The sequence below is a fragment of the Lactobacillus sp. XV31L genome (genome assembly GCF_059900865.1).
In genome coordinates, this window is sequence record NZ_JBWXGC010000008.1 from 57,672 (window position 1) to 98,923 (window position 41,252).

At 42.7% G+C, this 41,252-nt stretch carries 43 protein-coding genes, 4 pseudogenes and 1 riboswitch (1 of these 48 only partly in view); of the genes and pseudogenes, 3 read left to right on the forward strand and 44 right to left on the reverse strand.

Going from position 1 to position 41,252, the window contains the following annotated elements:
* The 29 genes and pseudogenes from AC2JF7_RS06565 to rsmG form a co-directional block, all read right to left on the reverse strand.
* A pseudogene (locus AC2JF7_RS06565) lies at window positions 1–106 on the reverse strand (DUF871 domain-containing protein); it reaches 997 nt to the left of the window's first position.
* 3 nt (window positions 107–109) lie between these two features.
* A complete protein-coding gene (dagF, locus tag AC2JF7_RS06570; protein WP_500727894.1) occupies window positions 110–850 on the reverse strand; it encodes a 2-dehydro-3-deoxy-phosphogluconate aldolase in 741 nt (246 codons plus the stop codon).
* A pseudogene (locus AC2JF7_RS06575) lies at window positions 851–1,947 on the reverse strand (DgaE family pyridoxal phosphate-dependent ammonia lyase).
* Between the two features lies 1 nt (window position 1,948).
* Window positions 1,949–3,062: pseudogene (locus tag AC2JF7_RS06580) on the reverse strand (amidohydrolase/deacetylase family metallohydrolase).
* 13 nt (window positions 3,063–3,075) lie between these two features.
* On the reverse strand, window positions 3,076–3,756 hold the full coding sequence (locus AC2JF7_RS06585; protein ID WP_500727895.1) for a DUF4310 family protein: 681 nt from the start codon (window positions 3,754–3,756) through the stop codon (window positions 3,076–3,078).
* 24 nt (window positions 3,757–3,780) lie between these two features.
* Window positions 3,781–4,554, reverse strand: coding sequence for a DUF4311 domain-containing protein (locus AC2JF7_RS06590; RefSeq protein ID WP_500727896.1), 774 nt, complete (start codon window positions 4,552–4,554; stop codon window positions 3,781–3,783).
* Window positions 4,555–4,556: 2 nt separating this feature from the next.
* Window positions 4,557–4,907 (reverse strand): DUF4312 family protein, encoded by a 351-nt coding sequence (locus AC2JF7_RS06595; protein WP_500727897.1) that lies wholly within the window; start codon window positions 4,905–4,907, stop codon window positions 4,557–4,559.
* Window positions 4,908–4,915: 8 nt separating this feature from the next.
* Entirely contained in the window at window positions 4,916–5,278 is a 363-nt protein-coding gene (locus AC2JF7_RS06600; RefSeq protein ID WP_500727898.1) for an SFCGS family glycine-rich protein, read from the reverse strand.
* A gap of 13 nt (window positions 5,279–5,291) precedes the next feature.
* Window positions 5,292–5,642, reverse strand: a complete 351-nt coding sequence (locus AC2JF7_RS06605) for a PRD domain-containing protein (protein ID WP_500727899.1) — start codon at window positions 5,640–5,642, stop codon at window positions 5,292–5,294.
* Window positions 5,643–5,659: 17 nt separating this feature from the next.
* Entirely contained in the window at window positions 5,660–7,522 is a 1,863-nt protein-coding gene (locus tag AC2JF7_RS06610; RefSeq protein ID WP_500727900.1) for a BglG family transcription antiterminator, read from the reverse strand.
* Between the two features lie 150 nt (window positions 7,523–7,672).
* Window positions 7,673–8,386: pseudogene (locus AC2JF7_RS06615) on the reverse strand (coenzyme F420-0:L-glutamate ligase).
* Window positions 8,387–8,555: 169 nt separating this feature from the next.
* Window positions 8,556–9,029: a 6,7-dimethyl-8-ribityllumazine synthase gene (ribH, locus tag AC2JF7_RS06620; RefSeq protein ID WP_500727901.1), complete on the reverse strand. Its 474-nt coding sequence runs from the start codon at window positions 9,027–9,029 to the stop codon at window positions 8,556–8,558.
* Window positions 9,030–10,256 carry a GTP cyclohydrolase II gene (gene ribA, locus AC2JF7_RS06625; protein ID WP_500727902.1) on the reverse strand — a complete coding sequence of 409 codons (1,227 nt, stop codon included), beginning with the start codon at window positions 10,254–10,256 and terminating at the stop codon, window positions 9,030–9,032. It lies immediately after the preceding gene.
* A 13-nt stretch (window positions 10,257–10,269) separates the two neighbouring features.
* Complete coding sequence (locus tag AC2JF7_RS06630; protein ID WP_500727903.1) at window positions 10,270–10,875, reverse strand: riboflavin synthase; 606 nt, start codon at window positions 10,873–10,875, stop codon at window positions 10,270–10,272.
* Window positions 10,876–11,931, reverse strand: coding sequence for a bifunctional diaminohydroxyphosphoribosylaminopyrimidine deaminase/5-amino-6-(5-phosphoribosylamino)uracil reductase RibD (gene ribD / locus AC2JF7_RS06635; RefSeq protein WP_500727904.1), 1,056 nt, complete (start codon window positions 11,929–11,931; stop codon window positions 10,876–10,878). It lies immediately after the preceding gene.
* 114 nt (window positions 11,932–12,045) lie between these two features.
* Window positions 12,046–12,180: riboswitch (FMN riboswitch) on the reverse strand.
* Between the two features lie 142 nt (window positions 12,181–12,322).
* Window positions 12,323–12,517 carry a hypothetical protein gene (locus AC2JF7_RS06640; protein ID WP_500727905.1) on the reverse strand — a complete coding sequence of 65 codons (195 nt, stop codon included), beginning with the start codon at window positions 12,515–12,517 and terminating at the stop codon, window positions 12,323–12,325.
* 175 nt (window positions 12,518–12,692) lie between these two features.
* Entirely contained in the window at window positions 12,693–13,439 is a 747-nt protein-coding gene (locus tag AC2JF7_RS06645; protein WP_500727906.1) for an aspartate/glutamate racemase family protein, read from the reverse strand.
* Window positions 13,440–13,462: 23 nt separating this feature from the next.
* Complete coding sequence (locus AC2JF7_RS06650) at window positions 13,463–15,034, reverse strand: UDP-N-acetylmuramoyl-L-alanyl-D-glutamate--2,6-diaminopimelate ligase (RefSeq protein ID WP_500727907.1); 1,572 nt, start codon at window positions 15,032–15,034, stop codon at window positions 13,463–13,465.
* A gap of 43 nt (window positions 15,035–15,077) precedes the next feature.
* Window positions 15,078–16,232 carry a sensor histidine kinase gene (locus AC2JF7_RS06655; protein WP_500727908.1) on the reverse strand — a complete coding sequence of 385 codons (1,155 nt, stop codon included), beginning with the start codon at window positions 16,230–16,232 and terminating at the stop codon, window positions 15,078–15,080.
* Between the two features lie 4 nt (window positions 16,233–16,236).
* Window positions 16,237–16,923 (reverse strand): response regulator transcription factor CroR, encoded by a 687-nt coding sequence (gene croR, locus AC2JF7_RS06660; protein WP_500727909.1) that lies wholly within the window; start codon window positions 16,921–16,923, stop codon window positions 16,237–16,239.
* Window positions 16,924–17,179: 256 nt separating this feature from the next.
* Window positions 17,180–19,042, reverse strand: a complete 1,863-nt coding sequence (locus AC2JF7_RS06665; RefSeq protein ID WP_500727910.1) for an ABC transporter ATP-binding protein — start codon at window positions 19,040–19,042, stop codon at window positions 17,180–17,182.
* Between the two features lie 9 nt (window positions 19,043–19,051).
* Entirely contained in the window at window positions 19,052–20,776 is a 1,725-nt protein-coding gene (locus AC2JF7_RS06670) for an ABC transporter ATP-binding protein (RefSeq protein WP_500727911.1), read from the reverse strand.
* Between the two features lie 138 nt (window positions 20,777–20,914).
* Complete coding sequence (locus AC2JF7_RS06675) at window positions 20,915–21,697, reverse strand: DUF1129 family protein (RefSeq protein WP_500727912.1); 783 nt, start codon at window positions 21,695–21,697, stop codon at window positions 20,915–20,917.
* Between the two features lie 9 nt (window positions 21,698–21,706).
* Complete coding sequence (ychF, locus tag AC2JF7_RS06680; RefSeq protein ID WP_500727913.1) at window positions 21,707–22,807, reverse strand: redox-regulated ATPase YchF; 1,101 nt, start codon at window positions 22,805–22,807, stop codon at window positions 21,707–21,709.
* A gap of 26 nt (window positions 22,808–22,833) precedes the next feature.
* Window positions 22,834–23,109: a DUF951 domain-containing protein gene (locus AC2JF7_RS06685; protein ID WP_500727914.1), complete on the reverse strand. Its 276-nt coding sequence runs from the start codon at window positions 23,107–23,109 to the stop codon at window positions 22,834–22,836.
* Entirely contained in the window at window positions 23,102–23,989 is an 888-nt protein-coding gene (locus AC2JF7_RS06690; RefSeq protein WP_500727915.1) for a ParB/RepB/Spo0J family partition protein, read from the reverse strand. The genes AC2JF7_RS06685 and AC2JF7_RS06690 overlap by 8 nt, the downstream gene beginning before the upstream one ends.
* The gene (locus AC2JF7_RS06695) at window positions 23,967–24,746 is read right to left on the reverse strand and encodes a ParA family protein (RefSeq protein WP_500727937.1); all 780 of its coding nucleotides are present in this window, start codon (window positions 24,744–24,746) and stop codon (window positions 23,967–23,969) included. The genes AC2JF7_RS06690 and AC2JF7_RS06695 overlap by 23 nt, the downstream gene beginning before the upstream one ends.
* A gap of 15 nt (window positions 24,747–24,761) precedes the next feature.
* Window positions 24,762–25,610, reverse strand: coding sequence for a nucleoid occlusion protein (gene noc / locus AC2JF7_RS06700; RefSeq protein WP_500727916.1), 849 nt, complete (start codon window positions 25,608–25,610; stop codon window positions 24,762–24,764).
* A 17-nt stretch (window positions 25,611–25,627) separates the two neighbouring features.
* The gene (gene rsmG / locus AC2JF7_RS06705; protein WP_500727917.1) at window positions 25,628–26,350 is read right to left on the reverse strand and encodes a 16S rRNA (guanine(527)-N(7))-methyltransferase RsmG; all 723 of its coding nucleotides are present in this window, start codon (window positions 26,348–26,350) and stop codon (window positions 25,628–25,630) included.
* A gap of 157 nt (window positions 26,351–26,507) precedes the next feature.
* On the opposite strand from rsmG, the gene AC2JF7_RS06710 reads away from it, so the two are divergent.
* Complete coding sequence (locus AC2JF7_RS06710; protein WP_500727918.1) at window positions 26,508–27,044, forward strand: CvpA family protein; 537 nt, start codon at window positions 26,508–26,510, stop codon at window positions 27,042–27,044.
* Window positions 27,045–27,175: 131 nt separating this feature from the next.
* Window positions 27,176–28,126 (forward strand): C39 family peptidase, encoded by a 951-nt coding sequence (locus AC2JF7_RS06715; RefSeq protein WP_500727919.1) that lies wholly within the window; start codon window positions 27,176–27,178, stop codon window positions 28,124–28,126.
* Window positions 28,127–28,624: 498 nt separating this feature from the next.
* Here the strand turns inward: AC2JF7_RS06715 and AC2JF7_RS06720 are convergent, their stop codons facing one another.
* The 15 genes from AC2JF7_RS06720 to yaaA all read right to left on the reverse strand — a co-directional run bounded on the left by AC2JF7_RS06720 (window position 28,625) and on the right by yaaA (window position 40,355).
* Entirely contained in the window at window positions 28,625–28,783 is a 159-nt protein-coding gene (locus AC2JF7_RS06720) for a hypothetical protein (protein ID WP_500727920.1), read from the reverse strand.
* A gap of 72 nt (window positions 28,784–28,855) precedes the next feature.
* The gene (locus AC2JF7_RS06725; RefSeq protein WP_500727921.1) at window positions 28,856–29,485 is read right to left on the reverse strand and encodes a putative bacteriocin export ABC transporter; all 630 of its coding nucleotides are present in this window, start codon (window positions 29,483–29,485) and stop codon (window positions 28,856–28,858) included.
* Between the two features lie 4 nt (window positions 29,486–29,489).
* Window positions 29,490–31,547 carry a DUF1430 domain-containing protein gene (locus AC2JF7_RS06730; protein ID WP_500727922.1) on the reverse strand — a complete coding sequence of 686 codons (2,058 nt, stop codon included), beginning with the start codon at window positions 31,545–31,547 and terminating at the stop codon, window positions 29,490–29,492.
* 190 nt (window positions 31,548–31,737) lie between these two features.
* A complete protein-coding gene (locus AC2JF7_RS06735) occupies window positions 31,738–32,031 on the reverse strand; it encodes a lactococcin 972 family bacteriocin (protein WP_500727923.1) in 294 nt (97 codons plus the stop codon).
* 139 nt (window positions 32,032–32,170) lie between these two features.
* Window positions 32,171–33,094: an FAD:protein FMN transferase gene (locus AC2JF7_RS06740; protein ID WP_500727924.1), complete on the reverse strand. Its 924-nt coding sequence runs from the start codon at window positions 33,092–33,094 to the stop codon at window positions 32,171–32,173.
* An 11-nt stretch (window positions 33,095–33,105) separates the two neighbouring features.
* Window positions 33,106–33,897 carry a tyrosine-protein phosphatase gene (locus AC2JF7_RS06745; protein WP_500727925.1) on the reverse strand — a complete coding sequence of 264 codons (792 nt, stop codon included), beginning with the start codon at window positions 33,895–33,897 and terminating at the stop codon, window positions 33,106–33,108.
* An 85-nt stretch (window positions 33,898–33,982) separates the two neighbouring features.
* Entirely contained in the window at window positions 33,983–34,531 is a 549-nt protein-coding gene (locus AC2JF7_RS06750; protein WP_500727926.1) for an NADPH-dependent FMN reductase, read from the reverse strand.
* A gap of 12 nt (window positions 34,532–34,543) precedes the next feature.
* Complete coding sequence (locus tag AC2JF7_RS06755) at window positions 34,544–35,083, reverse strand: NADPH-dependent FMN reductase (protein ID WP_500727927.1); 540 nt, start codon at window positions 35,081–35,083, stop codon at window positions 34,544–34,546.
* 138 nt (window positions 35,084–35,221) lie between these two features.
* Window positions 35,222–35,839 carry a TetR/AcrR family transcriptional regulator gene (locus tag AC2JF7_RS06760; protein WP_500727928.1) on the reverse strand — a complete coding sequence of 206 codons (618 nt, stop codon included), beginning with the start codon at window positions 35,837–35,839 and terminating at the stop codon, window positions 35,222–35,224.
* A gap of 15 nt (window positions 35,840–35,854) precedes the next feature.
* Window positions 35,855–36,076: a hypothetical protein gene (locus tag AC2JF7_RS06765; RefSeq protein ID WP_500727929.1), complete on the reverse strand. Its 222-nt coding sequence runs from the start codon at window positions 36,074–36,076 to the stop codon at window positions 35,855–35,857.
* 422 nt (window positions 36,077–36,498) lie between these two features.
* Complete coding sequence (locus AC2JF7_RS06770) at window positions 36,499–37,173, reverse strand: ABC transporter ATP-binding protein (protein WP_500727930.1); 675 nt, start codon at window positions 37,171–37,173, stop codon at window positions 36,499–36,501.
* A gap of 1 nt (window position 37,174) precedes the next feature.
* Complete coding sequence (locus tag AC2JF7_RS06775) at window positions 37,175–38,236, reverse strand: ABC transporter permease (RefSeq protein ID WP_500727931.1); 1,062 nt, start codon at window positions 38,234–38,236, stop codon at window positions 37,175–37,177.
* On the reverse strand, window positions 38,236–38,778 hold the full coding sequence (locus AC2JF7_RS06780; protein ID WP_500727932.1) for a TetR/AcrR family transcriptional regulator: 543 nt from the start codon (window positions 38,776–38,778) through the stop codon (window positions 38,236–38,238). Before AC2JF7_RS06780 ends, AC2JF7_RS06775 begins: the two co-directional genes overlap by 1 nt.
* A 150-nt stretch (window positions 38,779–38,928) precedes the next feature.
* Complete coding sequence (locus tag AC2JF7_RS06785; RefSeq protein WP_500727933.1) at window positions 38,929–39,531, reverse strand: histidine phosphatase family protein; 603 nt, start codon at window positions 39,529–39,531, stop codon at window positions 38,929–38,931.
* 56 nt (window positions 39,532–39,587) lie between these two features.
* Window positions 39,588–40,355: a peroxide stress protein YaaA gene (gene yaaA / locus AC2JF7_RS06790; protein WP_500727934.1), complete on the reverse strand. Its 768-nt coding sequence runs from the start codon at window positions 40,353–40,355 to the stop codon at window positions 39,588–39,590.
* 62 nt (window positions 40,356–40,417) lie between these two features.
* Between yaaA and AC2JF7_RS06795 the strand changes: the two genes are divergently transcribed.
* Window positions 40,418–41,074 carry a hypothetical protein gene (locus tag AC2JF7_RS06795; protein ID WP_500727935.1) on the forward strand — a complete coding sequence of 219 codons (657 nt, stop codon included), beginning with the start codon at window positions 40,418–40,420 and terminating at the stop codon, window positions 41,072–41,074.
* The last annotated feature ends 178 nt before the right edge of the window (window positions 41,075–41,252 follow it).

The following is a 41,252-nucleotide window of genomic DNA, read 5'->3' on the forward strand; positions in this document are numbered from 1 at the left end:
CATACTTACTTGCCTTGCGTATATATAGTTTGTCTTCATCAAAGTCACTATGATCAGGATAAATCGATATTCCTAACCTTCGTTTGAATGCTATATCTGTAACCATCTTTTAATCCAATTTGCTTTTAACTATTTCAAACAACTTAGCGACATCATTAGGTCTAGTCATACCAGTCTGCTTATCAATAATAGATGAATATATATGCGGCAAGATTTTCTTAACTCCCGCACTTAAAGCAATATCTAAAATCGCAGCAAAATTTTCTAAGTCAATTCCGCCAGTTGGCTCTAAACTGAAATCATTATCTGCACAAGCCTTAGCAATATATTCATATTCGGCCTTATGAGCCAGACCTTTCATTGGGAAAAATTTAAACGAACTTCCGCCCATGTCCTTTAAAAGTGCAATTGCAGTAACGACTGGAATTTCTGCACTCATCTCTTTAGAGCTGAGTGGCCCAGTAGCAATGTTGACATAACCTACTTTCCCCGTTGGCGAAACCAAACCATTGATAATTGTTTCTTTTTGACCTAACAGAGCTCGAGAGTAGCCAACACCAGTAAATACTTGATTTACGTGTTGCGGTTGGATAACCTTCGAAACTTCACTCACCATTTGGCTTTGATTAGGATCACCGGCTCCCAGCCCTACAGATATAGCATTATTTACTGCTGCTTGATATTTCTTCAAGTCTGTAATACAGCTATTGTTATCAGGATAATTTTTAGTCAATACGCCGCAGACCACATGACCTTGTGCTGCTTTATAAATGTCTTTAGAGTTTTCCACGGATCCCGCTAGTACATTTAGTGCAACTCTTTCTTTATAATAATTCGGTACTAATTCCATTTACTTCATAATCTCCTTTAGTCTTTTTACAATTTGCTTCATTTCGTTAGAATCGATTGCTCTGATATCAAACTCAATTATGCCTTCATTGGCACGATATTCCCGCGTATAAATTGCAGGATTGTGCTCCTTCAACGCTTCAATTAATTCCGCTGCATCCTTAGGCGCATCTGGCAGAACTTTTACTTCTGCTCGATAAATTGCTCGGCCAGCTTGATCTTGGAGCTCCTTAACTTTAATTCCTCGAATTTCTGCTAAATCTTGAATAAATGGCATTAATCGCTTACGCATATGACTGCCCTCTTCTGGACCATTATCAAGATATTCTTCAATGGCTCCGACTAGCCCTAAAATATTGTCTTTACCAATTTTCATTGCTCGGCCAATTCCTGCGCCCTGCATTCTAATCCAGTTAATATACTAGCCTTGCCAAAGACCAAGCCTGATGCTGGTCCCTCAATCGCTTTAGCACCACTATAGAGAATAAGATCTACACCTAAAGCAAGATACTTTTTTAAATCTTCCTCAGCAGCAGCATCTAAAATTAGTGGCAAACCGTGTTTATGGGCAACTTTTACAGCGTCTTCCACTGATAGCATGCTCTTTTTTACTGCATGGTGACTCTTAACGTAGAGAATAGCAACGGTATCCTCATCAATCATCATTTCAACGTGTTCTGATGAACACATATTAGCGTACCCAGCTTCAATTACTTTTCCGCCGCCTAAAGAGATCATTTCTTCCTCAGGAGTTCCATAGTCAACATTTTGCCCCTTAGGTATAACTACATTTCTAGTTTTAAATTTTTTAGAAAATGGATGATATACATGATATTTACTTCCTTGACCAATTAAAGCTGCTACTGTCAATGCAATACCAGCAGAAGCAGAATTAACGATAATTGCATCCTCTGCTCCAATTAGCTTAGCAATGTATTGTCCACTTTTCTTTACTAAGTCAGCCATTTCGAAAAAATGTGTATCACCAAATTTTTGCGCGTCAATTCCTGCAAGAGACGCCTTCGAAACTCCCAAAATAGTCATTTTTCCACTTGCATTAATAACATGCTTAAGATTTAGTTTTTGATAAAAGTCCATTTTATTCTCCAATTTTATAAACTTTACCCATAATAATACTCATTATTAGGGCAGAGTTTTTGATCAAATGTTCGCTCATTCTGATTTGAATCTGTTAACGTAATGCTAGTGTTTTTTCCCAAACTAAAAACAGTTAAATCGGCGTCATATCCAGGTTTCAATTTTCCTTTATTGACGAGATTGAAATTTTCAGCTGGTGCTTCTGTGACTTTCTTAATTACTTCAGCTAGTGGATAATACATCAAGAACTTATCCAAGGTCGTAGCAAGATTATAGACTGGACCATTAATACGGTTACGATGATAAATATCGGTACTGATTGATTGTGGAACTAGTCCTGCACTATTGGCAATATCAAAAGTATGAAAGTTAAAGCTATCAGTGCCATGACCGACATCGAACCTTACACCTTTTTGATAAGCATCCCAAACAAACTTTTTAATCTTGTCATTTTGATCTAAAATCCCATTTGGCTTTCCATTATAACCATGCGTCAAAATATCATTTTCATCCATTACAGATAAAATTTCAGTTAATTCGGGGGGATTAGCACCAACATGCACCATAATTGGAAAGTTGCCACCCAATTCTTTTTGAAATAGCTTTCCTCTCTTTAATGGTTCTATCCCATTATCAACAACTACAGAATGGCTTTCTCTTACTTTAATCCCCACAATAAAGTCTGGATAACTTTTGATGGCATCCATCAGCGGCTTTTCTTGAACCTTGTTGATGTCACCTAGTTCATTTTGGGCTAAGATACCAGTCTTACCTACATTAATCATTGCAAAAACATTAGTGACTTTTTTTCTCGTGATTTCATAAAAATCATCAATATTGTCAGCACCTGTTGATCCAGCATCTATCACTGTAGTTACACCAGACTTATAACCGTCTTCATCAGGATCATCATAGTATAGTGTTAACTTCTCATAGCAATGTACGTGATCATCAATCCAGCCAGCAGACACATATTTACCATTAAGATCAATGTTCTGCCGTGCTTTAATTCCTTCTAAGCGATGACCAACTGCAATAATCTTGTTACCTAGGATAGCCGCTTCAAGAGGCGTATCATCAACATCTTTTCCGTTTTTTAAATAAAGATCGATCATTTCAACTCACCTACTAGACCTTGATTGGAAAGAACAAGCCTGCAAGCATTGCGCCAATAATTGCGCCACCCGTAATTGGCTTTTTCCAGGCATAAAATAGAACCGCACCAATAATCGCACCCAGCCCAATAGGAATTGAGGCTTGCGTTGCAGAAATAATAATCAAGGGGCCTAAAAAGCGACCAGTATCATTACCTGCACCCATCATAATATCGGCACCAAAAGTTGAATTAGCCTTCTTCAGCGTGAAATGCCTAATAGCATAAATAATTGCGCCAATTAAGATGCCGATGAAGCCTCCCGTTAGCAATGCTAGAGGGAAATTCCTAATTGGTTCTTTAATATTCATGCTAAGCAAAATAGCTGGTACACCCAATCCGACACCAGTCAATATCGACCCGCCTAAGTCTAGAATGCCGTCAAGTGAGCCCTCAAGAACACGTGCAAATAAAAAGCTGGCACCAAATGCAGCTGCAGCACCATAAGAGCCTCCGGTCATTCCTGCCTTTAGCATTGCGACAAAGGCTACTTCATTAAACGCACCTGTGCCATAGTTAAAGTACATTGACGTACCGGCAAAAACACCAGCCGACATTAAACCAACAATGATAGGAAAACTCCAGTCAGCATACCAAAAGCTCTTTGTATTTTTTAAAGCTAACTCTTGTTCCTCTGTCGAGGTTTCATTATTCATTTTATTTCCTCCTTTTTATTAAAATTAGCCGCCTATGGCAGCATGAACTTGTTTTAGCCAGGTAGGAACATTCAGATTTAATTGCTTGAGCAAAGTCATATCGATGCCTCTGAAGAACGCACTAAGAACGAACAAAATAATTGTAGTGACCAAAATGATTTTTGTAATCTTGTTCCATCCGCTCTCGTCTACACCCTTGCCAACTAATATGCCTAAAACAACCCCTGGTACTGCATTGCCCATAATTAATTGCGCTAATCCGCCAAAGACTGTCCCAAAGATTCCCGAGCGTGTACCAGCATCAATTGCTGCTAGCCAAAAGATTACTGGCATGACCGTATTAATAAGCATAGTTGCTGCCGGAACTAAAACCTTAACCGCAGTAATCTGAAGCGATTGTGGCAAAGCCGAACTAGTTAAATTTAAAAAGGTCACTATTACAGCTCCTACAACAGCACCAGCAACGCCCATTTTTTTAGCATCATGCATTGCCTTGGGATCATGATTTTTAATCATCAGGATAGCAGCTGCCCAGTTGGGAATTACTCTGTGAGTGACATCTTGCGTAAAAGAACCTGCGGCAACAGTAGATGCCCAGGCATTGAAAAAGAACCCCAATCCAAAAGAAAAATGTGACATAGGATCTCCTTCACTAGCGTTCATTTCGCCCAATGTTCTAAAGGCTCCAAGAGCTTGAACAGTCGGTGCATTAAACATTCTGGCAGCCCCAACACCTACAGAAAAACCAACTAGTGTACCAATAATCAATGATTCAATTAGAATTATTAAAACTTGCATTCTTATACCCCCTTTATTACTTTATGTAGAAATTCATTATCATTCTTTTTAGTTTTTTTAAAGTCTAAGTCTGCAAGAGCAACATATTCTAAATATACGAGTGCTTTTATTCTGACTTTATAGGACTTACGTACTCTTGGAAAAAATAAAAACAAAAAATGTTCTTTTTCATCGATTTCTTCAGCTTTTTCTATTTCAAAGGTTTTTGGCTCTATTTTAAATACTAAATTTTGTTCTTCAGACAATACTTTGTTAGAAATCTTATTTACTGCATCAGCAAGCGCCCCTTTCTTATCCTTAGCATTGCCTTCTACTAAAACAGTCTTATCCTTTTCGAGAATGATATTGTCCATTTTTTCACCTAAAATTTACCAGGATATTTCTTATTAATTGCTTCAACTAATTTTTGCCCAAGCTCTTCCTTATCCATAAAACCAAATCCCAAAACCTTGTTACCATCATTAATAGCAGTTATTCCTTGTGTAATTGATCTCATACCATGTCTTTCTGGATAACCATATTTGTTATTAGCAATTAGAGCTCCTGCACCCCCACTGCCACAAAATGAGATTCCAAAATCTGCATTATTTTCATGCATTACATCACCCAGCTTCATGTCTGCACCTATACCAGGAACTAAAATAGCTTTAGCACCTGCTTTTTCGATACCATGCGCAACATTTTGTCCTTTACCCATTCTGTCTGCAACCACTACCGTTAACATATCTATACCTCCATTAATCTAAATGCATATTTTCAAAATGAATTGACAAAACATATTTTTCTGATTCCGAAAGCGAACCAACATTTTCAGTTATAAAATCTACAATCTTTTGAGCAATTTCAATTGATTGTTTGCTAACTTTGGCAAAAATCTTCTTATCAACAGATTCTAATTTGTCGCCTTTCTCAGCTCTATTTACCATTTCTGCCAAATGATTGCCAAGAATCTGAAGTTCAAGACCGCTTGGATGTAACCCTTGCTCATTGATTAGCGATGTTACATACCTCATCACTTTTTCCAAACTTTTTTTATATTTGCTTTTATCAAGATATTTATTAAATTCCTTATAAGGTACTACCTGCATTTAACTAATCATCTCCTTTATTTCATTAACGTATAACGCAGCATTGCAACAATCTCACTGATATTTATTTCTAACTTGATTTCACTAAAAATCTTTCGTAAATTTTCTATGTCTATGTTAGAAAATTTTCTTATTTGCCTATTAGTTGGCTTAATATTGTATTGTTTATTAAAGTAGATTCTCTCTGTTGCTAACTGAACATGAATCATAAAAGCTTTTTTATATTTTTTGCTTATTTGGTTATCAAGATAATCACTAACTTTAATGAAGGCTTCAATGCTGAGTGATAAAACTTTTTCAACGTTATTTATATAACGCTCATTCTTAACTGTTCTTCCAACACTAGTAACACCCAAAGATAAACTGGTAGTGGTTAAGCATGAAACCTTTTTTTGTATCGTCCTTAAATCTTTTTCATTTGGAATTGGATTAACCTGAGTAATTGGTATGTTACTAACTTTCTCTAGAGGGAAAATGCTAATAACAAGATCTGGTTTTAATTCTCTGATTTTAATACGGTAATTGATGACAGATGCAAAGCCAACACTCACAATGTCAGGAATACTACCCTGAATAACTTTTTCTAATAGCTTTGTAGCACATAATCCACTTGAACACACATACAGTATACGTACCTGTGGGTTCTTTCTTATGTCACTAATTGCAACTAAGAAATGAAGTGAAACTAAAGTTATAAATGTATCGCTGATAATAATTGGACTCTTAGAAATATATTTTTCTAGAGCTTGACCAACAGTTAAGAACAGAACATTAAATCTGTTCTTAACCTCTTCAGTAAATGGCGTATAATCGGTAAAATGCTGGTAATTGCTATTAAGTTCACTCATCAAGTGTTGAGTCAGTGAATCGCGCAGCTTAATATCATTAATTAGTGGCAAATCAAGCGCTTTAGACACATAAGCAATTACTTTCTTAACCACCTCATCAGTCTTAACTGTTTTTTCTAAAACATTCACGCCAAAAACAAAATATTTTTCTTCCTCAAGAGATGGCTTGAGGTGAAATGTTTTTATGACTGCCTGATAAATCTGAACATATATTTTTTGAGTTTTATTTAGTTTTCTTTCAACTATTCCAGCGTTTAGACCTCTTTGGCGCTTGTTTTCAAAAATAATGATAGCTAAGCGATTAATCATTGATTTAGCTACACTTAAGTCCAAACCAGAATTAAGCGATTCACTTAAATCTAACTTGTCAGCTAAAATCAATGAAACATAATTAATCAACTTGCTAACTTCTTTTGGCAAGTATGATTTAAAAACTGATCTAGTAGTTATTTTTGCAATCATATCTATTAAACTAGTCGCTCCGTAGGAATACTTATCTAATTGTTTTTGAAGAACATATTCCATCAATGCTCTGAGATGTATCTCACTGCCTTCCAAAGAATATCCATAGTAATTTTTACTGATTAGTTTTAAATTGAATTTTTTTGTTTCAACTTCAGCATTAGCCAAATCTGCTAAGAATGTATTAGTAGATACACCCAACATTTTTGTCAATTCTTTTCCCGTTAAATAGTTATCTGAAAAAACTAATTCGGTTAAAAGTCGCCATTTTCTCTGTGTTGGATTCAAATAGTGTGAAACAATGCTTTCCTCATTTTCAAATGATTGCAAATCATCAATCGCTTTTTTTCGATTAAAATCACTGGCAAAACTTATCCATACCCCTTTACCAGGCTTTGCATGATATTGACAACCAGGCTGCTTGTTTACCCAATCTGCTATTCTTTTCAGATCATTTCTAAGAGTCCTAACGGATACCTTATACCTATTAGACAGATCCTTTACTTTATGTACCTGTGGATTGTTTAGTAAACTGGTCGCAATATTAATTTGCCTAGAAATTAGAGTCATTTGCCTGCTCCTTTCTATACCTCAATTATATGAAAGCGGTATTATAAATAGAATTGCAATTTTATACAACACTACTAGTGCAAAAAACTGAATAAAAAAAGATTAGATTGGATACCAATCTAATCTTGACTTTATCGTAACCTCCTTTTACTATCTACCATTTACCACATCCCTGATTCCACTTTCAGATGACTTTTCATAGTCTAAACCATGAATGCAAGCCAAGGGTATGTTAACGCCGCGCTGGCCCATTACAAGGCCGGCACTAGCAGCAAGCAAGTCACAAAGCGTTTCGCTTGTCCCGGCTTCTTCATTTTCGCGTAAGCCGTTAAGACCGCTAAGACCAACTGCAACTTGGGTTGCGCCCTTCTTGTCAACTCGACCATCACTATCGGTAATAATCACGCCAACTTTTACGCCTAGTTCAGCAAGAACCGAAGAACGGATTGCTTGCGCCGATCGATCACAATCTTGCGGCAGGGTAATTGCAGTATTGCCCGCACCCTTGTCAACTCCGCCGCTGGTTAAGAATAGGCCGCTTGGCAGCCAAGCACCAAGATAATTGCCTGATATTTCAAGTGCGCTGCCATCCGGCGCCTCCGTTTGATCGATTATCACCTGGATCAACCTGGCATCCTTACGCGGAATTTGCGCATGGATTTTTTATGCCAAAGGAGATGGTGTCACATGATTGAGAGCAATCACATTGCCTTCAGCAAGTGAACAAATCTTGGAAGCAACGCAAAGGATATCGCCTTCAGCCACTGCCATATTTTCTTTCTTAATAGTCGCTACCAGCAATTGAGGCAGGTTGCAGGGACCAGTAATCTGGGGCAGGCCGTGTAGGCCAGCAATTTTAATCATATTCTTGCTCCTATATAGTATTTAATAAACAAATTATAAAAGTAAATTAATTATTTTACTAGCTTACTTTCACTTTCACTACAGAATAAAAAGGACAATTCCATTAAACTGGCATTGTCCTTTTTAACTAATGTCTATGGTGCACAGGCAGTTATCCACCTAAGACTTTTTACAATTGGTCAATCTGTTCTTCAATGCTCAATACTTCAAGGATGTCGGTAGCACATTCGGCCCCCTTGTTGCCTGACTTGCCGCCAGCGCGGTCCGTTGCCTGGGCCACCGTGTCAGTCATCAGCACCCCAAACATCACCGGAACGGGACCATTGGCGGAAGCCTCGGCGATTTGTGCCGTTGTTCCTTCACACACATAGGTAAAGTGGGCAGTTTCACCCCGAATCACAGCGCCCAATGCGATTACCCCGTCCACCTTGCCACTATTGGCCAGGCAGTTGGCTGCACGAGCAACTTCAAAAGCACCTGGCACGTGCACTACTACAATGTTTTTGTCATCTACGCCGGCCTTTTGAAGTTGAGCGACTGCTCCTGACAATAAACGATCAGTCACCACACTGTTAAACTGGGCACAGACAATGCCGATTTTTTTCTCTGAATCTACTGTGATTTTTCCACTAATTTCTTTCATTTAGTCCACCTCATTTAAAATATGGTTCATCTCATGCTTTTTGGTTGCCAGGTACTGCTTGTTTTCTTCTGTCAAACCCACTTCTACTGGCAAGCGCTTAACGACCTTAATGCCAAAGCTTTCCAGCTGGTCGACCTTGTCCGGGTTATTGGTCATCAGGTTAACCTCGCTTATACCCTTTTGCCGCAAAATTTCAGCGGCAATATTGTAGCGGCGAGCATCAACGGGCAGGCCCAGGTGCTGGTTGGCCTCGACCGTATTCATGCCCTCATCCTGCAGCTGGTAGGCACGCAGCTTGTTTTCTAGACCAATGCCGCGTCCTTCTTGGCGCAGGTACAAAACGGCACCAGACCCATTAGCTTCAATCTTAGTCAGGGCTTCAGCTAGTTGGGCGCCGCAGTCACAGCGCTTAGAACTGAAGACATCCCCAGTCAAGCATTCACTATGCAAGCGGAGCAACAGCGGTTCATCCCGCTTAACTTCACCCTTGCTGATGAGCAGCGTTGGTTCTTTTTCTGGATGCTTTTTGTCCCGGAAGCCTTCTAAAGTGAAGTGGCCGTATTCGGTGGGGAAATCAACTTTAGCAAAAGATTCAATACTAAGTTCCTGGTTTTCTTGACGCTTGCGATATTCGATCAATTCTTCAATCGTCAAATAGGGGATATTCAATCCCTCGGCCAGTGCTTTTAGGTCCTTGCGGCGGGCCATCGTGCCGTCCTTTTTGATGCATTCGCAGATAAAGCCAACAGGAGCTACACCAGCCAGGCGGGCCAGGTCAAGGGCCGCTTCGGTGTGACCCGTGCGCTCCAAAACGCCACCATCTTTAGCAACCAGCGGAAAAACGTGGCCGGGATGGTAAAAGTTATCCCACTTGCTGGACGAGTCGGCCAGCTTCTTGATCGTCTTGGCCCGATCATACGCCGAAATACCCGTAGTGGTCTCGGTTGAATCCACGCTCAGCGTGAAGGCAGTGCCAAAGCTGTCGTTTGATCCAGTTTCAATTGGTGCCAGCTGCAAGCGGTCGGCGTACTCCTTGCTCATTGGCACGCAGAGCAGGCCGCGTGCCTTAGAAATCATCATGTTGACTGTTTCCGGCGTCACCTTTTCAGCCAGGCCAATCATATCGCCTTCAGATTCCCGTTGGGGTGAATCGGCCACAATTACCAAGCCGCCTGCACGCAAGTGGTCCAAAATTTGGGCCATTTTTTCATTTAATTGATCTTTCATTCTTTTTTCTCCCTTAAAATTCTTTTTGCCATGCCTGCATTTGCTTAACTGCGTAGCGTCCCAGCATATCCACTTCAATATTGACCAAGTCACCTTCCTGGTAATGAGCCAGCGTAGTGTTGGCAACAGTAAAGGGAATTAGACTAACGCCAAATTCGTCGTTCTCAGCCAGTGTCACCGTCAAGCTGATACCATCAATTGCAATCGATCCCTTTTCAACAATGTAGGGATCATACTTGTGCGGCACCCGGAAACGAAGCTCCAGGGAATTCTCGTTTTCTACTCGATCGACTACTTCCGCTGTCGTATCTACGTGGCCGGCCACAATATGTCCATCTAACTTGCCGCCTAGGGCAAGGGACGGTTCCAGATTAACCAAGCTACCCTTGGCCAACTTGCCTAGATTGGTCCGCTTCATCGTTTCTGGCATCACGTCAACTGTAAAATCGCCTTCATCCCAGGTCGTGACGGTCAAGCAGATGCCGTTAACCCCAATACTGGCCCCAAGTGGCAGACTGCTTTGCGCCAATTTAGGTGCAGCAATTCCTAATTGGGCATGCTTTTCAGTCACGTCTAAACGCGAAATCTTGCCTGTTGTCTGAATAATTCCTGTAAACATTTATTTTCTCCTTGCGCAAATCCGGACATCTTGCCCCAGCGTTCGTACATCAATCAATTGGTAGTGCAATTTTTGCCCTAGCGCCTGGCCCAGGGCAACTGGCAATGCTGTTCCACCCAAAACTTGCGGTGCAATATAGGCAACTATCTCATCAGCTAACCCAGCCGCAATGAACTGTGCTTGGACCTGGCTGCCGCCCTCGACCAGGAGGGACTGCAAGTCATGGTCTGCCAACAATTCAACAATCTTGCTTGGGGTCCACTTGCTTTTCGTAAAACACTGGATATTATCATTATGTTTTGCTGTCAATTTCTTCTCACTGAGCAGCCATATCGAACCAGGCGTCATAAATATTCTGCTCGTGAAGTCGAGTCGGTTAGCATCGTGCGTTAACACAATCCGAATCGGTGGGTGCGGCAGGCGCTTGATCCTAACCGTTAATTGCGGGTCATCAACCCGCAGCGTATTAGCACCTACCAAGATGGCTTGATGACGCAAGCGCAACTCTTGCACGTCGCCTTGGGCCGCTTCTGCTGTCAATAGCGTGCGCTGGGCTCCTGCCTCATTCAGCTTGCCATCAAGCGACATTGCATACTTGAGGGTGACTAATGGTCGGTGCTTTTGGTAAAAGAAGTTATAGGCCAGGTTTAACTGCTCCGTGCCTCCGATCACCACAGTTTCCACTCCATGATCATTCAGATACTTAATGCCCTTGCCGCTAACAACTTGGTGCGGGTCCACTTGGCCAATAACCACTCGTTTGATGCCAGCAGCTGCAACTTTTCTGCAGCACGGCGGCTGCTTACCATAGTGAGAGCATGGTTCTAGCGTTACATAGAGTGTGGCTCCACGGGCCCACTCTACCTGGGCCAGGTGACTTAGCGCATTAACTTCTGCGTGTTCACGCCCATATTGATGGTGGTATCCACTAGCTAAAACCTGACCTTCTTTGACAATTACCGCACCGACCAAGGGATTGGTCCATGTCATGCCCCGAGCCTTAACCGCCTCTTTTGCAGCCAGCTGCATGTAATCCTTGTCTTGCAAATTTTTCACTTCCTAAACAATAGAAAAACCCCGTTGAACTTAATCAACGGGGCTTATTTTTTATTTAACCAAACAAGATTTCAGCGAAGTCTAAAAACGACGCAAGTCAAATATTAGTTGTTATTTGTTCTTCTCCCATCCAGACTTTAACTGTCGGTACTAGACTTGCACTAGTTCCACCGCAAAACGCGGTTCACGGACTTCAACGCACTCGTTGTCACCGTCGGTAGGGAATTACGCCCTGCCCCGAAGAAACCGTATTCAATTAAATATAGAATAGTCCTTAACAACCTAATCGTCAATAGAGAATTATCCTTGCAGCAAGGTGACAAACACTGCTATTTAGTGCTTGAGCCTTTTGCACGCTAAAGTAATACACGCTTGGCAGCTTCTACTTTATCTAAAATTTCCAATCTGTTAGGTGAACAGGAATATTATTATTCTCGCCAAAGTATTTCTTGAAGGCATGGACAAAGGGCAGGTTCTCTTCCAGGCGGTGACTATGCATGTCCTTAAGAGCCAAGCAAGCAGTTACAGCTAAGTTGGTTAGCAGAATTATCAAAAGACCAATAAGTATATACACAAGATAAAGCATAATTTTATCCTCCCACTTCAAGTTTTATTCTGTACTATTTAACTAATACAGTATTATATATTTGTGGTCTTGTCAATAACTTTGGCAAAAATTCTTTGATTTCTCTTCCAGACCCAGCAAATTGGGTAAAGCAAAAGACTAGAAACTTGTTATCAAGTCCCTAGTCTTTGGCTTCTTAGTATAAGTATTTTTGAACCGCTGCTCTTGGGTCCATACCTGCACGAATCTTTAATTCCAGTTCAATCGCTACGTCAGCTATGATTGCTTGCGGATCGATTACGTGATAAGGATGGTCAGGTGCCTTTTCTTGTGCCAGCGACAATTCTGTACAGCCCAACAAAATCACATTGCAGCCATACTCATCATGCATGCGACGCAAAATGCTGTGATAGATTTCGTCATCAACCACGCCCTGTTCCTTAATCTTGCTATAAATCAATTCAGTTACCAGTGGCTGGATTTCTGGCCCGCCTAACTCAGCTTTGCGTCCTACCTTTTCAATTTCATCTACATACAAGTGGTCATAAATCGACCCTTCAGTGGCAATCACTCCAATTTTTTGCTCTTGTGGATAGTCTTCCACAAACTTATGCACAGCAATCCGCATCATATGCAAAAAAGGAATATCTGTCAACTTGGCCAGGTCATCGTAAAAATAATGGGCCGTATTGCAGGGCATTACCAAAAAATCAGGACCAAGCTGTGCCTGTTGCAAGACATCTGCACGCAAGTCATAAAAGAAGTTAGGCTTGGTGTGGTCTTTAATATAGGCGGTGCGGTCAGGAATCTGGGCATCATTTACCAAAATGTAGTTCAGATAATCCTGATCCTTAGTGATTTTAATCCAGTGGTTGAGCATGCGCACAAAGCTTTCTGTTGCAATTGTGCCCATGCCTCCAATAATACTAAAGAAGTTCTTCATTTTTCCTGCTTTTCTAGCACATATTAGCTATTAAAGTGCTCGTCTTGCCCTTCCAGTTCATTGATTGCATGTTGGGCGACGGTAATATCAGAATCATACGGCGTGTCAATCCCGCGAATCTTTTGGAAGCCGTCCTCACCCTTGCCGCAAATCAGGACAACATCACCAGTATGGGCCATGCTAATGGCATCATGAATGGCCTTAACCCGGTCTAATTCAATCGTCACATCAACCTTGGAATGGTCAATTCCAGCATCGATTTCCCGGGCAATTTTGGCAGGATCTTCAAAACCAGGATCATCAGTCGTCAAGAAGGCCTTGGCCGCATAAGCATTTAAACTATTGCTAAAGCCTGACCGGCGAGAGACGCCTTTGTCGCCCGGAGATCCAAGCACTACAATGATTTTGGGATTGTCAAATTCGCGCTGCATAAAGCCCATAAGTGCCATCATCGAGGCCTCGTTGTGGGCATAATCAACTACGACAAGACCATGATTTTTCGTGACCTCAGTCTGCATTCTACCAGGAACCGTAACAGCACCGATTCCCGCAGCAGCTTCATCATGCTCCATTCCAGCTAAGCCAGCACCAATCACAGCCGCTGTCCCGTTGGACTCATTAAAGTCGCCCAACATCTGCAGCTGATAGTCGCCAGCAACCGGCAGCTTCTTTGCCTTTTCACTAACGCACAAGAGCTCAAAGCGAGTTCTAGCCATGTCGCTTTCAAGAGATGAATAGCGAAAGTCTATCGTTTCTTTCAAGTCTGGATTAGCAAATTTTTCATCAGCAAACAGGTAAATGCTGTCAGGTGCTGTCGTAGTTGTAGCCGCAGCATAGACCTCATCAAAATGGTCGGTGCAGGCGTTGATAATGCACTTGCGCGCATTAACTAAGAGCTGCAGCTTGCAGTGCAGGTAGTCCGCAAAGTTGGGGTGCTCGTTAGGGCCGATGTGGTCCGGCGTAATATTGAGGAAAAAGCCCAGGTCATAAGTCAGTCCAAATACCCGGTTCTTCTTATACGCCTGACTAGAAACCTCCATTACCAAGTGCGTCATGCCATTATCAACAGCTGTCCGCATATCGCGAAACAAGTCAAGGGACTCTGGCGTAGTCAAACTGGATTTGAAGGTGTCTTCAGGCTGTTGTCCAACCACATTGTTGACCGAAGAAAGCAATGCTGTTCTACCTCCGTTAAGCTGGTCCAGCATCCCTTTCAAAAAGTAGGCGGTGGTGGTCTTGCCCTTAGTACCAGTTATGCCCACCACAAACAAGTCATCTTGCGGGAAACGGAAAAAGGCTGCAGACAGCAAGGCCATGGCCTTAGAAACGTCACGCACAATCAGTGCGTGCATGCCCTTGCCTTCTGGATATGGTTGCTCTGCCACATAGCAGTTGGCACCGTTGTCTTTAGCCATTGACAGGTAAGTTGGCCGAAAGCCGGCACCCTTGCAGAAGAACAGGGTGTTGGTTTGGATATCGCGCGAATCATACGACACGTAGTCCATCTTAGTCATCACCGTATCCTGAACTGCACTCGACTTAAGCAAGTGATGCTCTTTTAAAATTAAAATACAGGTATTTAAGGAAATACTCATGCTATACCCCTCTATCTTTATCTTAATCAAAATTATACCACAGCTAGGCCGGAGTTTTTGCATTCTTGGGGTTAAGGGGAAGTGAAATAATAAAACTAGTCCACTTCTCATTAGACTCACAGCGAATTGTCCCATGATGCAAATCAACAATGCTCTTGGTTATCGACAAGCCTAGACCCGTGCCACCAGTCTTAGTGTTACGTGAAGATTCTACCCGGTAAAAGCGCTCAAAAATCTTCTTTAAAGACTCGGCCGGAATCAGTTCACCATTATTTTCCACCCGTAGCTCGACTTCATTATTGTTGACCAGATTGGCAATCAGGTTGATTTTGGTTGCCCCAGTGCCGTATTTGAGCGCGTTAGTGATCAAGTTATTATAAACCCGCACCAGCTTTTCTGGATCTGCCTCAATAGTCAGACTCTTGGGCCGGGATTCCACGTTGAAGGTAATGCCCTTTTCTTCAGCTTCGAACTCAAAACCGGCTGCCACCTGTTCAAGCATTGAAAAGATGTGCAAGCTGGACAAGGTCAGATTCTTGTCAATTGATTTTAAAGTGGTGTATTCAAGCAAGTCATGAGCTAAAGACTTCATCTGCTCTGCCTTCATATAGGCAATATTAAGATAGCGTTGGCGGTCATCCGGATCATCAACACCGCTCTTCAGCAAACCCAGGTAGCCAATAATTGACGTCAGCGGCGTCCTAATATCATGGGAGACGTTGCTAATCAGTTCATCTTTAGACTTTTCAATTGCCCGTTCTTCATTGATTGCATTGACAGTGCTTCCTACTAAGGAATTGATTGAGTCAATTACCTTTTGCAAGTCCGTCTTCACCTTGAAAGAAATGGTATGGTCAAAGTGGCCTTGGGCAATATAGTGCAGTTCTGAAATAACATGGCGCAGCTGCATCTGGTGGTAGCGCCGAATCAAGCGCCAGTAAAGCACTAGTAGGTCTCCAATTCCCATGAAGAACAAAAAAGTATTCTGCCAGGACCACAAGTGCCGGCCTCCGGCAAAGGTAATGGTCTTCTTTAAAAAATAGATGCCATTAACCAAGTTTTCATTCTGCAAAATGGTTAAGTTAATGAGAATGACCACCGATAAGTTCAGCAAGAGCAGCAGTACTACCGTGATTACGCCCTCTGCAAATAGTTCGCTTTTTTCCGCAGCCGTTAGCTTAACCCGTTCTTTTTTCATTAAGTTAGGCCTCTACCTTGTAACCAACACCCCAAACGGTCTGAATAACGTCTTCTCCGTTGGTAGCTTTTTGAATCTTGTCTCGCAAGTGCGAAACGTGCACCATGACTGTCTTGGCAGAAACAATTGACTCCTGCTGCCAAACCCGTTCAAAAATCTCATCGGCTGAAAATACCCGGTTGGGGTGACTCGCAAGCAGGTAAAGAATGCCAAATTCCAAGGCGGTCAACTGGATGTCTTGACCGGCAACGGTCTTAACTTCATGTGAATCACGGTTGATAACTAATGGTCCTACTTCTAAGACATCAGGTTCATCATCCTTGACCTGCTTTTGACTGCGGCGCAGTAAGGACCGCACCCGTGCCATCACCTCGAGCGGGTTAAAGGGCTTAGACACATAATCATCAGCGCCTGTAATCAAGCCCTTGATCTTGTCCATGTCACCAGTCTTAGCAGAAACAATGATAATTGGAATGTCCGAATCCTTGCGGACCTCCTTGATCACATCAATTCCACTCATGCTGGGCATCATCACATCCAAAATCATCAAGGCAATATTGGGCGTGGTCGTCAACTTGGTAATTGCTTCCTTGCCGCTATATGCCACAATAGGCGTATAGCCCTCATTCTTAAGGTAAATACTCAATAATTCAACGATTTCTTTGTCATCATCTACAACTAAAATTTTCATAGGATTAGTGCCCTCTTTATGTTATTAATTATCTCTGTTTTGTCATAATCTGTTAAATATAGTGTAGCAGAGTCTACGCCTAATATTTTAGTCAATTTTGGACTAATCACCTAATATTCAAGCCTTATTTATCTTTTTATTAAGAAAAAGGCTACTGGCCCCCTATAGAAAATCCTGATAAGAAAGTGCGCAGATGCAATTATCCTAATACAAAAATATTCCTAATGCCAACTAGTAGCACCAGGAATATTTTTGCTTATTCAATTTCTTTTTTGCCAGTGTACAACTCGTAGTAGTATCCCTGCTTCTTGAGCAGTTCTTCGTGGTTGCCGGCCTCAATAATGTGGCCATGGTCCAGCACCAAGATTAGGTCTGAATTAACAATCGTAGACAAGCGGTGGGCAATTACGAAACTTGTTCTCCCAGCAAGGAGGTTGTCCATTCCTGCTTGCACCAGCTTTTCAGTCTGCGTGTCAATGCTCGAAGTCGCCTCATCCAAGATCATTACTGGTTCATCGGCAATCATTGCCCGGGCAATACTGAGTAGCTGCATTTGTCCTTGGGACAGATCGCCACCATTACCGTCAATTACTGTTTTATAGCCTTCGTCCAGGTGGTGCACAAATTCATCGGCATGCGACAAGTGGGCTGCCTGGTAGACCTCGTCATCACTGGCTTCCATATTACCAAAGCGGATATTATCCATAACCGTCCCCGTGAACATGTGCGTATCCTGCAAAACAATTGACAGTGACCGACGCAGGTCATCTTTTTTAATCCGCTTGATTGGGATGCCATCATAAGTAATCGTTCCTGAGTTGATTTCATAGAAGCGGTTAATCATGTTGGAAATAGTCGTCTTGCCCGCACCGGTTTCACCAACTAAAGCAACCTTCATGCCGGGCTTGGCATCAATTGAGATATCATATAGGATCTGCTTGCTTGGCGTATAACCAAAATTGACATGGTCAAAGACAATGTGACCCTTAACCGTGATTTTCTTAACTGAACCATCAGGCTGGGGCACATTCCAATGCCAAGTCCCCTTGACATTTTCATCTTTAGAAATTGTCACATCACCGTCATCAACTTCTACTTCTTGGTCTTGCAAGTCAAAAATTCGTTGCGCACCCGCTAAGGCCATTACAATTGAATTCAGCTGTTGCGAAATTTGAGCAATCGGCATCGTGAACTGCTTAGACAGTTGCAAGAAGGCACCAATGACACCAAGTGACAATGCTGCAACGTGGTTAATGGCCACAGCACCACCCAAAACAGCAATTACGACGTAGAGCAAGTTGCCCACGTTGCCCATGATTGGAAACAGGATTGTGGCATAGGTATTGGCTTTGCCAGCTGCATCTTGCAATGCCTGGTTGTATGCATCAAACTCTTCTTCAACTTGTGGTTCATGGCTGAAGACCTTAATGACCTTGAGACCATTAAGCATTTCTTCATTATAGCCATTGACTTGACCTAACTCTTTTTGTTGGAGCTTGAAGTAGTGCGATGACCGACTTGTCAAGAATCTAACTATGCCCACCGATAATGCAAAGATAATCAATGTGCAGATTGTCAACTGCCAGCTCAAGGCAAACATGGCTGCCAGAGCAAAGAAGACGTTCAGCATTGAATTCAAGAACTGAGGAATCGACTGTGAGATCATCTGCATTAACGTATCAATATCATTAGTGTAGCGACTCATGATATCGCCGTAGTCGTTTTGGTCAAAGTAGCCAATCGGCAATCTTTCCATGTGCTCGAACATCTCGTTACGCACCCGGTACTGCACCTTTTGGGCTAAAACGGCCATCAACATTGAAAATAGATAATTAGAAATGAATCCAATCGCATAAAGTCCAAACATGACTGTAATGGCATGCCACAAAGGGCCAAAGTCAGGGTGAGCTTGCTTAGTCAGTGGAATAATATAGTCATTAATCAGCCGCTCAATAAATAATGAACCAGCAACAGTTGAGGCTGCCGTCAAAACGATTGCCACCATTGACGTGATCAACATCCAGGGACTAGTACTTGCAATCAGTTTGAGCAGGCGGGATAAGATACTAGTTCGGTGACCCCTTAGGCTTGCACTTTTATTTTCTACTGCTTTATCCAAATTTATCACCTACTTCTTTTGTTCTTCTTGGAACTTAGCAATTGAACTGTATAAGTCATTGCGTTTCATTAATTCATCATGCGTACCGATATCCTGAATCTTGCCTTCATCCATTACAAGGATCCGGTCGGCATCCTTAATGGAAACAATTCGCTGCGAGATGATAATCTTAGTCGTATCCGGCATATCTTGGGCAAGCGATTCCCGAATTTCACGTTCGGTTTGAGTATCGACTGCAGAAGTTGAATCATCTAGAATTAAAATCTTGGGATTTTTAAGCAGAGCACGCGCAATGGTAATCCGTTGCTTTTGACCACCAGAAACGTTTGTACCGCCTTGTTCAACCATAGTTTCATACTTGTCGGGCATTTCTCGAATAAAGTCATCGGCATGGGCAATCTTGGCTGCGTTGATAATTTGTTCATCAGTCGCATTTTCATTGCCCCACTTCAAATTTTCTTTAATAGTGCCAGAAAAGAGGACATTGTTTTGTAAAACCATGGCTACGTTGTCCCGCAAGGTCTTCAAGTCATAGGACTTGACGTTATGGCCTGAAACCCGGACTGCACCAGAATCTGTATCATAAAGACGCGGAATCATCGCCACTAAAGTAGACTTGGAGGAACCCGTTCGTCCAATTATCCCCAGCGTCTCACCCGGCCTAATGTTTAAGTTGATATCTCTCAGGGCTAGGTTCTTGTCAGATGGATCATACTTAAAGTTGACGTGGTCAAAGATCACCTCACCGTTGGTCATGTGCTCTAGCGGCTTGCGTGGATTGACAATTGACGGCTTCTCATTAATGACATCGGCAATTCTACGGCCACTAGCAGTTGAAATAACCAGCTGGGTGAAAATCATTGCCAAAATATTCAAACTATTTAAAACCGAATTGGAATATGAAAACATTGAAATCAGCTGCCCCGTCTGGAGGCTGCCGCCAACAATTTCCTTGGCACCAAACCAGCAAATGGCCAGGTTGGAAATGTTCAAAATCGCCATTACCACCATAGCATTGAGGGACATGATTTTTTGAGCCGTTGAAAACAGTTTGTAAATAAAGCCAGAGGACTTCTTGAATTTTGTAGTCTGGGGATCTTCTTGGACATAAGTCTTGACCTCACGGATGCCGCGAATGTTTTCCCGAACAACCTGGTTCATGCGGTCATAGCCCCTGAATATTTTGGGAAAGTACGGGCTGGCACTCTTAATGATTACGGCCATCAACAAGACAAAGATTGGCGCTAGCACCACGAAGACCAAAGATAGACGCGGGCTAATGATAAGGGACATGATTATCGAAACAATCAGCATCATTGGTGCTCTGACCGCAATTCTGATCAGAATTTGATAAGCCATTTGGACGTTAGAAACATCCGTAGTCATTCTGGTTACCAGACTGGCACTAGAAAACTTGTCAATATTTTCAAATGAGTAATCCTGTACACGGTAGAACATGTCCTTACGCAAGTTGGCTGCAAAGCCTGCAGCAGCATGGGCTGAAACATAACTGGCTGCCGCCCCTAAAACAAGAGACACAATTGTGATAACCAACAGGATTAGTCCCCATTTTAAGATGTAGGACATGTTGCCCTTCATAATGCCGTTATCGATTAAAATACCTACCAGATAGGGAATCAACATTTCAATGATGACTTCTCCTATAACGAACATGGGCGACAACAAGGATAATTTCTTGTACTGCCTGATAGATTTACGCAGTGTATTAACCATTAAGTACCTCTTTCTATTAATAAAATGCCACTCATTTTACCACTTGCAACAACTTAAAGGGATAAATAGATGATCATCTATTTATCCCTTTAGTTATATAATTAGATAAGTATAACGCTTTTCTTGACAAAAAACACTTTATTTGCTTCTTGGTGCAGGCGTGAATACAGAACCTACAATCTGGTAGTGCCGACGGAAAAGCCAGCGTACTCCGTATGCGAGCGCTGCGATGATGACATTGTAAATGCCAGGCAAGACTGGGTTGATTACCCGCACAATTGGAAGGGTCAGAAGCCAGAAGCAAACAAGAAAAATTCCCATCATTGCGGCCATGCCCAGCAGCAATTTAGACCAGGGAATCTTCCTATTCTTGTTACCAGCAGGTAAGACCCACTCGTTGTATTTGGTCATGAAGATACCCATGACAACCCCAACAATGAGCAAGGTGGTAATCCCCATCTGCGGATTATCTTTAGAGGCAGGTTGGAACATCCCGATAACGCCAAAAATACCAACAAAAAGCGTTATGTACAATAAGGCGCTATCGACTGCATACTGCCAAAATGGGATGTCGGCGGCCGTTTTTTTCTTCGGTGCCAGCATTTCGGCTGCCTTCAACTTGGGCGGCATGTTATAAAAGGTATTGGCAGGCTGGCCGCGGCGCTGGGCTACCACCAGATCGGGTAATAGTGCATTGACCCGGCTAACTGCCTCATCCGTACTCATTTTGCCTTGGGCTTCTAGCTCTTTTTGCAGGCGAAAAACATAGTCCGTATTCTTGTTACTCAGCTGCCGACGCAGTTCTTGCGGCGCCATCTGCTTAATCTGATCCTCCTGATTCTGATTTGCAACTTTTTCTTTTAGCTTTTCTTGTTTACTAAGATCAATCTTTGCTTCTTGCTTGTTCTTCTTTTCAGCCATTATCTCTCCTTAAACATTGAATCTAAATTCAATTACGTCACCGTCTTGAACTTCATAATCTTTGCCTTCAAGGCGAAGTCTACCAGCTTCCTTAACCTTTTGCATGGTCTCGTACTGGTCTAAATCAGCATAGGAAACCACCTCAGCGCGGATAAATCCCCGCTCAAAGTCAGAGTGGATCACGCCTGCAACTTGCGGTGCCTTCATCCCCTTATGGAAAGTCCAGGCCCGCGTTTCGGGTCCACCTGCAGTAAAGAAGGTGCGCAGGCCCAAGATGTGGTAGGCCGCTCTGATCAAGCGGTCAAGACCAGACTCACTTACACCTTCTGCTTCTAAAAATTCAGCCTTTTCATCATCATCAAGACCAGCAATCTCTTCTTCGGTAGCCGCTGAAATTCCTAAACAGCCTGCATTTTCACTATCCGCATGTTTTTTAACAATTTGGTAGTACCGGTCACCTTCTGGATCAGCCATCGCATCTTCTGCAATATTGGCCACGTAGATAACCGGCTTGGCCGTCAAGAGAAACAAGCCTTTGACAACTTGCTGCTCCTCTTCAGTAAAGTCAATTGAGCGAACCGCCTGGCCCTCTTCTAGGACCGGCTTGATCTTTTCCAAAACGCTGTATTCAGCTTTGGCTTCCTTATCATTCTGCTGGGCAATCTTCTTAACCTTGGCCATACGGCGGTTAACCGCATCAAGGTCGGCAATCGTCAACTCCAAGTTGATAGTATTGATGTCTTCTTCTGGATCCACCTTGCCTGTGACAGAGGTAATATTATCATCATCAAAGGCACGCACCACATGAATAATTGCATCTGTTTGGCGGATGTTTTCTAGAAACTTATTGCCCAGACCTTCGCCTTTGGACGCTCCCTTGACTAAGCCCGCAATATCGGTAAATTCAAAGGTCGTGTGGACGATTTTTTTGGCAGGAATGAGTTCCTGGATCCGGGCCAGACGCTTATCTGGCACCTCAACCATCCCCACGTTTGGTTCAATGGTTGCAAACGGGTAGTTGGCCATTTCAGCCCCAGCCTTAGTAATTGCATTAAACAAGGTTGACTTGCCAACGTTCGGCAAGCCGACAATCCCGGCAGTTAGTGACATCTTTATCCTCTTCTTTTCCTATAAAACTACTTCTTAATTTGATTAAACCCTGGACGGGCAATTTCTTCCTGTGCTACGTACAATTCATTTTTGCCGTTGACCGGATCATTTGCCTTGGTCAAGACCTTCTTCAAGTTATGTGCAAACTTGGTCCTAGGCATCAGCACAATATGGCCACAGCCCATGCACTTCAACCGGATATCTGCACCTAGACGCAAAATTTCCCAGTTATTGGTCTTGCATGCGTGCGGCTTTTTCATTAGGACGGTATCAGCCAGACCATATGAAATATCCTTATTCATCGAGATCAACACCTAGCTCTGCTAAAATCCGGTTCAGTTCATCTACAGAAGTAAAGGCAATCGACAGACGGCCACTGCCCTTCTTGCTTTCAGAAATATTAACGCTTGAGCCTAACTTATTGGACAACTGGTGTTCACTGGCGCGAATAAAGGCGGACTTGCGCACCGTCTTCTTTTGCGGTTTTTTCGAGTTGAGACTGGCAACCAATGCTTCGACCTTACGCACCGGCATGCCCTCTTTAACCACCCGCTTGGCCACTTCATCGATCTTGTCCTTGTTCTTCAAGCCCAAAAGCGTTCTAGCTTGGCCCATTGAGAGTTCACCGTGTTGCAAGAGGTGCTTGGTCTTATTGGGAAGCGAGAGCAGGCGCAAGTAGTTGGCAATATAAGGACGGGACTTGCCCATTCGCTTTGACACTTCTTCTTGGGTTAGGCCTAGATTCTTTTGCAGCATCTCGTATGCCTGAGCTTCTTCCAGCGGAGTCAAGTCTTCTCGCTGCAGGTTTTCTAGGACTGCCACCTCCATCATTTGGCTTTCGCTAAAATCACGGACAATCGCCGGCACTGTGGTCTTTTTGGCTAATTTTGAAGCCCGGTAGCGACGCTCACCTGCAATGATTTCATAACCATTAACAGACTTGCGCACAATAATCGGTTGGAAGACACCATTCTCTTTGATCGAATCAGAAAGTTCCTTAAGCGTCTTGTCATCAAAATTTTTCCGGGGTTGGTAAGGGTTGGGTCTGATATCGTCAAGGTCAAGGTCAAGAATTTCTTCTTCAGCCTCTTCAACCTGTGGCTCATCTTCAAAAAGAGCCTCAATGCCGCGGCCCAAGCCGCCCTTTTTCTTTGTTTCTTTACTTCTTGAGTCTCTTGCCATGATTCTTCAGTACCTCCTTGGCCAAATCATCATAAACTTCAGCACCACGTGAATTAGGCGCATATTCAATAATCGTTTCACCGTAACTGGGAGCTTCGGCCAACTTGGTAATGCGCGGGATAACGGTCTGATAAACCTTGCCCGCAAAGTACGACCGCACCTCCTTGACCACTTCTGCACCCAAATTTGTCCGGGCATCCAGCATAGTCATCAAAACTCCTTCAACGCCTAGGTCCTTGTTAAAGTGTTTTTGAACCAAGCGGATGGTGTTGAGTAATTGGCTCAACCCTTCCATGGCATAATATTCACTCTGCACGGGAATTAGAATCGAGTTAGAGGCCGTAAAGGCGTTAATCGACAACTGGCCTAGAGACGGCGGACAGTCAATAAAGATAAAATCATAGTCACCACTAACCGTGTCAATCGCCATCTTCAAGCGCGTCTCCCGGGCCATCATACTGATCAGCTCGGTTTCAGCACCTGACAAGTTAATTGTTGCGGGTACTAGATCCAGCCTATTAGTTGTAGTATGGAAAACCGTGTCTTTCAGGGGCACATCATTAATCAAAACACTGTAAATGTCCTGGTTGATTTCCGCTTTTTCAATTCCTAACCCAGAAGTTGCATTTCCTTGCGGGTCAATATCGACAATCAAAACGCGGTAGCCGCGTTCAGCAATTGAAGCTGCCAAATTGATGGTCGTCGTGGTCTTGCCCACGCCGCCTTTTTGGTTAGCAACCGAAATTACACTTACCATATTTTCCATGCCTTCCTACTTTCTTTTTAATTCAATCGTAATCCTGTAGTCATCAGAACTGTTATTTTCCTTAACTTTAACCTTGATGCCTGATTCCTTGGCCAGTTTAACAGCATGTTTGATTGTGTTAATCTGCACCTTCAGGTCCTTCGGAATGCGGTTTACGGCTCGCTTAGTATTGTCCACTTTCTCTTTTTGCTCGGTCCTATCATTTTTATGGGCAAAGTAGCTATCAACATCCTTAACGATCTTTTCAGTATCACTTACATTTAAATTGCGGGCAAGAATCTCATCCAAAACGCGGCTCTGATCCTTCTCACTCAGACCAACCAGGCAGCGCCCATGCCGCGGTGAAATCTCCCCACTTGCCAGATAACTCTGCACTTTCGGTGTTAGTTTAAGCAGACGCAGCTTGTTTGCCACATAAGACTGGGACTTGCCAATGTTTTTGGCTAGCGTTGTCTGGGTAAGTTTATTCAACTTCATTAAATTGTGATAGGCCTGAGCTTCATCAATCGGGTTAAGGTTCTCGCGCTGCAGGTTTTCAATTAAAGCTAGAGAGGCTGCCTGCTTGTCATCCATATTGTTGATGATTGCTGGAATCTTTTCCCAGGTTAGCAGTTGGGCCGCCCGAAAGCGGCGCTCGCCTGCAACAATTTCATAGCCGGTCCCTTGCTCACGCACCACAATCGGCTGCAAGAGCCCATCCTGATTAAGCGTTGAAGCCAATTCCCGAATTGACTCGTCAGAAAACTCATGCCGTGGTTGATAAGAGTTAGGTTTGATTTTGCTTAGTTCTATATCTTGTATTTGTTTGCCCTTAGGAATTTCATCATGATGCCTTAGAGAAGAAAATAATGACATATTGCGTCTCCCTTTTTTTACTGAATTGGTTTACGGTGCGGTGTTCCCGCTTGCCGTGGATATTTCTTGGGTGTGGCCTTTATCTTTTGCACAAGAATCAGCGTTCTTTCTTCATCACTGCCAGGCAGCTGCAGTTCTTCACTCTGCATCACTTGGCCACCCAAAACTGCAAGTGCCTTTTGCCCGCTTTCGAGTTCACTGGCAGCTTTGAGGCCTTTAAGCGCAATGAAGTAGCTGCCTAATTTAACTAGCGGCAGGCAATACTCGCTTAAAACTGCCATATTGGCCACCGCACGCGCCGTTACAAGATCAAATTGTTCGCGGTACAGCTTATTTTGCCCAATGTCTTCAGCCCGACCATGAACTAACGCAACTTCTTTTAGGCCTAACTGGTCAACTAAATTTTGCAAAAAAGTTAGACGTTTGCCCAAAGAGTCAACAATGGTCACTTTGAGGTCAGGCCGCAAAATCTTGAGGGGAATTGAAGGAAAGCCAGCTCCAGCTCCGACATCACACAAACTGCTGCCTTGCTTAAAGACCTCACTAAAGACAAGCAGGGGCGTGATACTATCGAAGAAATGCTTCAGATAGACTTCGCCTTCTTCGGTTATCCGCGTAAGGTTGACATGCTGATTTTCTGCCAGCAGACTAGTAAAGTATTGGTTAAACTGGTTGACTTGCTGGTCAGTTAATTTAAAATTACGCTTTGATAATTCTTGGACAAATTGTTCAGGACTCATTTTTCACCCGTGAAACCTTGTTTCACACCCTTTAAATTTAACGCTAAAAATGGCTTATTGTAAAGCCATTACATCCCCTTAATTATGAAATATTTTTCGACACTCGTCAAAGTCTAATTATTTAAAGTAGACTATAATATTGTCAAAGGAGAAAAACATGATTGTTACCTTAATTGTTTTAGTCTATCTGGCCCTCAAAACTTACCGTGGTTACCAGACTGGTTTTACCCGGTTGATTTTTAACCTGGTTTTTGCGGCAATCGTTTTTATTGCTGCCATTCTGCTGCAAAATCCGCTTGGCAACTTTATTTATGGGCAAGTCACCGGGCAAAATATTCAAACTACGCTAACTCCAGGGGCCAACTTGATGCTCTTTCGCTTTTTGGCCTTTTTTATTATTTTATTTGTGGGCAAATTGGTTACCAAGATGTTCAAATCTTGGCTGCCCACGAAGAATCCCCATACAACGAACTTTGGCACTATCTTAAATGGCGTCTTGGGGGCGATTGTGTCTTTTTTTGCCAGTTATTTTTTTATTTATATCATTCTTTCAATGCTTAATGCTCTGCAAAATCCGTGGTTCATCCAGCAAACACTTGATTCTTCTTTCTTGCGTTTTATTATTTACAGTACACCGGGTTTGTCCAACGGGTTGTTCAACAGCATCTTCAGTATTAGTCGGACAACTGCATAAGGCCAGCATTGGCAACTCGCCCGCGTAATTGCTCTATCACCTGTCTAAACTTGGGCTTAATAGACTGCTAGATAGCTTTGTAGTATACTGTTCATGTAATTAGACCATTTATGAATTCATGGGAGGACAATGTGAAAAGAAAATTTGCACTAAAGAAATTTGTGACCGTCGCTGCCGCTATCGCACTAGCAGCACCAATTTGCACCAGCACCCTTAGTTCAGTTGCCAGTGCCGATACAAGCAGTCAGCCAAAACAGAACCTGGAAACTGGTTTAAAAGACCAAAGCAAGAAGGTAAAGACCTTCAAGGTAGCAGTTGTCAAAAAGAACTATGGTATCTACCAAGGAAACTTTGCAAACAAGCAGGGTGCCAAAAAGTACTTCCACCAAACTTTCAACGTTAACCACACCTTTACCCACAACGGTAAAAAATACTACTGGCTCAACAAAAAAGGACACTCGGCAATTGGCTACATTAACCAAAAGGCTGTGGCCAAGCCCAACCAAGCTAAACTAGTTGACGATCCATACGTAAGTCAATACACGCCCGTCAAGACCCCGTGGGGCTGTGCCGGGGCTTCAATGGCCATGCTGCTAGGTTCACAGGGACAAAAGATTACCACTAACTTGCTCAAAAAGATCCAGAACAATCTGCCAATGCAGCCTACCAAGGGCGGACAAAAGGGCAATGTTTATACTGGAGTCGGCTTTGGCTATGTGATCAGTCCCGGTGCCTTAGCCAAGTATGCCCGCACCTTTAAGAGGGGTAAGAAGGTTATTAACGTTTCTGGTAAGAAGTTAACTGTCAACGACATGAAGATGTATGTTCAAGCTGGCAAGCCCGTTCTATATTATGGCTTTTCCTCCTACCAAAAACCAGGCGACTATAACCGCAACCACTGTAAGGTTATTACTGGTTATAAAAAGGGAAAGTTCCGTGTTTATGACCCGCTCTACTATTCTGCAACAGATGGCGCTGGAACTGGCGGCAAGAACATGAAGTATGACCACGGCGCCATTGCCTGGGTGCCCAAGTCAGCCATTCAAGCAGAATTTTGCCACAAGGCGCTGACTATTAAATAAAATGACTCAAAATGAAGTTAACCCCTAGAATTAGACGTTAACATTAATTTATATTCGCTAAGGCCGTATTCCGATATTCAATTGGAGTGCGGCCTTTTAGCGTGTGTCTGATGCTAGTTTGACTGTAGTATTTAATCCACTTTTCCATGACTTCCTGCAGCGCCTTTCTGGGTGGGATGCGTAGTAGCCTAGTCCAACCTTCCTGACGTGAAAGAGGCTTTCGCAGGCCGCATTTTTCCGCCAAAAAATCGCATAGAAGAAAACCAAGTCATTTCCGACTACCAATAATTAGTCAAAAATAATTGCGCAAATTTAGAACTAACCAGGAATTAGTCTTTGATAAAGCTAATACTGCTAAGGAGAAGAGAATCGCTTTTCTTCATTATCGTTTTGCTTTTTTAGGAATCTTTATTGGAACTATTTCTTCGAAAATAATGCAATGGTTAGTTTCAACTGTTGATCAAAATTTTGGGGCATCGTCCATGGGAGCTTTAAATACTATCCTTTGTGTGCATTTGTCATTGAAAGACATATCCAGCTTTTATCCGTATGCCATAAAACTTTGCGGGAAATAGTTGCAGCTACAGAGCGGCTGCTATAGCTTTCTTTAAGCATGTTAAGTGCCTGTAATTTTTGTTCAACGGTAAATTTAACCATAATAAAACCCTCCAGATGAATTTGAGTCCAATCTAGAGGGTTAACTTCAAAATTTAAACTTGGGCGTCTTTTTTATAATTCAATTACCTTGGAACAATAGCCAGCCACCACGGGATCATGTGTAACAATCACCAGCGTCTTGCCCATCATGTTTAGCTGTCTTAATTCCTTCATAATAATGTCGCGGTTCTGCTCGTCCAGCGACCCGGTCGGCTCATCCGCCAGAATTAACTGGCTGGGTTTAATTACGGCCCGGGCGACAGCAACCCATTGCTGCTGGCCACCAGAAAGCTCATAAACCTTGCTGTCCTTATAATCTTCAAGACCAACCCGCCTGAGCGTCTCGTCAATCTGCCTTATCTTAGCCGCTTTGTCCTTCCTAACATATTTCTGCGCCAAGACCAGATTTTGGGCAACGGTCTGATTATCGATCAGAGCAAAGTTTTGAAAGATGTAATTAATCTTATTGCGAATCTGCCGGTTTGCCTGCCTGCTGTTGGGCTTAATGTTACTTTGCCCGTCGAAAATATAGCTGCCAGAATCAAAGCTATCAATTAATCCAAGGATGTTTAATAAAGTCGACTTGCCACTGCCACTGGCACCCATAATGGCTACCATCTCTTTGTCCTTGACTTCTAAATTCAAATTCTGAAAGACGTTCTTGCGTCCAAAGGATTTGGTTAAATTGTGGATTTCAATCATTGTCTCACCCGCCCTTCAATACTTGAACAATATTCTGGTTTTCCTGGCCGATAAAGATGATCAGCGTCACCAATAGGTCAACCCCTGCTAACAGTACACCAACCAGCAATGCCCCAGTGCTCTTGCCCCAAAAGCAGGCTACGCCGATTTGAACTGCATATAGGCTTAATAAGAGGATGATAGCCATGCTGTAACGGTCAATGACCTTAAAGCCCAGCAGGCGCAAAATCGATAACTTCCGCTCATTGGTTCTGAAATAGAGGACCGCGCTGAAGGCCGAAACGACCAGTGAGATCGTAAAGGTAACTCCTAGCAGAGTCAGTGAAAGCAGCAGGCCCAAGCGATATGTAATAGTAAGATCATTGGCAAGCGAAGCTGCCGTTGCGAACTTTATCCGGATGCCCCGCATGTATTCAGCCCGGCCTAAACGCTTAATCAGCGCCCGGTTATGCCGGTTATTTTTGATTCTGATGGGATTAATCAGACCCGAAGCGGACAGCTGTAGTTCACTCCAGTGATCCAGGTGGTCCGAATCAATCAATTCATAGATTGGCCGCTTAAAAAGCTTAAGCTGTTCATTGAGATAAACCGGAGTCGCTGGCGCAGACCGATAGTACACAATATTTACCTGTGTTTTTGCCAAGTCTTTTTCCGACTTGTCTGACCGGTCAAGGACAAGTAGTTTAGTCAGTTTAGTTACCTTGTCATGATCCTTCCTCATTTCAATCGGCACGTAGAATGTGTTTTTCAGCCCCGCAGATGCATTTAGACCAAGACGCTTAAGGTAGTTTCGATTAATCCGCACCATCTGGTAACTGTCCTTTGGGGCAAAGCTGCCAGCAACCTTGAAGCGAGCCAGGTTCCTTTGCGGGTTAGTGATTGCACCGGACACAAAATAGGCATTGCTCCTTTTTTCCAGGTCATTAAAGAAGCGTCCTATCTTGGCCTCATTCTTGCCATTATGGACATCGTCGTTTCTAATGGTTTCGGCAGAAACAAGACTAGTTCGTTCCGCCGTCAGGTAGCTGCCCAAGCGGGCCACCCTGTCGTATTGTCTGTTTTTTTCATTGATTTCCTTAATATTAACCAATCCGCCTATTAGCAATACTGTGGTCAATACTACCGTGGCAATCTTGATTACTAGTGTGATAGCCATGCCCAGGTTGAAGTTGATGCCCTGCTTTAGCAGCGTAATGATTCGAATACTCCTAATCAGGGCAAGTGCGATGAGAATAGACAGGGCAAAAATCATGACGACAGCCAGCTGGCTAACTAGCACCCACTTGGCAAAGCCAGCTGGCCAGTAAGCGAAAAACAATCTGATTCCGATATCAAAAAGCAAGCTAGCTCCAAGTAGGGACACAAGCGGCAACGTGAACAGCTTCCCTACCACGTCCAAGTTAGACATGCCCAACAGTTTGTACACGCCGATTTGCTTAACGCTTGTCAGTGGTATCGAAAAGGTGGCGAGGACTGTTAGCACAGCCAGTATTAGGAACAAGGCCAGATAAATCATCAGCGTCCTATTAACATACTCCTTTTTGGAAAACACTTTGGGCGTCAATAGGTCCTTCTCATTCGTATTAAAAAATGCAGCTAATTTGCGCACAACTGCCCTGCGGTGCCTCGAGCTTCCGATAACCGTGTAGACGCCGTTCACGGACTTGTTATCCTTGCCCCAAAACTTGTCGAGGCTCTGCAGCCTGATACGCTCGCTTTTCCAGAACACGGGGATATCCCTGCCATGTACATACGTAGTCTTCTTGTTGGGAAAGAGATTAAACTTCTTATTTCGGGCGAAGAATTCATAATAGGGGAAGCTGGCCTTGTTGGCTACAGCCGACTTGATTACGGTTTCCCCGCCATAATCGGTCTTGATCATCGTCAAGCCATACCTGCCAGCCATGCGCTTAAAAAAGGGCAACGTCTCGTCTGCCGTGCGTGGACTATTAGACAAGTACACCTTAAACGAGTTTGATGTCTCCTCTATTTTCTCAATCCGATCTTGGTCCTTAGTTTGGTAAATGTTGATTACCAATAGACCCGCCAGAACGGTCATCATTACCAAGAATAGGCTAACTACTTTTTTGATAAGATCACTTCCTTTCAGTTGTAATAATATTAGTAAATAAAATAGTATTATTGTGTATATCAGTAAAAACTCTTGCATACTTTTAGAAAAGAAAATTTTTCTAAATAATTGCGTATGCAAGAGTAGTAGGCAATAAAGGAAATTAATTAGTTATTTGTTATTATTCATAACTCCACCAATAATTTAGCCCTGTAGCCGGAATTTTGGTATACGTTGCTTGAGACCAATTTCCAGCTCTAGCAACAGCCTTATTCCGATTACTTTTACTGGTTCCAACCGCCGAACCATGTCTACGAGCAGTGTGAAGATAATCGGAATAGCCAAATATACCACTCCAACCTATTCCATAGTTCCATATGCCACCACCAACATTTTGTGCTAGTGTAGTGGTGGCTGTGCCAGTAAGTCCTAAAGAAGTAACTATAGTAGCGATTGACAATATCTTTTTAAACATGTAATTCGCCTCCTGATTTACTAACCCATATATTGCCTATATAAAATATAGCATAATATACATAAAAAAAGCAAGCGCTTACATATCACAAAAAATAAAAAGACCAACTGAGCTCCTTGCCCGGTTGGCCTAATAGTCTTTAAAAGTTATCGTATTCGACACGCTCATCATTATACACAAAGACGGCACCCAAACGGTCTGGATCATCATGCCAATTAGGTAGTGGATGCCCAGCAAAAAACAGCCGCTTACATTCAATCTCGGCTTCGACCGAATCTTTGGTAAAGGTGGTTACGCCCGCCAAGTCGGTTTCCACCGGATAGCCCGTGCGAGGGTCAATTAGGTGGTGGTACTTGTGCCCATCGACAACTAAGTAGCGCTCATAGGTCCCACTAGTAACAGCTGAGCACTGTCCTACCATCACAGAGGCAATGTTTTTGCCACGCGGTTCTTTGGGATCCTGTACCCCGATTGTCCACTGACCGCTTTTTCTTTTAGGTGAATCACCTACCAGCAACACGTTACCACCCAGGTTGATAATTCCTGACTGTACACCGTATGCACGCCAAAAGTCACGAATGCGGTCTGCAATCCAGCCCTTGGCAATACCGCCCAAGTCCAGTTCCATACCTTTTTCCTTCAAGAAGACAGACTGGTTTTGATCATTTAATTCGACTTTGAAAGGGTCAATGAGCTTCATTTTTTCCTTGATTTGCTCATCAGTTGGCACATGGGCGTCCTTGAAGCCAATTGACCATAGTTTGACCAGGGGCCCAATCAGTGCATTAAAACCAAAGTTAGCCCGGCTCTCCTTAACTGCTAGCTTAACCAAGCTATAGGTGCCGCTGGAAAGCTGGACGGCTTTTTTACCAGCAGCGTGGTTGACGTCCATTACTTCAGAATGATCACGGTTAACCGTCAGTAAGTCTTCATAGTGGTCAATCAAGTCAAAAGACTCTTCAATTACACGTTTGTCTTGAGCACCAAAAACCTGCAGGGTAATTGTTGTGCCCAAGGCATGGTGTTGACCGACTTCTTGTTCTAAAGCTAAATTTTCAATCATGTTATTAATTCCTAATTTTCTAAATATTTTTCTCTTAATACTTCTTGCAGACCTTGATCAATAGCTAATTCATTCGCAATATATGCGTCAAGGCCACCAAAGTTTTCATTAATCGTAATAAGACTGGTATCCAAAAAGACATTGGCCACTGATCCCAGAACGCGCATGTTGGCCCGAAAACGGTCGTTTTCACCCGCTTTTTTAAAACGGCGATCACGCACTGCCCGGTAGTCACTAAGCATACAGTTAGAATACAAGTAGTCGCGCCTGATTGTTTCCATGTCTACGCCCAAGACGTAAAGAAGGATAACTGTAACTAGCCCGGTGCGGTCCTTCCCTTCTGAACAATGGTAGAGAACTGCCCCGCCAGATGATTCAGCCAGCAATGCCAGAATCTTGTGAAAACTTTCTTGGGAATCCTTAGAAAGAATGTGTCGGTTATACCGCTTGCACATCATGCGCAAGCCTGCATACTGGTCGCGCCGGTATGCAGCAAACTCTTCCTGCATGTCTAAGCCATGGCCGCCAGTATTTTCTTCAACTGACAGAGGGTACTCGTAATGGGTCACTCCTGCGATAAGCTTATCAGGATTATTCCGGCACTCAGCTGGTGAACGCAGGTCGATAATTTTATTTAAGCCATAAGCAAGCAAGAACTGCTCATCTTCAGGCGTTATCGCACTAATATTGCCAGTCCGCAACAAGCGATGACACTTAATTTTGCGGCCGTCAAAACCACAATACCCGCCTAAGTCGCGTGGATTGCGTACTGATTTTACCGGTAAGACAAGAGGAGCAGACATAGGAGATCCTTTCTAAAAATAAAAATAGCCGGACAGTTGTTCCTATCCGGCTATTTTACTCTCTGCTAGTCAATCTAGCAAAAATTTATTTATTTGCTTGTTTCACAAACTTGATGAAGGTGTCAACCAAGCCTTCTACTTGCTTGATAGTTGCTTCATCAGTGAGTTCACCAGTTTCTTTGTCAAACTTAGATGGGGCTTGACCAATCAAAACTTCGTTGCCTGGCAACACATTGGCACTCATATCAGGTGAAAGTAAAATTTCACGGATATCTTCTTGGGCACGGCTAGTACCTTGTCCACCAAAGGAAGCACCTAAAACAGCAACTGGCTTCATCTTCATCACATTCGGGCCAGCGTGTGAACCAAGCCATTCAAGACTGCTCTTTAAAGCAGCTGGAATAGTGTGGTCATATTCAGGCGTTGTGATAATAATGCCGTCAGCACTCTTAATATCTTCAATCCAAGCCTTGATTGAGTCGTCAGCCATTTGCGTCCTGCAAAATGGAGTCAACTTGTCAATTTCTTTTACTTCAATGTCTGCCTTGTCACCACAATGCTTAGCAATAAATTGTGCTAAGAAGCGATTATATGAGAAAGGTGCATTTGTACCAACAATTGTTAATAATTTCATTCTTGGTCCCCCTTACTTAGTAACTTGCGCATACCACTCGTCAACTTCATCAAAGAAGTGGCCCAAGAATTCAACAGTAGACTTGTCTTTCAAGTCGCCATTGTCATCAAATTGTGCCGGTGCGGTACCCATCATAAATTCATCACCATTAAAGACATCAGCACCAAAGCCAGGAGCCGTCAATAAGCTCTTCAACCGACTTTGTGAACGTGCAGCCCCTTGAGGCATTGGCGAAGTTGAAACAATAACAACTGGCTTGCCCTTAAACGGGTGGATGTCACATGACAGCCATTCAAGTGCGCTACTCATGGCACTAGTCACTGAGTGCTGTTGTTCTGGTGAACCAAGTAATACCAAATCTGCAGCCTCAATCTCTTGAGCTAGAGTCTTAACAGATTCAGGGATGCTTTCACCCTCTTTAAACATTGGAATACCTTTTACAGTTGCCAGTTTAAAGTCGTATTTATCAGCAAAATGCTTAGAAATAAACTTAAGCAATGCTTCATTAAATGAATTATTGGCATTTGAGCCAGATAATGCAAGGATTTTCATAAAAAACCACCTTTCGGAAAACTAATTTCTGTTCACATTATAGCATTTTTCACATTCATTTGATATTAACTTGCTTAACGAACGCTTCGACTATATAAATAAAAAGGACAACGTATAATCGCTGCCGCTATTTCTAACTTATTCTTTGATGTTTTTCTTGTTGCCATCCGTTTCAAATAGTGAAACTTTGCTGGTTTTACTCAACCAGTCATTCATAATCGCATCATTGATTTGTGCTGACAACACGTTAACAATCTGCACCTGAGAAAATTTGGCAATCCTGTTCACAATTAACGAGGCAATACCAATCGTAGTAATCCAATTTGCAATAACAATATTTTTGATTTTTTCATTAGAGTATTTGGTATCTTTATACTGCTCTTTGAACCTGGCAACACCTAGGTCAATTAGCGTGTTGGCAATTATTTCACTACCAAACTTGCCGTTAACGAACATTGCGCGAAAGAGATTCTCATGATCCTGGGCAAATTCAATATAAGATAAGTCAACATCAATTAGCGGCTTACCCGTATGTTCAACTTGAAGGATATTAGTTTTCAAGTTCTCAACAATCTTATGCAATACTTCCTTACGCAGCTCACTCATATTGTTAAATTCAAGGTACAAAGGTTGCGTTGAAAAGTGTCCTGCCTTAGCAATGCTACGGGCAGTCAGACTCTCAATTCCATCCCTGACAACCATTTTATAAGCTATGTTTAAAATCTTATTTCTGCCAATTTCTTTTTTTCTTGCCATCTTGGTTACCTACCGCTAGGCGTTACTGTCTAGAAATTCATCGTAATAAGACGAAACCATGTCCGTCACTTCAGCTTTACTTAACCCTTGCGATGCACAAAAAGACAAGAAAGCAGCGGACAAGATATAGCCGCGTTCACTATCATCAGTTAAGTCATCAGAAAAGTTCATGTTTATACTATTATTTTGATAATCGGTTGATAATTCAATTGATTTATCATTTGGAATTTCATTCATTGTTATACCTCAACTTAAAAACATTTTGCCAACCTAAGCTATCTTTATATAGTTTAAATAAAAAGATAAAAATCAATAACATATGCACATATGATTAGTGCCCATCCAACAATTACTCAACCACCAAAAAGTAAATAAAAATACCAACTTTCTGTATTAATTAATAATTGTACAATTTTTAACAATCATTGCAAGTTATCTAATGCCAGTTATCTAGTATTATAATAGTAAACCAAAAAGCCCTTTGTCAAGGGTTAAAGCTTTTAGCCCTAATGATTTCCGTTATTTTAACCAGCTTACCCACCATTTTTCAAATAACTTGTACGTACACAGAAAAAGTGCTGTATTTGTGTTTAGCACAATAACATCACTTCTAATTAACATCTTTAATTATTAGGCGATTCTGCTCAAACCGTCCTCGACTACTTTTGCTTGGCCATTTCACCATCCATCATTTTATAAATGTGGTCAGCATATTTTTCGAGTCGCGGATCATGAGTTACCAGAATAACCGCCTTTTGGTAGTCTTTAGCCAAATCCTTAAAGAGCTTGCCTACTTCGTTAACATTTTTACTATCAAGCGAAGCAGTCGGTTCATCCGCTAGCAGAACTTCTGGATTAGCATAAAGCGCACGAGCAATCGCAGCACGCTGTTGCTGACCGCCAGATAGTTCACTGGGATACTTATTGACGAGCGCCGTAATGCCGAGTCGCTCAAGCAGCTTTTGTAAGACAGCTTTATTAATATTACAACTTTTTTTGACATGGTCCACTAGTTCGAACTGCTCCTTCACCGTTAAAAAGGGAACAAGGTTGTAAGACTGTAGGACAAAACCAATATGATTTAAGCGCAAATTATTATTTTCTCTGCTGGAAAGCTGGGCAATATTTTGGTTGTTAATCAATACCTGTCCTGAAGTTGGCTTTTGCAGTGAACCAGCTATTGTTAAGAATGTGCTTTTACCAGCACCAGATGGTCCCATGATGAGAACAACTTCACCCTTATTAGCCTTAAAGTCAATCTTCTTAAGTGCAGCCACTTCAGTTGCACCCTTGCCGTAAATCTTTTGGACATACTTTAATTCAATAATTGCCATCTTATTCTCCTATCGCTTGTGCTGGGTCTACTTTCAGAATTGACCTGACCGGAATCAGGCTGCCAATAATACCCGTTACGAGCAAGCCAACTGTGCCACTGATCATGATCTGGGGTGTAAAACTCATTGGAACTGCTGCAGGAAGAACCTTAGCAGTCGCCAGCATTGCCACAAGTCCGATCACTACACCACAAACAACTAAGATAATAGATTGATCAATAGTGGCCTTGATTAGGGTGCTGCTATGAATCCCTTGTGCACGCATAACCGCATAATTATGCATCTTTTGAATAGTCAAAATATACAAAAAGACCGCAATGATAATTAAGGAAATCACAAAGAGAAAGCCAATCATCAGTTGGAATGTCATGTTCTGGGCGGTATAGCCTGGCAACTTGCTGATAAATGTCTTGATGGGGTACGTCTTGCTGTTTTCATGGTTATAGCTGAAGTTAGCTTGGCGGGAAATAATCGCCGATGCACGCATTTCTGGCATCCCTTGACGCAGCCTCTTCCAAGTTACAAGCGTGCCATAAATAATTGGTGCAATATTTATTTTGGCATTTTTAGCAAAACCAACTATCTGGAATTTCTTGTTCAAGCCATTTAGTTCCAACTGGTCACCAAGCTTGTAGCCCTTAATTTTAAAAGCCTGGTCAACCACAATCTCATTGCTTGCTTTAGCTTTTCTACCTGAAAGCAAGTTCAACCCGCGGTAGATGAACTGGGACTTTTTAATTCCAATGAACTGCGCTGAAACCTGAGGCCGCTGCTTATCCTTGACAACCACAGGAGTTTGACCAACCAGTGCCTCATCCTCGCTTATTGTGGCATCTTTCAAGTCACTTTTAGTCAAAACCGACTGGCTCATATTGACATTAGCGTTCTTGTTCAGGACTACTCGTTTGGCATTCCAGGATTCAAGCGCCTGCGTATTTTCACTTGCTAGCCCAACTGCCAGCGATGACAACACAAAAATCAAGTAGCTGATCAGAAAAATCATCAAAATAATCAGACCATAACGCAATTTTTCTCGTTTAATTTCTTTAATTGCTAAAAACACTAATTTACTCCCTTTTCCAACAACTCAAGTCCTGCCTTAAAGCGCAGCAATACTGCTTCTTTTTGCCCTGGATCCTCAAGAACTTGGTGAATCGCTGCATGACTGAGAACCATTGCGCTCCAGGTTTGCGGATTCAACTTGCTTAGCGTGACTGGCGAAAATGGCTGTGCAACTAGATTTTCATTAAACAGCACATGCATTCTGATTAGTTGCGCATACTTACTCGACTGAGTCTGCTCAATAAAACCGACTACAGCCTGGTAATAAACCTGCGCGTCAAAATCAGCCTGCTGTCTAATGCCTGCATGTATTTCCTGCATCGCTTGCTGGTAAAGGTAGCGGTATGCATCAGTTAAATCTTCAAAGTACTTGTAAAAAGCTCCACGAGCAATTCCTGCATCTTTGACAATTCTTGCAACTTGAGCTTTTTGCAGCGGATAATCACTGAATTCATGCAATAAAGCCTGCTGGACCAACTCTTTTTTCTTTGCCGGCAAGTTATTAAAAGTTGCTTTGACCATTTCGCCCACACCCTCTTTCATTAATAAGTGACACCGCGTCACTTTTAAAAATGATACTACTTGCAAAACGGACCGTCAAACGAAAAATCTTTTTTAGGATTGGTGCCCCCTAATCTTGGTCAGCTATTTTTCCCACAAAAAAAGCCCTTAATTAAGAGCTTTAGCATATTATTAAAAGGTTAAAACGCGGTTATAGTAATTGATGCGCCAAATGCCTGCACGGTAAGCAACCTTTGCCGTAGCGCAATTATCCATCGTCTCAAAGAAGTTCATATCGCCATCCGCAAACAAATGAGCAAACATCATGCGAATCAAGGTGCCGTGACAAACTACTAGGACTTGCTGTTTGGGATGATTTTGCAGAAGATCAGCAAGAAAGTCGCCGCAGCGGTGGTCAAGTTCAGCAAAAGTTTCACCGCTAGGTGCATACTTAACGTAATTTGCATCTGCTTTACCCCATGGATCAACTGCATCAGGGTATTTGCGCCCCAGTTCTTTAAGGTACTGCCCGTCCCACTCACCAAAGTTAAACTCTAATAGCCGCTGGTCGATGGTGATTTTTTTCTGGCCCTTGGTAAAAATCTGCGCCGTTGTTAATGCACGTTTCATAGGACTAGAGAACACGAAGTCAAAGGGCGCGGGATCAAAATTAGCTGCAGCTGCTTGAGCAACCGTCCGACCTGCATCATCCAAATCATGATCGAACAGGGCACCTTGGATACGGTTAGTCTTATTCAAATCAGTCTGACCATGGCGGACAAAAACAATTTCCATTGTAAACTTCACCTTTCATCTATTTTCTGCTAATGCCAGTATAACAGTTGTATTAGCTAGCGACGCTTGAAATCAAACTTTGTTTTGAAAACATAGGTGTTAGAACTGCTGTCTGTTGGACTATATTCAAAGCCAAAGTCGGTAAAGTCCTGCAGCTGTTCCGGCTGGGTCAGCTGCCCTTCGGCAATAAAACGAACCATTTCACCACGTGCCATCTTGGCATGGACGCCGACCGTCTTCCACTTGCCATTTTTTTCTTCTTGAAAAACAATGTTGATCATCTGGTGCTGGTCATTGACATAAGGAGCAACATTGCGGGAATATTCTTGTGAAGCAAGGTTAATCACCACATTATCTGCGCTAAAAAGGTTATCTGCTATCGTGCTTCCCCAAAATTTATACAAGTTAGGTTGCGTAAAACCCTGCACCTTGTTTTTCATTTCTAAGCGGTAGGGCCACACGCCGTCAAAGGGACGCAAAACGCCGTACAGGCCAGACAAGATACGGACATTTTCTTGCAGGTAATCAAGTGCCGGACTTGTAAACAGGTCTGGCGCCATATACTGGTATTGAATGCCCGAATAAGAAATAATTGCTGGGGTAAGGTTTGTCTTTTGCTCAAGGTCAAGTGTTTGAATTTGTCCCTGCCCTTCCTTTGTTGTACGGTCACTTGACTGCCAAATTTGCTTCAATTCGCTTAGACTGCACTGCTTGAGAAAGGCTGCTAATTCACTGGCTTGTGCGCTAAACTGCGGCTGCGAGCGAGCGGGAAATGACTCATGGTCAACCTTCATCTTCATTGCGGGTGAGATAATAATTTTCATCTTTCTTAATTGCCACCTTTTGCGTTAAACTTAATACTATATGTATTGAGGAGAGAGAACTAATGAATCCTGACTTTGCCATCATCCTAAATTTTAAACTAAAAGCAGCAAAAGATGTAGATGTTGACTTTTTAGTTAAGACTGCCCGCAATATTGGTGCCCGGGCTGTCGCAGCAGACAGCCAGCAAGAAGAGTTTGCCCAGGCTTGCAGCAAGTACATCATTGCGCAAGTTAACCCACAAACTGGCCTTGTCTTGACAGCTGACAACGCCATTGACCAAATCATTGAAAACCGCCGAGATGGTAAAAGCACCTACATTGACATTGCTCTGGATGCTAAAGGCAACTTGACCCAAGAAAATGCTGCAATGCTTGACCAAGTCAACCAATGGATGCACTTGTTTGGCCACGCCCTTAATGAAAATGAGCCATGCAACCTTAGTACTGACTGCGGCTTTATCTTGCAAAACCGCCACATGCACTACCAAAAATACCTTTTCCTGAAAAAGCCGCTGCCACAACAAGTAATTGTTACTGGCCTCAAGCAAGCACCCAACCGCATTGAAATGGTTGAAAACAGGACTGAACCGGCCTTTGCTTTTGAAAATAGCAAGTTGATTATCGACCTTACCACCATTGCCAGTGGCAAGCAAAATTGGCAGCTGATACGGCTTCAAGACCACCGCCCAGAAGATGACATCAAGGAAACCAAGTTTTAAGCAATAAATTGACAATAAGATAGGAAGACTAAATATTTAGTCTTCTTATTTTTTTCGAAAATTGCAATTTTAAGTTGAACACCCTACTTGATCTGATAGATGCAATCTAATCTTCTTTCATATAATTCATCGGGTGTGTGGTAGGCTAAGATCTTGCGGGGCAGGTTATTGCACCATT

What these genes read in the sequence shown, in the direction of transcription:
- dagF (WP_500727894.1), bottom strand. Translation starts at nt 850, where the DNA reads ATGGAATTAGTACCGAATTATTATAAAGAAAGAGTTGCACTAAATGTA.
- AC2JF7_RS06585 (WP_500727895.1), bottom strand. Translation starts at nt 3,756, where the DNA reads ATGAATAATGAAACCTCGACAGAGGAACAAGAGTTAGCTTTAAAAAAT.
- AC2JF7_RS06590 (WP_500727896.1), bottom strand. Translation starts at nt 4,554, where the DNA reads ATGCAAGTTTTAATAATTCTAATTGAATCATTGATTATTGGTACACTA.
- AC2JF7_RS06595 (WP_500727897.1), bottom strand. Translation starts at nt 4,907, where the DNA reads ATGGACAATATCATTCTCGAAAAGGATAAGACTGTTTTAGTAGAAGGC.
- AC2JF7_RS06600 (WP_500727898.1), bottom strand. Translation starts at nt 5,278, where the DNA reads ATGTTAACGGTAGTGGTTGCAGACAGAATGGGTAAAGGACAAAATGTT.
- AC2JF7_RS06605 (WP_500727899.1), bottom strand. Translation starts at nt 5,642, where the DNA reads ATGCAGGTAGTACCTTATAAGGAATTTAATAAATATCTTGATAAAAGC.
- AC2JF7_RS06610 (WP_500727900.1), bottom strand. Translation starts at nt 7,522, where the DNA reads ATGACTCTAATTTCTAGGCAAATTAATATTGCGACCAGTTTACTAAAC.
- ribH (WP_500727901.1), bottom strand. Translation starts at nt 9,029, where the DNA reads ATGAAAGAAATTAGTGGAAAAATCACAGTAGATTCAGAGAAAAAAATC.
- ribA (WP_500727902.1), bottom strand. Translation starts at nt 10,256, where the DNA reads ATGAAAGATCAATTAAATGAAAAAATGGCCCAAATTTTGGACCACTTG.
- AC2JF7_RS06630 (WP_500727903.1), bottom strand. Translation starts at nt 10,875, where the DNA reads ATGTTTACAGGAATTATTCAGACAACAGGCAAGATTTCGCGTTTAGAC.
- AC2JF7_RS06640 (WP_500727905.1), bottom strand. Translation starts at nt 12,517, where the DNA reads ATGCTTTATCTTGTGTATATACTTATTGGTCTTTTGATAATTCTGCTA.
- AC2JF7_RS06645 (WP_500727906.1), bottom strand. Translation starts at nt 13,439, where the DNA reads ATGAAGAACTTCTTTAGTATTATTGGAGGCATGGGCACAATTGCAACA.
- AC2JF7_RS06650 (WP_500727907.1), bottom strand. Translation starts at nt 15,034, where the DNA reads ATGAGTATTTCCTTAAATACCTGTATTTTAATTTTAAAAGAGCATCAC.
- AC2JF7_RS06655 (WP_500727908.1), bottom strand. Translation starts at nt 16,232, where the DNA reads ATGAAAAAAGAACGGGTTAAGCTAACGGCTGCGGAAAAAAGCGAACTA.
- croR (WP_500727909.1), bottom strand. Translation starts at nt 16,923, where the DNA reads ATGAAAATTTTAGTTGTAGATGATGACAAAGAAATCGTTGAATTATTG.
- AC2JF7_RS06670 (WP_500727911.1), bottom strand. Translation starts at nt 20,776, where the DNA reads ATGGTTAATACACTGCGTAAATCTATCAGGCAGTACAAGAAATTATCC.
- AC2JF7_RS06675 (WP_500727912.1), bottom strand. Translation starts at nt 21,697, where the DNA reads ATGGCTGAAAAGAAGAACAAGCAAGAAGCAAAGATTGATCTTAGTAAA.
- ychF (WP_500727913.1), bottom strand. Translation starts at nt 22,807, where the DNA reads ATGTCACTAACTGCCGGGATTGTCGGCTTGCCGAACGTTGGCAAGTCA.
- AC2JF7_RS06685 (WP_500727914.1), bottom strand. Translation starts at nt 23,109, where the DNA reads ATGAATAAGGATATTTCATATGGTCTGGCTGATACCGTCCTAATGAAA.
- AC2JF7_RS06690 (WP_500727915.1), bottom strand. Translation starts at nt 23,989, where the DNA reads ATGGCAAGAGACTCAAGAAGTAAAGAAACAAAGAAAAAGGGCGGCTTG.
- AC2JF7_RS06695 (WP_500727937.1), bottom strand. Translation starts at nt 24,746, where the DNA reads ATGGTAAGTGTAATTTCGGTTGCTAACCAAAAAGGCGGCGTGGGCAAG.
- noc (WP_500727916.1), bottom strand. Translation starts at nt 25,610, where the DNA reads ATGTCATTATTTTCTTCTCTAAGGCATCATGATGAAATTCCTAAGGGC.
- rsmG (WP_500727917.1), bottom strand. Translation starts at nt 26,350, where the DNA reads ATGAGTCCTGAACAATTTGTCCAAGAATTATCAAAGCGTAATTTTAAA.
- AC2JF7_RS06710 (WP_500727918.1), top strand. Translation starts at nt 26,508, where the DNA reads ATGATTGTTACCTTAATTGTTTTAGTCTATCTGGCCCTCAAAACTTAC.
- AC2JF7_RS06720 (WP_500727920.1), bottom strand. Translation starts at nt 28,783, where the DNA reads ATGGTTAAATTTACCGTTGAACAAAAATTACAGGCACTTAACATGCTT.
- AC2JF7_RS06725 (WP_500727921.1), bottom strand. Translation starts at nt 29,485, where the DNA reads ATGATTGAAATCCACAATTTAACCAAATCCTTTGGACGCAAGAACGTC.
- AC2JF7_RS06730 (WP_500727922.1), bottom strand. Translation starts at nt 31,547, where the DNA reads ATGATGACCGTTCTGGCGGGTCTATTGGTAATCAACATTTACCAAACT.
- AC2JF7_RS06735 (WP_500727923.1), bottom strand. Translation starts at nt 32,031, where the DNA reads ATGTTTAAAAAGATATTGTCAATCGCTACTATAGTTACTTCTTTAGGA.
- AC2JF7_RS06740 (WP_500727924.1), bottom strand. Translation starts at nt 33,094, where the DNA reads ATGATTGAAAATTTAGCTTTAGAACAAGAAGTCGGTCAACACCATGCC.
- AC2JF7_RS06745 (WP_500727925.1), bottom strand. Translation starts at nt 33,897, where the DNA reads ATGTCTGCTCCTCTTGTCTTACCGGTAAAATCAGTACGCAATCCACGC.
- AC2JF7_RS06750 (WP_500727926.1), bottom strand. Translation starts at nt 34,531, where the DNA reads ATGAAATTATTAACAATTGTTGGTACAAATGCACCTTTCTCATATAAT.
- AC2JF7_RS06755 (WP_500727927.1), bottom strand. Translation starts at nt 35,083, where the DNA reads ATGAAAATCCTTGCATTATCTGGCTCAAATGCCAATAATTCATTTAAT.
- AC2JF7_RS06760 (WP_500727928.1), bottom strand. Translation starts at nt 35,839, where the DNA reads ATGGCAAGAAAAAAAGAAATTGGCAGAAATAAGATTTTAAACATAGCT.
- AC2JF7_RS06765 (WP_500727929.1), bottom strand. Translation starts at nt 36,076, where the DNA reads ATGAATGAAATTCCAAATGATAAATCAATTGAATTATCAACCGATTAT.
- AC2JF7_RS06770 (WP_500727930.1), bottom strand. Translation starts at nt 37,173, where the DNA reads ATGGCAATTATTGAATTAAAGTATGTCCAAAAGATTTACGGCAAGGGT.
- AC2JF7_RS06780 (WP_500727932.1), bottom strand. Translation starts at nt 38,778, where the DNA reads ATGAAAGAGGGTGTGGGCGAAATGGTCAAAGCAACTTTTAATAACTTG.
- AC2JF7_RS06785 (WP_500727933.1), bottom strand. Translation starts at nt 39,531, where the DNA reads ATGGAAATTGTTTTTGTCCGCCATGGTCAGACTGATTTGAATAAGACT.
- yaaA (WP_500727934.1), bottom strand. Translation starts at nt 40,355, where the DNA reads ATGAAAATTATTATCTCACCCGCAATGAAGATGAAGGTTGACCATGAG.
- AC2JF7_RS06795 (WP_500727935.1), top strand. Translation starts at nt 40,418, where the DNA reads ATGAATCCTGACTTTGCCATCATCCTAAATTTTAAACTAAAAGCAGCA.